Source organism: Microbacterium paulum (genome assembly GCF_015707995.1).
GTDB lineage: Bacteria > Actinomycetota > Actinomycetes > Actinomycetales > Microbacteriaceae > Microbacterium > Microbacterium paulum.
The window spans coordinates 1-57671 of sequence record NZ_JAAGRY010000012.1 but is presented as its reverse complement, the minus strand read 5'-3'; the positions used below and the strand labels follow the sequence as shown (position 1 = coordinate 57671).

Below are 57671 nucleotides of genomic sequence, written 5' to 3'. Positions count from 1 at the left end.
ATCGAATCCCTCGGCGACAAGGTCACCGCCCGCGCCGTGGCCGAGAAGGTCGGCGCACCGCTGGCCCCCGGAACGCCCGGCCCCGTCTCGGGCGCCGACGAGGTCGTCGCCTTCGCCGAACAGGTCGGCCTGCCGATCGCGATCAAGGCGGCCTACGGCGGCGGCGGTCGGGGCCTCAAGGTCGCCCGCGAGCTGGGCGAGGTCGCCGAGCTGTTCGAATCCGCCACCCGCGAAGCGGTCGCGGCGTTCGGCCGCGGCGAGTGCTTCGTCGAGAAGTACCTCGACAAGCCGCGCCACGTCGAGACGCAGTGCCTGGCCGATGCCGAGGGCAACGTCGTCGTCATCTCGACGCGCGACTGCTCACTGCAGCGTCGCCACCAGAAGCTCGTCGAAGAGGCGCCCGCCCCGTTCCTCACCGACGAGCAGAACCGCACCCTCTACGAATCGTCGAAGGCCATCCTCCGCGAGGTCGGCTACGTCGGCGCCGGCACGTGCGAGTTCCTCATCGGAGCCGATGGCACCATCTCGTTCCTCGAGGTCAACACGCGCCTGCAGGTCGAGCACCCCGTCTCCGAAGAGGTGACCGGCATCGACCTCGTGCGCGAGCAGTTCCGCCTCGCCGAGGGCGGCACGCTCGACTACGACGACCCCGAACCGCTCGGCCACTCGATCGAGTTCCGCATCAACGGCGAAGACCCGGGGCGCGGCTTTCTGCCCCAGCCCGGCCGCATCCACCAGTTCAAGACGTTCGGTGGCCCCGGCATCCGCCTCGACTCCGGCGTCACCGCCGGTGACAGCGTCTCGGGAGCGTTCGACTCGCTGCTCGGCAAGCTCATCGTCACGGGGCGTGACCGCGCCGAGGCGCTCGAGCGCTCGCGCCGCGCGCTCGACGAGTTCGAGGTCGCGGGCATGCCGACCGTGCTGCCCTTCCACCGCAAGGTCGTGCGCGACCCGGCCTTCACAGCAGAAGACGGAAAGTTCGGCGTGTTCACGCGCTGGATCGAGACCGAGTTCGCGAACGACATTCCGCCGTGGGACGGCGAAGCCGAGGCGCCCGCAGAGGCCGAGCCGCGCCACACCGTCGTCGTCGAGGTGTCGGGCAAGCGCCTCGAGGTGAGCCTGCCCGACCGCATCGCCGTGGCGCCCGTGAAGATCGGCCGCCCCGCCGCCGCTCCCCCGTCGCGCCGGTCGCACGCCCCGTCGGCGTCGGCAGCCGCCTCGGGCGACGCCGTGAAGTCGCCGATGCAGGCGACCGTCGTCAAGGTCGCCGTCGCCGAGGGCCAGCAGGTCGTCAAGGGCGACCTCGTCGTCGTGCTCGAGGCGATGAAGATGGAACAGCCCCTGCAGGCGCACAAAGACGGTGTCGTCGGCGCGATCGACGCGACCCCCGGCACGACCGTGTCGTCGGGCCACCAGCTGCTGACGATCTGTTGACCGTGACGCGCGCGCAGCGGGGATCGACGGCGGTGCGGGCGGGCGTCGCCGTGGCATCCGTGCTGCTCGTCGCGGGCCTTGCGGGCTGCGGCGCGAGCGGCCCGTCGGACACCGACCGCGCGGCGTGGCAGACGTGGGCTTCGGCGATCGTCGACAGCGCGCCGGATGCCACGGTCAGCGGCACCGTCGCCGGCGGCGATCAGGCGCCCGAGACCGTCTCGTTCGCGTCCCCGACCGAGTTCCAGTCGCTCGAGCTGCGCTGCATCGGCACCGATCGGGCCGAATTCTCGCTCACGTTCGTCGCCGAGGGGTCGACCATCGACAGCCGTCAAGACATCGTCTGCCAGGGCGGCGCGTCGCGCACGGCCATCGCGGTGCCGATCGCGGTGCGCGACCTCGTGTCGCTCTCGGTCTCGGCGACCTCGGCCGACGGCGAGGGCGTCTGGACCGCCCAGCTGCGGCGCTGACCCCGCTCGGGGCAACGCCCATCGGGCGCGGGGGTCAGCCGAAGAAGTCGTCGTCGCGGTTCACGAGGTGCATCGCGCGCGTGGCATCCGTGATCGACCCGGTGAGCGAGGGGAACACGGCGAACACGCGCGAGACCTGGTCGACCGTCAGGCGCCGCTCGACGGCGATCGCGATGGGGTAGATGAGCTCCGACGCGCGGGGTGCGACGATGACGCCGCCGATGACGGTGCCCGACCCCTCGCGGGCGATGATCTTGACGAAACCGTCGGAGATGCCCATCATCTTCGCCCGCGCGTTCGCGGCGAGCGGCAGCTTGTGCACGTACCCGTTGATGGCGCCCGTCTCGAGGTCCTTCTCCTGCCTGCCGACGGTCGCGATCTCGGGGGCGGTGAAGATGTTCGCCGTGATGCGACGCCGCTCGATCGGGATCACGGTGTCGCCGAGGGCGTGGAAGATCGCGGTGCGCCCCTGCATGGACGCGACGGATGCCAGGGGCACGAACGTCGTGCAGTCGCCGGCCGCATAGATGTTCGACACCGACGTGCGGGCGACGCGGTTCACCCGGATGTGCCCCGACTCGGTGAGCTGCACGCCCGCCTTCTCGAGCCCGATGCCAGCGGTGTTGGGAATCGAGCCCACCGCCAGCAGGCAGTGGCTGCCCTCGACGGTGCGGCCGTCGGAGAGGGTCACGACGACGCCGTCGCCGACACGCTCGACCCCCTGCGCGCGCGACTTCGACAGCACCGTCATCCCGCCGCGGCGGAAGACGTTCTCGAGCACGAGCGCGGCATCGTGGTCTTCGCCCGGCAGCACCTGGTCGCGCGACGAGATGAGCGTCACCGTCGCACCGAGGTTCATGTACGCCGAGGCGAACTCGGCGCCCGTCACGCCCGAGCCGACGACGATGAGGTGCTCGGGCAGCGCCTTCATGTCGTAGAGCTGGGTCCAGGTGAGGATGCGCTCGCCGTCGGGCCTCGCGCTCGGCAGCTCGCGCGGCGACGCGCCCACGGCGACGACGAGGGTGTCGGCCTCGACCCGATCGAAGTCGGTGCCGCCGGGGCCTGTCGCCACGATCACCGAATGCGCGTCGTCGAGCCGGCCGTGCCCGGAGATGATCCGCACGCCCGCCTCGAGCAGCTGGCCGCGCATGTCGTCGGACTGCTGACGGGCCAGCGACAGCAGGCGCTTGTTGACGGCGGCGAGGTTGATCGCGACCTCGGGCTTCAGCGGCCTGCCGCTCTCGCCCTTCGCGAAGAATTCGACCCCCAGATCGGATGCCTCCGAGATCGCGACCGCGGCGTCGGCGGTCGCGATGAGGCTCTTGGAGGGAACGACGTCGGTGATGACCGCCGCCCCGCCGACCCCGGCCCGCTCGACGAGGGTGACCTCGGCCCCGAGCTGGGCGGCGGCGAGCGCCGCTTCGTAGCCCCCGGGGCCCCCGCCGAGGACGGCGACGGACGGGGAAAAGGCGAAGCTCGCTGACACCTGTCCATTCTCTCAGGCGCCCGGGCTCTCCGACGACGGGGCGAGAGGCGGCTCAGCAGACCGCCGGGTGGGGATTCTAGAGTGGAGCCATGTCTGCGTACACGAATCCTCTCGACGACCCCGCCGCCGACCCCTTCGAGGTCGCCGCGCAGGCGGCATCCGACATCGCCCGTCTCACCGGCGTCGACCACCACGACATCGCCCTCACGCTCGGCAGCGGCTGGGGGAAGGCTGCGGAGCTCATCGGCGAGACGACCGCGACGATCCCGGCCACCGAGGTCACCGGATTCTCGAAGCCCGCCCTCGCCGGGCACATCGGCTCACTGCGATCGATTCTGACGCCCGGCGGCAAGCGCGTGCTCGTCATCGGCGCGCGCACGCACTACTACGAGGGCCACGGCGTGCGGCGCGTGGTGCACAGCGTGCGGACGGCCGCCGCGACCGGCGCGACCACGATGGTCCTCACCAACGGCGCCGGCGGCATCAAAGAGACCTGGACGCCCGGCACGCCGGTGCTCATCAGCGATCACATCAACCTCACCGCCGACTCGCCGCTCGAGGGCGCGACGTTCATCGACCTGACCGACCTGTACTCGTCGCGGCTGCGCGACCTGGCGCGACAGGTCGACCCGACGCTGGACGAGGGCGTGTACTGCCAGTTTCGCGGACCGCACTACGAGACGCCCGCCGAAGTGCAGATGGCGAAGACCATCGGCGGACACATCGTCGGCATGTCGACCGCGCTCGAAGCGATCGCGGCTCGTCAGGCCGGCATGGAGGTGCTCGGGTTCTCGCTCATCACGAACCTCGCCGCCGGCATTCAGAAGACCCCGCTCAGCCACGCCGAGGTCATCGAGGCGGGTCAGGCGGCCGAGCCCGTGATCTCCGACCTGCTCGCGCGCGTGATCGGTCAGCTGTGAGCGGCGCAATGGATGCCACGGCCGCCCCGCTCGAGGGGGTGCTCGCCGCGGCGCGCGCCTGGCTCGCACAAGACCCCGACGAGGTCACCCGCGCAGAGCTCGCGGCGCTGATCAGAGATGCCGAGGCGGGCGACGCCGCGGCTGCCGACGACCTGCACGACCGCTTCGGCGCGCGCCTCGCGTTCGGCACGGCGGGTCTGCGCGGACGCCTCGGCGCAGGCAGCAACCGCATGAACCGCGTGCTCGTCGCGCAGGCCGCGGCCGGGTTCGCGGCGTACCTCGTCGAGAAGGCGGGCTCCGCGGGCACGGATGCCCCGCCGACGGTCGTGATCGGCTACGACGGCCGGCGGAACTCCGACGTGTTCGCCCAGGACTCGGCCGAGCTCTTCGCCGGGGCGGGCCTTCGCGCCATCTTGCTGCCACGGTTGCTCCCCACCCCCGTGCTCGCCTTCGCGGTGCGGCACCTGGGCGCCGACGCCGGCGTCATGGTGACCGCGTCGCACAACCCGCCCGACGACAACGGCTACAAGGTCTACCTCGGCGGCGCCGACGAAGGCTCGCAGATCGTGTCGCCCGCCGACGCCGAGATCGCCGCGCACATCGATCGGGTGGCGGCCGAGGCATCCGTCGCCGACCTGCCCCGCGGCGCCTACGAGCTCGCCGACGAAGCGGTGATCGACGCGTACGTCGCGGCGACCGCGACCGTCGCCCCGGCGCCCGCCGGCGCGGCCGGCATGAACTGGGTCTACACTGCGATGCACGGCGTGGGCTACGAGACGCTGAGCGCGATCCTGCGTCTCGCCGGCTACCCGCTGCCGGTCGTCGTCGAGCAGCAGATCGAGCCCGACGGCGCGTTCCCGACCGTCGCGTTCCCGAACCCCGAAGAGCCCGGCGCGATGGACCTGTCGTTTGCGACGGCGCGCGAGGCGGGGGCCGAGTTCGTGCTCGCCAACGACCCCGACGCCGACCGGCTCGCCGTCGCGATCCCCGATCCGGCCGCCGAGGGCGGGTGGCGCCGGCTGACCGGGAACGAGACCGGGCTGCTGCTCGGGTGGCGGGCTGCGCAGCGCGCCGCCGACGCGGGGCTCGTCGCCCCGGCATCCCTCGCCTGCTCGCTCGTGTCGTCGCCCGGCCTCGAGACGGTCGCGGACCACTACGGTCTCGACTTCCACGCGACGCTCACCGGCTTCAAGTGGATCTCGCGCGCGCCGGGGCTCGTCTTCGGCTTCGAAGAGGCGCTCGGCTACCTCGTGAACCCCGAGACCGTGCGGGACAAAGACGGCGTCTCAGCGGCGGTGGCCCTGCTCGGCATGATCGCCGAGGCGCGCGAGCAGGGGCGCACCCTCGCCGATCTGCTCGACCAGTTCGCCGCGACGTTCGGCTTCTTCCAGTCGGGGCAGGTGTCGCTGCGGGTCGATGACGTGTCGATCATCGCCCGGATCATGGCGGCCCTCCGCGCCGCGCCGCCGACGGAGATCGGCGGCGTCGCGGTGGAGCGCTTCGAAGACCTGCTGACGGGCGATGAGGATGCCTCGGCCGACGTGCCGCCCGCCGACGTGCTGCGCCTGCGGCTCGTCGACGGGTCGCGCGTGATCGTGCGCCCGAGCGGCACCGAGCCGAAGCTGAAGGCCTACCTCGACGCGCGGGGAGACTCGGCCGACGACGCCGCCGCGCGCCTCGCCGCACTCGACGCCGGCGCCCGCGCCCTGATCGCCGCCGCGCAGGCCTGACCCGGCCCGCACAGCCCTGATCTCGCCGCGCAGGCCTGACCTCGTCCCACCTGGGGCGGGGGTTGTCCCCTTCGGGGTATCCCTCGTCCCACATGTGGTCGCCTTCGGCCCCCGAAAGCGACCACTTGTGGGACACGGGTGTACCGGCGCAGGCGGACCGGCGCGGCGCGTAGGCTCGGTCTGTGCTGCTGACCGATCCCGTCGTGCTCGAGAACCCCTACGTGCGCCTGGAGCCGCTGGATGCCAGCCATGCGGCCGGCCTCGATGCCGCCACCCAGGGCCTGGAGTACGCGTGGTACACCTCGGTGCCCGCCGCGGCATCCATCGAGATCGAGCACCGGCTCGCCGACCATGCCGCGGGGCGCATGAACCCGTTCGCCGTCGTCGCGGGCGGACGGCCGGTCGGCATGACGACCCTGTGCAACATCGATCAGCCCAACCGCCGCACCGAGCTCGGCTACACGTGGCTGTCGCCGACCGTGCAGCGCACCGCCGTCAACACCGCCGCGAAGCTGCTGCTGCTCGGCCACGCGTTCGAGACGTGCGACGCGATCGCCGTCGAACTGCGCACGCACTGGCACAACCGCCAGTCGCGCGCCGCGATCGAACGCCTCGGCGCCAAGCAGGACGGCATCTTGCGCAACCACCGCTTCGGCCCCGATGGAACGCTCCGCGACACGGTCGTCTACTCGGTACTGCCGCACGAGTGGCCGACCGTCAAGCGCGGCCTCGAAGAGCGCCTCGCTCGCGGCTGACCCGCCCCACCCGCGCGCGCCAGCGCCCCACCCCAGCCTCAGCCGTCGATGACGGCGACGAGCTCGTCGAGGAACGATCCGAAGTCGGTGCCGCGCCGCACGATCCGCTGCACGCTGTCGCGCTCGCTGAACACCTCGACGAGCTGCTCGAAGACGGTCTGGAACGCCTCACGGTCGCTCTCCGAGAAGGCGACCATCGCGATCACCTGCACACGCCCCTCGCCCCACGCCATCGACGGTTCCGCGATCGCCACGGCGATGGCCGTGCGGGTGGCGGTCATGCCGAGCGCGTGCGGCACGGCGAGCGCGTCGGTGAACGCCGTCGACGAGAGCCGTTCGCGCTCCAGCGTGCGCTCGACGTAGCCGTCGTCGATGACGCCCTGCGCGACGAGCCGTGCCCCGAGTTCGCGGATGACCGACTCGGGGGTCGCGTCGGCGGCGACCCGCCCGATGAACGCGCTCGGCGAGAAGTAGCGGCCGAGTTCGCCCTGCAGGCGCGCGAGCCGCCGCCCGCGGCGCACGCGACCGGCGGCGGCCTGCACCCGCTCGATGTCGGCCTCGGTGAGGAAGGGCTGAATGCGCACGACGCGATCCGAAACGACGGGCGGGTCGATCGTCGTGAGCACCAGGTCGGTGTCGATCGCCTCCCAGTCGGGGTCGACCCGCGTCTCGACCCCGACGACGTCGACGGCCTGCCCGAGCGAGCGGTCGACGCTCGATCGCAGCAGCTCGTGCAGCTCGTAGTAGCCGGGGCACACGATCGTCGCCGTCGGAATCGCCCCGACACCGCGGCTGCGTTCCAGCCGCCCGCCGACGTGCATCGCGATGTAGGCGATCTCGTCGTCGAGGAGGGGGATGCCGAGAATCCCCCGCAGTCCGTCGGCGATGAACACCGCGATCTCGAAGATCATCGGGTAGGTGGCTTTGAGCGAGCGCGTCAGCGGGTTGCGCGACCACGCCTGCTCGCGGGCGCGCAGCCGCAGGTTCTGCACATGCAGGGCGAGGCGCAGGATGAAGTCTTCGTGGTCGACGTCGACGAGGAAGGCGACCGCGGCCTGGTGCACGACGTCCCGCACCGCCTGCTCGACGTCGGGCTCGAGGCGGGAGCGGATGACGGATGCCGGTTCGCTCGCCCCCGGCGCGACGACGCGGCTCAGCACGAGCGCGGCGAGGTGCCGGCGGTCGCCCGCACCGAGGCGCACGCCGAGGTGCTCGTCGCACAGCCGGTCGAGCAGCGCACCGACCTCTTCCTGCGCGGCGGGCGGCTCGTTCGCGACGGTCACCTCGAGCGCGCGGCCGTGCGCCACCCGGTCGGCCGTGATCGCGACGTGCAGCATGACGTCGCCGATGCCGAACTCGTTCACGAAGTAGCCGAGCGTGCCGAGCCCCGCGACGAGATCGGCTTTGAACGGCCCGAAGGCGTCGGGCCCGATCGACCCCTCACCGAGCGTGCGGCGCACGGCCGCGAGGTCGAACGCACCCTCGTCGGTCTCTTCGTGCACCAGCGTCGACAGCAGCCGGCGCTGCGCCATCTCGGTGCCGCGCAGGCGTGCGCGCGAGGCGGTGCGCTCGAGCACGATCCCGCTTCCGCCCAGCAGCGCCCGCACCCGGCCGAGGTCGCTCTCGATCGTCGCCGCGCTGACGTGAAATCCGTCGGCGGCCTCGTAGACGTCGATGCCGTCGGATGCCGCGAGCAGCGCCCGCACGAGATGGTGCACCCGCTCGCGGGGTGTGTCGGCGTCGCCCATGGCGCGGAGGGCGGCCGTGGCATCCGGCCCCGCGTGGTAGCCGAGGGGCCCCGACTCGACGACGCCCCCGCCGGGCACGCGGGCGTTCAGCGCGGTGACGTAGCTGCGGATGCTGCGCGGCGTCACCCCCACGACATCGGCGAGTTCGCCCGCCGTGATCCAGTCGGCCTCGCGCACGAGCAGCGAGAGCACCCGATCCTGCCGCGCTCTGCTCACCCGACCAGTCAACCACGCCCGGCACGGCCGGTTTCCGCCCCTGCGGAAGCGAGTGTGGTTGTCCCTTCCCAGCCCTTTCACAAGAATGGCGGGAGAGGAGGCGGATCGATGAGGATCCTCGTGGTGTGCGGCGCGGGAGCGTCGAGCACGTTCGTGGCGCAGAGAGTGCGACACGCCGCGCAAGCGGCGGGCCGCCAGATCAGCGCGGTCGCCGGCACCGAGCAGTCGCTGCCGATCGACCTCGACGCCGCTGACATCGTGCTCGTCGGACCGCACCTGCGGCACGCCCTCGATCGCATCCGCTTCGAGGCCGCGTCGCGCGACGCCGCGGTGATCCTGCTCCCCGACGATGTCTTCACCGACATCGACGGCACGCGCACGCTCGCCCTCGTCGAGGCGGAGGCCACGGCGGTGCGCCCTGAGGCGCACGACAGCGTGGCATCCACCCCCGACCACCGAACCACCCCCACAGAGAGGAATCCCGCATGACCGAGGTCACCCGCACGATCCGCATCGGATCATCGAACGGACTGCACGCCCGCCCGGCGAAGCTCTTCGCGCAGGCGGTGAAGGACTCCGGCATCCCGGTGACCATCTCGAAGGGGTCGGGCGCGCCGGTCAACGCGGCGAGCATCCTCGGCGTCATCTCGCTCGGCGCAGAGAAGGGCGACTACGTCACCCTCACCGCCGACGGCGAGAACGCGGCCTCGGTGCTCGACACCCTCGCCGAGCTGCTGACCACCGACTTCGACGAGGCCTGACCTCACCGAGGATCGACACGAAGACCCCTCGCACGACAACTGAATCGAAGGAGATCACGGACATGACCGAACTGCGCGGAGTGGGCATCGGACTCGGTGTCGCCCAGGGCCCGGTGGCCCGTATGGCGGAGCCGTCCCCCGCCCCCGAGGACGCCCCCAGCACACGCACCCCCGACGAAGAGCTCGCCCGGGTTCGCGAGGCCGTCGCCGCGGTCGCCCGCGAGCTCGAAGAGCGCGGGCAGAAGGCGGGCGGCATGGCCCGCGAGGTGCTCGAGGCCCAGGCCATGATGGCCGAGGACCCGACCCTGGATGCCGAAGTGTCGACCCGCGTCAACGCCGGCAAAACGGGCGAGTTCGCCGTCTACGACGCGTTTGCGAGCTTCCGCGATCAGCTCGCCGCGATGGGCGGCTATCTGGGCGAGCGCGCGGCCGACCTCGACGACGTGGCGCAGCGGGTCATCGCGCGCCTGCGCGGCCTTCCCGCCCCCGGCATCCCCGACCCGGGCCACCCGTTCGTGCTCGTCGCGAAAGACCTCGCCCCCGCCGACACCGCCCTGCTCGACCTCGACAAGGTGCTCGCCCTCGTCACGACCGACGGCGGACCGACCTCGCACACCGCGATCCTCGCGCGCGAGAAGTCGATCCCCGCGGTCGTCGGCGTGGCGGCGGCGAAGGACCTCGTCGACGGCGAGACGGTGATCGTGGATGCCGCGAAGGGCGTCGTCACGACGAACCCGAGCGCCGACGAGCTCGCGGCCGCGCAGCACCGTGCCGACGCGCGCGCCGCGGCGGCCTCTGCCCCGATCACCCCCGGCGCCCTCAAAGACGGCACGGCCGTACCCCTGCTCGCCAACCTCGGCAAGCCGGGCGGGGCCGCCGAGGCCGTCGAGCTCGGCGCCGAGGGCGTCGGCCTCTTCCGCACCGAATTCCTCTTCCTCTCGGCCACGCAGGCGCCGACCGTCGACGAGCAGACCGCCTCGTACACCGAGCTGCTGCAGGCCTTCCCCGGCAAGAAGGTCGTGGTGCGGGCCCTGGATGCCGGTGCCGACAAGCCCCTCGCCTTCCTCAACGACGCCCACGAAGACAACCCGGCGCTGGGCCTCCGCGGCCTTCGCGCGCTGCGTGCGAGCGAAGACATCCTGCGCGAGCAGCTCACCGCCCTCGCGAACGCCGACAAAGCGACCGAGGCGGACCTCTGGGTGATGGCGCCGATGGTGTCGACGGTCGAGGAGACCCAATACTTCGTCACCATCGCGAAGGAGTACGGCATCAAGACCGCCGGCATCATGGTCGAGGTGCCCGCCTCGGCGATCCAGGCGCGTCGCCACCTCGAGATCGCCGACTTCGCCTCGATCGGCACCAACGACCTCACGCAGTACACCCTCGCCGCCGACCGGCTGCTGGGTTCGGTGGCGTCGTATCAGGACCCGTGGCATCCCGCGGTGCTGACGCTCATCAAGATGACGGCCGACGGCGGCAAGGTCAACGGTAAGCCCGTCGGCATCTGCGGCGAGGCGGCCGCCGACCCGCTCCTCGCGGTCGTGCTCGTCGGCCTCGGCGCGACGAGCCTGTCGATGGCGCCCACCGCGCTCGCCGACGTGCGCGCCTCGCTGCTGCAGCACACCCTCGCCGACGCCCAGCGCATCGCCGAGGCCGCCCTCGCCGCCGATGACGCGGCATCTGCCCGGGCTGCAGCGCAGGCTGCGGCCGAGACCGCCGCCTGAGCGCGGCACCTGCATCACCCACCCGAAGGAGTTCGACATGACAACGGCGTCCCCTACGACAGGCACGACGGGAGGTGTCAACCGCGCACGCGTCGGCGTGCAGCGGTTCGGCACCTTCCTCTCGGGCATGATCATGCCCAACATCGCGGCATTCATCGCCTGGGGCTTCATCACGATGCTCTTCATCACGAAGGGCTTCTTCGGGGCCGAGAGCCCGTTCGGCTGGCACTGGTACCCGGTCGCCGAGATCATCGGCGGCGGCGGAAACGCCGAGACCATCGGCTGGCAGGGCGCGATGACCGCCCTCGCGAGCGGCGACAACGGAAACTTCGCCGCCTACGTCGGCCTCGTCGGCCCGATGGTGACCTACCTGCTGCCGCTTCTCATCGCGAACACCGGCGGCCGCATGGTCTACGGCGCGCGCGGCGGCGTGGTCGCCACGATCGCGACGATGGGTGTCATCGTCGGCACCGACATCCCGATGTTCCTCGGCGCGATGATCATGGGGCCGCTGGCCGCGTGGGTCACCAAGCAGATGGACCGGCTGTGGGACGGCAAGATCAAGCCCGGCTTCGAGATGCTGGTGAACAACTTCTCCGCCGGCATCCTGGGCATGATCCTCGCCATCGTCGGGTTCTTCGTCTTCGGCCCCGTCATGCTCGGCGTCTCGACCGTGCTCGGCAGCGTCGTCGACTGGCTCGTCTCGCTCAACCTGCTGCCGCTGCTGTCGATCATCGTCGAACCGGCGAAGGTGCTGTTCCTCAACAACGCCATCAACCACGGCGTGTTCACCCCGCTCGGCATCGAGCAGGCGACCGAGACCGGCAAGTCGATCCTGTTCCTCATCGAGGCGAACCCCGGACCGGGCCTCGGCCTGCTGCTCGCCTTCACCTTCTTCGGTGTCGGTGCGGCGCGCGCCTCGGCTCCCGGCGCGATCATCATCCAGTTCTTCGGGGGCATCCACGAGATCTACTTCCCTTACGCGCTGTCGAAGCCGATGACGATCCTCGCCCTCATCGCGGGCGGTGCCACCGGCGTCACGACCAACATGCTGCTCGGCGGCGGCCTCGCCTTCCCGGCGGCCCCCGGCTCGATCATCGCCGTCAGCGCCGCAGCGATCGGCCCCGGCGTCGGGAACCTGCTCGTCGTGCTCCTGTCGGTCGCCCTCGCCGCCCTCGTCACGTTCCTCATCGCGGGTGTGATCCTGCGGGCTTCGCGCAAGCGCGACCTGGCCGCCGACGCCGAGGCATCCGCGTCGTTCGAGGCGGCGATCGCGCAGACCGAGGCCAACAAGGGCAAGAGCTCGGAGGCGCTGTCGAACCTGCGCGCGGGCGCTGCCGCGAACGCCGCGGTCGGCGGAGACCAGGCGCCCACGCGCGCCGACTTCGCCGCCGACGCCATCGCGGCCGGTGCCACCCGCGCACCTGCGCACATCTCGACGATCGTGTTCGCGTGCGACGCGGGCATGGGATCGTCGGCGATGGGCGCGAGCGTGCTGCGCAACAAGATCAAGAAGGCCGGATTCGACGACATCTCGGTGACCAACAAGGCCATCGCGAACCTCGACGGCACCGAAGACCTCGTGATCACGCAGCAGCAGCTCACCGACCGCGCCCGCGGGCGCACCCCCGACGCGATGCACGTCTCGGTCGACAACTTCATGAACTCGCCGAAGTACGACGAGGTCGTGAACCTGGTGCGCGAACAGCACGAGAAGAACTGACGAGAGCCCCGCGCGGCCGGGCCGGCACCACGCCCTCGGCCGCGCGGTCGCTCCCCCACACGTATCCCGCCCGCAGTCCCACAGAAAGAGCAACATCATGACGCAGAGCGTGCTGACGATCGACCAGATCCGTATCCACCCCGGATCGGTGAGCAAAGAAGAGGCGATGCGCGAGGCGGCGGGCATCTTGCAGGATGCCGGGGCGGTGACCGCGGCCTACTTCGATGCCATGCTGCAGCGCGAGCAGACCGTCTCGACCTACATGGGCAACGAGCTGGCCATCCCGCACGGCACGAACGAGACGAAAGACGCGATCCTCGATTCGGCGCTGTCGTTCGTGCGCTACGACGGCGGGATCGACTGGGACGGGCGCGACGTCACCTTCGTCGTCGGCATCGCCGGCAAGGGCGACGAGCACCTCGAGATCCTCTCGCAGATCGCGCTGATCTTCTCCGAAGACGAAGAGGTCGCCCGCTTGAAGGCCGCGGCGAGCCCCGAAGACCTGTTCGCGCTGCTCTCGTCGGTGAACGGCTGAGGCGCGCCATGAAAGCGGTCCACTTCGGAGCCGGCAACATCGGCCGCGGGTTCGTCGGTCTGCTCTTGCACGAGGGCGGGTACGAGCTCGTCTTCTCCGACGTCTCGGCGCCGCTCGTCGAGGCGATCAATGCCGTCTCCGAATACACGGTGCACGAGGTCGGCGACGGGGGCACCGATAAGGTCGTCACCGGGTTCCGCGCGATCGACAGCTCCGCCGACGCGCAGGCCGTCATCGACGAGGTGTCCACCGCCGACGTCGTGACCACCGCGGTCGGCCCGACCATCCTGCGCTTCGTCGCGCCGCACATCGTCGCAGGCCTCGCCCTGCGCGACCCGGCGCGCCCGGCCCTGCAGATCATGGCGTGCGAGAACGCGATCGACGCGACCGATCTGCTGCGCGAAGAGATGCAGAAGCAGGCCGGCGACGGGTGGGACGCCGTCTCGGCGCGCGCCGTGTTCGCCAACACCGCCGTCGACCGCATCGTTCCCGCGCAGCCCGCCGGCGAGGGCGTCGACGTCACCGTCGAGCCGTTCTACGAGTGGGCGATCGAGAGGCATCCGTTCGGCGACCAGCCGCCGCACATTCCGGGGGCGCACTTCGTCGACGACCTCGCGCCCTACATCGAGCGCAAGCTCTTCACCGTGAACACGGGCCACGCCACCACGGCGTACTACGGCGCGCAGGCGGGGATCGAGAAGATCTCCGACGCGCTGGCCGACCCCGAGATCGCCGCGAAGGTCGAATCGACCCTCGAAGAGACCTCGGCTCTGCTCGAGGCGGTGCACGGGTTGGATGCCACGGAGCTCGCAGACTACCGGGCGACGATCCTCCGCCGGTTCGCCAACCCGGCCCTGCCCGACACGGTCGAGCGCGTCGGCCGCCAGCCGCTGCGCAAGCTGTCGCGCAACGAGCGGTTCGTCTCCCCCGCCGCCTCGGCGGCGGAGCGCGGGCTGCCGACGGCGGCGCTCGTCGCGGCGATGGGCGCCGCTCTCGCCTTCGACGTGCCGAGCGACGAGCAGTCGGTCGAGCTGCAGCAGCGCTTGCGCGACGAGGACGCCGCCGCCTTCACGACGTCGGTGACCGGTCTCGAGGCGGGGCATCCGCTCTTCGCCGCGGTCGAAGAGGTCGTGCGCGGGCGCCAGGGCGAGCTCGGCTGAGGCGCGCCCCGGCCCGTAAACTGCGGCCGTGACGAAGAAACGCTCCCGAGGCCGCCGCATCGTCCGCTGGACCCTCGGCATCGTCGGCGGTCTGCTGGTGGCGGCGATCGTCGGCATCCTCGTCTACAGCCAGGTGGGCGTCATGGCCGCCGAACCCGAGCCGCTCGCCGCCGTACGCGCCGACGAGCGCATCGCGATCACCGACGACAGCGCGGCGATCGTGCTCGCGCCCGCGGGCGCCTCGGAGACCGGCGCCGGCCTCGTGTTCATCCCGGGCGCGAAGGTCGATCCGTGGGCGTACGCGTCGATCCTCCTGGGCCTCGTCACCGACGACGGGCTGACCGTCGTGATCACGAAAGCGTGGCTCAACCTCGCGTTCTTCGACCTGCGGCCGCTGTCGACCTTCACCGATCTCGCGCTGGGCGTCGGCTCGTGGATGGTGGGCGGGCACTCCCTCGGCGGCGTGAAGGCGTGCCAACTGGCATCCGATGCCGAGGCGCTCGTGCTGTTCGCGTCGTACTGCGCGAACGATCTGTCGGCCTCGGGGCTGCCGGTGCTCAGCCTGTCGGGGTCTGAAGACGGGCTGTCGACCCCGCAGAAGATCGCCGACGCGCGGCACCTGCTCCCCGCCGACGCGACCATGGTCGAGATTCCCGGCGCCTCGGACGCATCCTTCGGCGACTACGGCCCGCAGCCCGGCGACGGCACCCCCACCGCGACCGACGCCGAGGTCGAGGCCGTCGTGGTCGAGCAGGTCGGCACCCTGGCATCCGCGCTCACCCGCTGACGCGCCCGGCGCCCGCGAATCACCACGCCCACGCCGAATCACCACCGCATTGGCGCCGATGGGGCGGTGATTCGCGAAACGAGTGGTGATTCGCGACGAGAGCGGGCTCAGGCCGAGAAGCCCTCGCCGATCAGCTCGATGAGCTCTTCGCGCTCTTCGACCGAGAGGAAGGCGCCCGCGGCGGCGTTCAGCTGGAAGGCCTCGAGGTCTTCGAGGCGGTAGTCGAACGTCTCGGCGAGCAGCGCCAGCTCGCGCGTGAGCGAGGTGCGGCTCATCGTGCGGTTGTCGACGTTCACGGTGACGGCGAAGCCCAGCTGGTAGAGCAGGTCGAACGGGTGGTCTTCGAGGGCCGTGCCCCAGCGCGCGATGGCGCCGGTCTGCAGGTTCGAGGACGGCGACAGCTCGAGCGGGATCTCGCGGTCGCGCACCCAGCGCGCCAGGTCGCCGAAGGTGACGAGCACCTCATCGCCCTTCTGCTGCACCACGTCGAGGTCTTCGGCGATGCGCACCCCGTGGCCGAGGCGCAGCGCGCGCCCGTCGATGAGGGCCGAGCGGATCGAGTCGAGCCCCGCCGCCTCACCGGCGTGCACGGTGACCGGGAAGAACGCGGATGCCAGGTAGTCGAACGCCGCCCGGTGGTTCGAGGCGGGGAAGCCGTCTTCGGGGCCGGCGATGTCGAACCCGACGGCGCCGCGACCGCGGAAGTCGACCGCGAGCTTCGCGATCTCGAGCGAGCGGTCGGTGTGGCGCATCGCGGTGATCAGCTGCCCGACGCGGATGTCGCGGCCCGAGCCCGACACCTCGTCTTCGCCCTCTTCGATGCCCTCCTGCACGGCTTCGACGGCCTCTTCGAGCGACAGCCCGCCGGCGAGGTGCTGCTCGGGCGCCCAGCGCACCTCGCCGTAGATCACGCCGTCGGCGGCGAGGTCTTCGACGAACTCGCGCGCGACGCGGCGGAGCCCGTCGGCGGTCTGCATGACCGCCGTGGTGAGGTCGAACGTCTTCAGGTACTCCACGAGCGAGCCCGAGTCGCTCTGGTCTTCGAACCAGTCGGCGAGGTCGTCGGCGTCACTTTCGGGCACCTCGAGGTCGACGGCCTCGGCGAGCTCGATGATGGTCTGCGGGCGCAGCGCCCCGTCGAGGTGGTCGTGCAGCGACACCTTGGGAAGCGAACGGATCGAGACGCCGTCAAGCATCGCGTCGCCGTGCTGGTCGATGGCCATGGTGGCTCCTTGTGTTTTCGACGGGGTGTCGGGCAGGTCAGGCGGTGATGCGTTCGAGGACGAGCGGGGTGGATGCCGGGGCATCCGCTCCGATCTCCCACGCGCCCTCGAGGGCGTCGAGGGCGCGGCCGAACCGGGTGTCATCATCGGCCAGCAAGGTGAACAGCGGCTGACCGGCCTGCACCTCGTCGCCGGGCCTGGCGTGCAGATCGATGCCCGCCGAATGGATGACGGGGTCTTGCGCCCGCGCGCGGCCGGCGCCGAGCCGCCAGGCGGCGATGCCGAACGGCAGCGCGTCGAGGCGGGTGAGCACGCCCGAGGCGGGTGCGAGCACGGTGTGGGTCTCGCGCGGGGCGGGAAGGGCCGCGTCGGGGTCGCCGTCCTGCGCGCGGATCATCTCGCGCCAGGCATCCATGGCCTGCCCGTTCTGCAGCGCCTTCTCGACGTCGGCGTCGGGCTGACCGGCGAGGGTCAGCATCTCGCGGGCGAGGGCGACGGTGAGCTCGACGATGTCGGCGGGGCCGCCGCCGGCGAGCACCTCGACCGATTCGCGCACCTCGTTGGCGTTGCCGATCGTGAGCCCGAGCGGGGTGTTCATGTCGGTGAGCAGGGCCGTCGTCGCGACGCCCGAGTCGGTGCCGAGGGCGACCATCGTGCGGGCGAGCTCGCGTGCCATGTCGACGTCGCGCATGAACGCGCCGCCGCCGAACTTCACGTCGAGCACGAGCGCGCCGGTTCCTTCGGCGATCTTCTTCGACATGATGCTCGACGCGATCAGCGGGATCGCCTCGACCGTTCCGGTCACGTCGCGCAGGGCGTAGAGACGCTTGTCGGCGGGCGCGAGGCCCGTGCCGGCGGCGCAGATGACGGCCCCGACGCCGCGCAGCTGCGCGGTGATCTCGTCGTTCGACAGCGCCGCGCGCCAGCCCGGGATCGACTCGAGCTTGTCGAGCGTGCCGCCCGTGTGGCCGAGGCCGCGCCCCGAGAGCTGCGGCACGGCGACGCCGAACGACGCCACGAGCGGCGCGAGCGGCAGGGTGATCTTGTCGCCCACCCCGCCGGTGGAGTGCTTGTCGACCGTCGGCTTGCCGAGACCGGCGAAGCTCATGCGCTCACCCGAGGCGATCATCGCGTCGGTCATCACGCGGATCTCGTCGCGCGTCATGCCGTTGAGCAGCACCGCCATCGCGAAGGCGGCCATCTGCGAGTCGGCGACGTATTCGCGCGTGTAGGCGTCGACCATCCAGCGCAGGGCGTCTTCGGGCACCTGGCCCTTGTCGCGCTTGATGCGGATGACGTCGACCGCGTCGAACGGTTCGGGTGCGCTCATCGTGCCGCCTCCAGGTCTCGGGGGCCGAAGGCATCCGGTAGCACCTCGTCGATCGTGCGGATGCCCGACACGGTTTCGAGCAGCATGCCCGGCAGGGCGAACTCGTTCAGCAGCTGGCGGCAGCGGCCGCACGGCATGATCGTCTCGCCCGCGCCGTTGACGCACACGAACGCGACCAGCTGGCCGCCGCCCGACATGTGCAGGTCGCCGACGAGCGCGCACTCCGCGCACAGTCCCACGCCGTACGAGGCGTTCTCGACGTTGCAGCCGGCCACGATGCGGCCGTCGCCGACGAGCGCCGCGGCGCCCACCTTGTAGCGCGAATAGGGCGCATAGGCGCGCGCCATGGCATCCGTGGCCACGCGGCGCAGTTCGTCCCAATCGATGTCGGTCATCGGGGCTGTCACTCCTTGATATAGGGCTTGCCGGATGCCGCGGGCCCGCGTATCTGGCCGGCGAAACCGGCCACCGCGAGGATCGTCACGACGTAGGGCAGCATGAGCATGAACTCGCTGGGGATCGGCGTCTTAAGGATCGTCAGCAGGTTCTGCAGGTTGGTCGCGAAGCCGAACAGGAGCGCGGCGAGCGCGGCGCGGATCGGGTCCCACCGGCCGAAGATGACGGCGGCGAGGGCGATGAAGCCGAGGCCCGCGGTCATGTCCTTGCCGAACTGGGGCACCGAGACGAGCGTGAAGTACGCGCCGCCGATACCGGCGATGGCGCCCGCGAGCGACACGTTCCAGAAGCGCGACGTGTTCACCTTGATGCCGACGGTGTCGGCCGCCTGGGGGTGCTCGCCGACGGCGCGCAGCCGCAGGCCCCACCGGGTGCGGTAGAGGCCCCACGCGACGAGCGCGACGGTGACGAACATCAGGTAGACGATGAAGGTCTGGTTGAACAGCACCGGGCCGATCACGGGGATCTCGCTGAGGCCCGGGATCTGGATGCGGCTGAAGCGCTCGGGCCGGTTGAGCTGCTGCTCGTTCGGCACGAGGAGCGCCCCGTAGAGAAAGCCGGTGAGGCCCGTGACGAGCACGTTCAGCACGACGCCGACGATCACCTGGTCGACCAGGTACTTGATCGCGAAGGCGGCGAGCACGAAGGCGACCAGCACACCGCCGAGCATGGCGCCGAGCAGACCCACGAACGGGTTGCCAGTCATGCTCGACAGCAGCGCCGCCGAGAACGCGCCGAGCAGCAGCTGACCTTCGATCGCGACGTTGACGACGCCGACCCGTTCGCCGATCACGCCGCCCAGGGCACCGAAGACGAGCGGCACCGACAGCGACACCGCGCCGAACAGCAGGCTCGGCACGGGCACGAGACCGCCCGCGCCTGCCCAGACGAGGAACGCGAACACGCCCAGCACGCTGAAGGCGATCGTGAGCCACAGCGGCTGACGGCGGTACGACCAGGCCATCCAGATCGAGACGAGCGTCAGCACCACGAGCACCGCCCAGACGAACCACGCGGTGGGCGCGGTCGGCACGTCGATGTCGGGCAGGGCGAACGACTGCGACGGGTCGCCGAGGCGGAAGGTCGATACGCCGTCACGCGGGGCGAAGGCGAACAGCGCGCCCAGCAGCACGGTGACGACGGCGAGGACGATGGGCGCCTTGAAATGGCGCTCCTTCACGACGGCGAGCTGGATCGTGCCGTCGAGCTGCTCGATCTGCGCGGCGGGCTGCCCCGTCGCTGCGGAGGTCTCGGGAACCGGGGCGCTCATGCGGCCACCGCCTTCTTGGCCGCCTTGGCGCGCGCGGCGGCGGCCTTCTCGGCATCGGTCTTGGGCAGGAAGAACACGGCGCGCAGCAGAGGCGGCGCCGCGATGAACAGCACGATCAGCGACTGCACGACGAGCACGATGTCGACGGGGATTCCCTGCGCCTGCATCGAGAACGACCCCGCTTTGAGGGCGCCGAACAGGATGCCTGCGGCGAAGGTTCCCCACGCCCGGCTGCGGCCGAGGAGGGCCACCGTGATGGCGTCGAAGCCGATGCCGGCATCGATGGTCGCCCCGAAGCCGGTCGTCACGTTGCCCTGGATCTGGTTCATCGCCGCGAGGCCCGCGAGGCCGCCGGCGAAGAGCATCGCGTAGATGTAGAGGCGGTCGACGCTCATGCCCGCCGCGCGAGCGGCGTGCGGGTTCTCACCGAGGGCCCGCAGGCGCAGGCCGAGGCTCGAGCGCTCGATCAGCCACCACACGAACACGGTCGCGGCGATGACGATGACGAAGCCCCAGTCGAGGTTCGGGAACTGCGGCCCGAGCAGGTCGGGGAACTGCGCCGATGCGGGGGTGGGCCGGGTCTGCGGCTGGTTGCTGCCGGCGGCCTGCAGCAGGCCGGGCGTCCGCAGCATCCAGAGCAGCAGGTAGAACGCGACGTAGTTGAGCATGATCGTGAGGATCACCTCGTGCGCGCCGGTCTTGGCCTTCAGGAGGCCCACCAGGCCGCCCCAGAGCGCCCCGCCGACGATGCCGGCGAGGAGCGTCAGGGGCAGGTGGATCCACATCGGCAGGTCGAGGTTGAAAGCGAACAGGCCCGCGAACATCGCACCGATGAGCATCTGACCGCGCGCGCCGATGTTGAACATGCCGGCGCGGAACGCGAGGGCCACACCGAGGCCGGCCGCGATGAGCGGGGCGGCGAATCCGAGCGAGTTCGTGATCGGGCGGATCTGCGCCGCGAAGTCGTTGCCCTTGGGGTTGAACACCGCTCCGCGGAACAGCGCCTCGTAGCCGCCGGAGACCGACTTCCAGATGGCGACGAACGTGTCGCCGGGGCGCGAGAAGAAGTACCCGGCGGCGGCCTGCACGTCTTTGTCGGTCAGGGCGATGAGCACACCGCCGACGAGCATGGCCAGCACGATCGCGAGGATCGTGGTGACGGCGCTGCCGCGCATCAGCTCGCGCAGGAACACGGCGCTGCGCGTCGGCGGTGCGTCGCCGAAGAGCGGTCCGACGGCACGCGGGGTGTCTTCGGGGCGCGCGCTGTGCTCGACTTCGTGAGTGGGTGTCGACTCGCTCACGCGGCCACCTCCGGTTCGGTCTCGCCGGCCATCATGAGGCCGAGCGTGTCTCGGGGCGTGTCGCCGGGAACGATGCCGACGACGGTGCCGCGGTACATCACCGCGATGCGGTCGGCCAGGGCGCTGACCTCGTCGAGCTCGGTCGAGACGACGATGATCGGGATGCCGGAGTCACGCGTTTCGATGATGCGTTTGTGGATGAACTCGATCGACCCGACGTCGACGCCGCGCGTCGGCTGGGCGACGACGAGCAGCCGCAGCTCGCGGCTCATCTCGCGGGCGATGACGACCTTCTGCTGGTTGCCGCCGGAGAGCGTGCCGGCCGCGGTCTGCGGACCCTGCGTGCGGATGTCGTATTCGGCGATGCGGTCGCGGGCGAAGGTGTCCATCGCGCCGCGGCGGAGCGTTCCCGCCCGCGCGAAGGCGGGGTCGGAGGAACGGTCGAGGATGAGGTTCTCGGCGACCGAGAAGCCGCCGACGAGGCCGTCCTCTTTGCGGTCTTCGGGCACGAACCCGACACCCTCGCCGAGGATCGCGTGCACGCTCTTGCCGACGAGCTCGGTGCCGCCGAGGCTGATCGAGCCCTCGACGCGCGGGGCGAGGCCGACGATGGCCTCGACGAGTTCGGTCTGGCCGTTGCCCTGCACGCCCGCGACGGCGAGGATCTCGCCCGGCCGCACGTCGAACGAGACGCCGTCGACGACGATGGCGCCGGTCGTGGTGAGCACGCGCAGGTCGCGCACCTCGAGGCCGCCGTCCCCCAGGTGCGGGGCGTCTTTGTGCACGGTCAGCTCGACGGCGCGGCCGACCATGAGCGAGGCGAGCTCGGCGTTGGTCGCGGTGGGCGACGCCTCGCCGACGACCTTGCCGAGGCGGATGACCGTGATGCGGTCGGCCACTTCGCGCACCTCGCGCAGCTTGTGGGTGATGAAGACGATGGATGTCCCCTCGTCGCGCAACTGGCGCATGATCGCCATCAGCTCGTCGGTCTCCTGCGGGGTGAGGACGGCGGTGGGCTCGTCGAACACGAGCACCTTCGCGTCGCGGGAGAGCGCCTTGATGATCTCGACCCGCTGCTGCACGCCGACGGGCAGGTCGCCGACCAGGGCATCCGGATCGATGTCGAACCCGAAGCGCTGCGCCACCTCGCGCACGTGCTTTCGGGCGGCGTTCAGGTCGAGACGACCGAACGCCTTGGTGTCTTCGTGGCCGAGCATGACGTTCTCGGCGACGGTGAAGACGGGGATCAGCATGAAGTGCTGGTGCACCATGCCGATGCCGGCAGCCATCGCATCACCGGGGCCCCGGAAGTTCTGCGGCACATCGTCGAGGAGGATCTCGCCCTCGTCTGCGCGGTACAGGCCGTACAGCACGTTCATCAGCGTGGACTTGCCGGCGCCGTTCTCACCGAGGAGAGCGTGGATCTCTCCCGGCTGGACCACGACATCGATGTGGTCGTTGGCGACGAGGCTGCCGAATCTCTTGGTGATTCCGCGGAGCTCGAGCTTCATATCAAAACCCTACCTGGGTCGGTTCTCTGGCTGGGGGGGTGACCGGACGCCACTCGGGGCGAGCAGCACGCGGCTGCTCGCCCCGAGGGCAGACAGGGTCAGATCACGAACCGGCGGGCGAGTTCTTCGACTCGACCTTGATGGTGCCGGCGATGATGTCGTCCTGCAGCTTCTTCAGCTCGTCGGTGAGACCGGCGGGCAGCTTCGACTCGAAGTCGTGGAAGCTCGAGAGCTTGACGCCCTCGTTCTTCAGCGTGCCGATGTACGGCGTCGGGTCGAAGTCGCCCTTCGACGCGGCGATGGTGGTGTCGTACACCGAGACGTCGATCGCCTTCATGATCGAGACGAGCGTGATGTCGGAGACCGAGGGGTCGGCGACGGCGAGGTCGCTGTCGACGCCGAGCATGAGCGTGTCCTTGCCGCTGTCCTTGATGGCGGCCGCCGCGCTCTGGTAGACCGGGCCGCCGACGGGCAGGATGACGTCGACGCCCTGGTCGAGCACGCCCTGAGCGGTCTGCTTGGCGGTGTCGTTCGCGTCGAAGCCGCCCGTGAACGAGCCCTCCTGCGTCGCACTGTCCCACCCGAAGACCTGGACGTTCGCGCCCTTGTCCTCGTTGTACTTCTTGACGCCCATCTCGTAGCCGTCCATGAAGACCGCGACCGAGGGGATCTGCATGCCGCCGAAGGTGCCGACCTTGTTGACGCCGGCCTGGGCCGACCAGGCCGCGGCGGCGTAGCCGCCGAGGTAGGCGGCCTCGGCCGTGTTGAAGACGAGGGGCTTGATGTTCGGCGCGTCGGGCTCGCCGTCGAAGTCGGCGTCGGCGTAGTCGTCGATGATCGCGAAGTCGAGGTCGGGGTTGGCGTTCGCCGACTCGATCGTGGCGGCGGCGAGCTTGAAGCCGACGGCGACCACGAGCGTGCAGCCCTCGGAGATGGCGGTCTGCATGTTCGGCGCGTAGTCGTTGTCGGTCTTCGACTCGAACTCGAGCGGCGTCACGCCGATCTCCTTGGCCGCCTTGTCCATGCCGTTCTTGGCCGACTCGTTGAACGACTTGTCGTTCCAGCCGCCCGCGTCAGAGACCAGGCAGGGGAGGAACCCGTCGACGGTGCCGCCGGCGGCGGCCGATCCGGTCGAGTCTGCGTCAGGCGCCGAGCCACAGCCGGCGAGAGCGATGATGAGCCCGGCAGCGGCGGTGATGCCGGCGAGCTTCTTGGTGGTCGAGATGGTCAATGCAGCCTCCACATTGATGGGCACGCGGATCTCGCGGGCGCACCTGATCGAAGTTACCTACTGTGACGGGGCGTTTGCACGCCGCGCGGGCCCGTGCAACCCAATGGTTACAAAGACGCAATGATCTCGCGTCAGAGCACGTCTCCGCGACCGGTGAGCTTCAAGGCATCCACCACGCCCTTCACCCGCTGGGCGTGCTCGCTCGTGGTGACCAGCAGCGCATCGGGTGTGTCCACGACGACGATGTCCTTCACCCCGATGAGGCTGATGACCCGGGTCGTGTGGCTGACGACGATGCCGCTCGCGGCGTCGGAGAGGATGCGGGCGTTCTCGCCGAGGATCGCGAGGTCGTTCTTGCGCCCGCCGGAGTTGAGCTTCGCGAGGCTCGCGAAGTCTCCCACGTCGTCCCAGTCGAAGTGCCCGGGCACGACCGCGAGGCGGCCCTTGTCGGCGGCGGGCTCGGCGACGACGTAGTCGATCGCGATCTTCGGCAGGATCGGCCAGATGCGGTCGACGGCGGGTCCGCGGCGGTCGCGGTCATCCCACGCCTCGGCGAGCTCGACGAGGCCGGCGTGCAGTTCGGGGTTGTTCGCCGCGATCTCGGCCAGCAGCACGTCGGCGCGCGAGATGAACATGCCGGCGTTCCACAGGTAATCGCGGTCGGCGAGGTAGGTCTTCGCCGTCTCGAGGTCGGGCTTCTCGACGAAGCGCTCGACGAGCGAGGCATCCCGCGCGCCGTCGACGACGAGCTCTGCGCCGCGCTTGATGTAGCCGAACCCGACGGCGGGCTCGGAGGGGGCGATGCCGACGGTGCAGATGTAGCCCTCGCGGGCGACCTCGACGGCGTCGCGCACCGCGAACTCGAACACGCGCGTGCCGCGGATGACGTGGTCGGCCGCGAACGATCCGATGATCACGTCGGGTTCGCGGCGGTGCAGGATCGCGGCGGCCAGACCGATCGCGGCGGCGGAGTCGCGGGGCTCGGACTCGAGGATGACGTTGTGGTCGGCGATGCCGGGCAGCTGATCCTCGACGGCGGCGCGGTGCGCGCGGCCGGTGACCACCGCGATGCGGTCGGGCCCGCTCAGCGGCTCGAGGCGGTCCCACGTGTCGCGCAGCAGCGAGTGCCCGGAGCCGGTGAGGTCGTGCAGGAACTTCGGGGCGTCCGCCCGGGAGAGGGGCCAGAGGCGGCTGCCGACGCCTCCCGCGGGGATAACGGCGTAGAAGTCGTCGATCGGTGAAGCCATGCCCCGAGCCTACCGAGGGCGCGGGCGCGCACCCGGGAGAACGCCGGGACCCTTCCGAAAGAAAGGGGATTCGTGCGGATTGTCTCGACATCGAGAGAACTTAGGGTGGCCTTCCTCGCCGCCCCGCGACGGGGCGACCTAGGATGAGAGGGCACCTGTGTGCGACGAGATGGGCCCCCGGTCACGGCCGGAGACCCGGCCGGACCCGGCCCCCGCCGTAGCGAGGTGTCCGTTCACACCAAGGGAGGACGACCGTGTCTGCACCAGCACGCGTCACACCGTCGGTAGCCCAGACCACGTCGAAGACCCCGCGCGGCACGCTGTACCGCGGCAACGAGGGCATGTGGTCGTGGGTTCTGCACCGCATCACCGGCGTCGCCATCTTCTTCTTCCTGCTCGTGCACGTGCTCGACACCGCGCTCATCCGCCTCTCCCCCGAGGCGTACGACGCGGTCATCGGCACGTACAAGAACCCGATCATGGGCATCGGCGAGGTCTTCCTGGTCGCCGCGATCGCCTACCACGCCTTCAACGGCCTGCGCATCATCGCGGTCGACCTGTGGCCGTGGGCGACCCGCCACCAGCGCCAGCTGTGGTGGGGCGTCATCGGCCTGTGGGCCGTGACACTCGCCGGGTTCGCGCCGCGCCACCTCATGAACGTCTTCGCGAACGTGGGAGGGGGGCACTGATGTCTTTCGTCCACGATGCTCAGGAGCGCGAGCTCGACGCGCACCTCGCCGACATCGCCGCGCCGCGCTCCCCGCGCCCGCGCGGCCGGGGGCGCAACCTCGAGAAGCTCGGCTGGCTGTACATGCGCATCTCGGGTGTGCTGCTCGTCGTGCTCATCTTCGGGCACCTCTTCGTGAACCTCATGCTCGGCGAGGGCATCCACGGCATCGACTTCGCGTTCGTCGCCGGCAAGTTCGCGAGCCCGTTCTGGCAGTGGTGGGACGTGCTGATGCTCTGGCTCGCCCTCATCCACGGCGCCAACGGCATGCGCACGATCGTGAACGACTACGTGACCGGCGCGACGACCCGGAAGGTGCTCGTCTGGGCCCTGTGGATCGCCGCCGGGTTCCTCATCCTCCTCGGCACGCTGGTGGTCTTCACCTTCGACCCGTGCCTGGGCATCGAGAACTCGACGACCGACTGGCTGATCGAGATGTGCTCGGCACGCTGAGCGGCGCGCACACGACCGCGCAGACGACAACGACGAAGAAGAAGACGAAGGCATCCCTGACGTGAGCACCGCGACCACCGCGCATCCCGAAGCCGTCCTGCGGGACGGTGTGTACTACCACGAGTTCGACATCGTCATCGTCGGCGCCGGCGGCGCGGGCATGCGCGCCGCGATCGAGGCGGGCCCCGGCGCCCGCACCGCCGTCATCACGAAGCTCTACCCGACCCGCTCGCACACCGGCGCCGCGCAGGGCGGCATGGCCGCCGCGCTCGCCAACGTCGAAGAGGACTCGTGGGAGTGGCACACCTTCGACACCGTCAAGGGCGGCGACTACCTCGTCGACCAGGATGCCGCGGAGATCCTCGCCAAGGAGGCGATCGACGCCGTGATCGACCTCGAGAACATGGGTCTGCCGTTCAACCGCACCCCCGAGGGCAAGATCGACCAGCGCCGCTTCGGCGGACACACCGCCGACCACGGCAAGACGCCCGTCCGTCGCGCCTGCTACGCCGCGGACCGCACGGGCCATATGATCCTGCAGACGCTGTTCCAGAACTGCGTCAAGCTCGGCATCAACTTCTTCAACGAGTACTACGCGCTCGACCTCATCACCGTGAAAGACGACGACGGCAACACCCAGGTCGCCGGCGTCGTCGCCTACGAGCTCGCGACCGGTGATCTCCACGTCTTCCACTCCAAGGCCGTCATCTTCGCGACCGGCGGGTTCGGAAAGATCTACAAGACGACCTCCAACGCCCACACCCTGACGGGCGACGGCGTCGGCATCGTGTGGCGCAAGGGTCTGCCGCTCGAGGACATCGAGTTCTTCCAGTTCCACCCGACCGGCCTCGCGGGTCTCGGCATCCTCCTCACCGAGGGCGCCCGCGGTGAGGGCGCGATCCTTCGCAACGCCTCGGGTGAGCGCTTCATGGAGCGCTACGCCCCGACGATCAAAGACCTCGCGCCCCGCGACATCGTCGCCCGCTGCATGGTCAAAGAGGTGCTCGAGGGCCGCGGCGCCGGCCCGCACAAGGACTACGTCTACCTCGACTGCACGCACCTGGGTGCCGAGGTGCTCGAGACGAAGCTCCCCGACATCACCGAGTTCGCCCGCACCTACCTCGGCGTCGACCCGGTGACCGAGCCCGTCCCGGTCATGCCGACGGCGCACTACGCCATGGGCGGCATCCCCACCAACAACAACGGTGAGGTGCTGCAGAACAACGACACCGTCGTGCCGGGCCTGTACGCCGCCGGCGAGTGCGCGTGCGTCTCGGTGCACGGAGCCAACCGTCTCGGCACCAACTCGCTCCTCGACATCAACGTGTTCGGCAAGCGCAGCGGCCGAAACGCCGTCGAGTACGTCCAGACGGCCGACTTCGTGCCGCTTCCCGAGGACCCGGCGAAGGAGGTCCGCGAGATGCTCGAGGGCCTGCGCAACAACCCCGGCACCGAGCGCATCGCCGTCCTCCGCAAGACGCTGCAGGAGGAGATGGATGCCAACGCGCAGGTCTTCCGCACGGAGGAGACTCTGACGAGCGTCTTGGGCACGATCCACGACCTGCGTCAGCGGTACAAGAACATCCACGTCGACGACAAGGGCAAGCGGTTCAACACCGACCTGCTCGAGGCCGTCGAGCTCGGCTTCCTGCTCGACCTCGCCGAGATCGTCGCCTACGCCGCCCGCAACCGCAAGGAGAGCCGCGGCGGCCACATGCGCGAGGACTATGAGAACCGCGACGACGAGAACTACATGCAGCACACGATGGCGTACCTCACGGGCGACCCGCACTCGCCCGACCCCGAGGACCACATCCGCCTGGACTGGAAGCCGGTCGTGTTCACGAAGAACGAGGCGGGCGAGTTGAACTACCCGCCGATGGAGAGGAAGTACTGATGACGCTCGTCGCCGACGATGCCGCCGTCGTGGAATCGACCGGCGAGGCCCCCATCCAGTCGTATCTCGTCACCTTCAACATCCGCCGATTCGACCCTGAGGTCGACGCCGAGCCGCGCTGGGTCGACTACGACGTCGAGCTCTACCCGACCGACCGCGTGCTGGACGCGCTGCACAAGATCAAGTGGGAGGTCGACGGGTCGCTGTCGTTCCGCCGGTCGTGCGCGCACGGCATCTGCGGATCGGACGCGATGCGCATCAACGGCCGCAACCGGCTGGCCTGCAAGACGCTGATCAAGGACCTCGACATCGCGAAGCCGATCTACGTCGAGGCGATCAAGGGCCTGCCGCTGGAGAAGGATCTCATCGTCGACATGGAGCCCTTCTTCGCGTCGTATCGCGAGGTTCAGCCGTTCCTCATCGCGAACTCGAAGCCGGAAGCCGGCAAGGAGCGCATCCAGTCGATCGCGGACCGCGAGATCTTCGACGACACGACCAAGTGCATCCTGTGCGCGGCGTGCACGTCGTCCTGCCCGGTGTTCTGGACGGACGGCCAGTACTTCGGCCCCGCCGCGATCGTCAACGCGCACCGCTTCATCTTCGATTCGCGAGACGACGCCGCGACGACCCGCCTCGACATCCTCAACGACAAGGAGGGCGTGTGGCGCTGCCGCACGACCTTCAACTGCACCGAGGCATGCCCCCGCGGCATCGAGGTGACCAAGGCCATCGCCGAGGTCAAGCAGGCGATCCTGCGGCACTGAGCCCGCCGCGCCGTCTCGCTATCCTGACGACGTGAGCGAACACCCTTCCTCCGCCCGCGCTGCGGCCGATTCGGCGCGCGCGGAAGAGGAGGGGCTGCGCGAGCGCTGGGAGAGCACCCAGGCATCCCTGCGGGAGCGATTCGACGCGCCGCTGAACGCCGCGACGGAGATCACGCGCAAGACGCTCGCGCTTTTCCCGGTGCGGGTGTGGCGGCACTTCCTGCAGCACAACGGGTTCCTCCTCGCCGCGGGGGTGAGCTATCAGGCGCTGTTCTCCTTCTTCGCGGTGATCTACGTCGCGTTCGCGGGCGTGGGTCTGTGGCTCGGCGGCAGCCCTGCCGCCGTGCAGGGCCTCATCGCGATCATCGACTCGTACATCCCCGGGCTCATCCGCCCGGAGGGTCAGGGCGGGGTGTTCACGACCGAGCAGGTCACCGAGATCGCGACCGGATCGACGGGCGTGCTGGCCGTCACCGGTGTCGTCGCGGTGCTCACCGCGATCTGGACCTCGATCGGGTTCGTGACCTTCACCCGCCGCGCAGTGCGCGACATCTTCGGACTGCCCTTCGACGACCGCTCGTACGTGCTGCTGAAGGCGCGCGACTTCGTGGCGGCGCTGCTGTTCGGGATCGCGCTGGTGCTCGGCTCGGCCGTCAGCTTCGCGGGCACCTGGGCGCTTGGCTGGATCTTCTCGCTGCTCGGCTGGAGCACCGCCTCCGGCTGGTATCGCCTCGGCCTCGGGCTCGTGTCGATCCTCGTGTCCGTCGCCGTGTTCACCGGGGCGCTGGCGCTGCTGTTCCGCTTCCTCACCGGCACGTCGCTCACCTGGCGACGGATCCGCCCCGGCGGGCTCTTCGGCGGCATCGCGCTGACCGTGCTGCAGCTCGGTGCCGGCTGGGTGCTCCGCTACACCCCGAGCAACCCGCTGCTGGCGACCTTCACGATCTTCATCGGCCTCCTGCTGTGGTTCCGCGTGATCGGGATCATCATCCTCGTCTCCGCCTCGTGGATCGCCGTCGCGGCGAGCGACGAGGACGAGCCGCTCGCGTACCTCAGCGACGCCGACCGGCTGCGCGAGGAGCACGCCGCGCTGCTGCTGGCCGCGCAGGTGCGCCTGCGCACGGCACGCGACGACCGCGCCGACGCCCCCTGGTACCGGCGCTTCGCCGCGACGCGGGCGGTGCGCGAGGCCGAGGCGGAGCTCGCCGAGGTCGAGGCGGCGGCGCCCGCGCCCGCGTCGCGGTGGCATACCGACCTGTTCGGGTGACGCGAGGCTCGTGTCGGCGGTCGTGATTAGGCTTTTGCGGTGCCCATCGAGTCATCCTCTTCCCCCCGCCTTCGCCTCGCCTCCGTCAATGTCAACGGCATCCGCGCCGCCGTCCGCAAGGGGATGAGCGCGTGGCTCGATGCCGCCGACGTCGATGTCCTGACCCTGCAGGAGGTGCGCGCCCAGGCATCCGATCTCGCCGCCGCCCTCCCGGGCTGGCACATCGTGAACGACGAGGCCCTCGCCAAGGGCCGCGCCGGCGTCGCGATCGCGGCCCGCGAGCCCCTCGACATCTGGCGCATCGACCTCGGCGACGAGACGCTCGACTCGCGCGGGCGCTGGGTCGAGGCCGACATCGAGGTCGCCGGCCGGAGGGTCACCGTCGTGAGCGCCTATGTGCACACCGGCGAGGACGGCACCCCGAAGCAGGACGCGAAGTACGCCTTCCTCGACGCGATGACGGCGCGGATGCCCCTGCTCGGCGAGCACGCGGTGATCACCGGTGACCTGAACGTCGGGCACCGCACCCTCGACATCCGCAACTGGAAGGGCAACGTCAAGAAGGCGGGCTTCCTGCCGCGCGAGCGCGCCTACTTCGACCGGTTCACCGGACCGGCGGGCGAAGAGGTCGAGGGCGTCGACGGGTCGACGGGCACCGGCCTCGGCTGGGTCGACGTCGGGCGCCGCTTCGCGGGAGAGGTCGACGGGCCGTACACGTGGTGGTCGAACCGCGGCAAGGCGTTCGACACCGACACGGGCTGGCGCATCGACTACCACCTCGCCACCCCCGCCCTGGCGGAGCGGGTCGTCGACTACCGCGTCGTGCGCGCACGCTCGTGGGACACCCGGTGGAGCGACCACGCGCCCGTCGTCGCCGACTACGTGTTCTGATCTGGGTCGAGGGCTCGGTCCCGCTCTGCGGGCGCGGCGGGGTCTGCGGGCGCGGCGGGGCACGAGGCATCCGCGGAATAGACTGGGGCGGTGACCAAACCTCGCCTCTACTCCGGAATGCAGCCGTCTGCCGACTCCCTCCAGGTCGGCAACTACATCGGTGCGCTCCTGCAGTGGCGCGATCTGCAGGATGCCTACGACGCGTTCTTCTCCGTCGTCGACCTGCACGCCCTCACTCAGCCGAACGACCCGGCAGAGCTCCGCGAGAAGACCCGCCGCACCGCCGCGCAGTACATCGCCGCGGGGATCGAGCCGTCGCGGTCGACCCTGTACGTGCAGTCGCACGTGGCCGCGCACGCCGAGCTGCAGTGGGTGCTGTCGACGATCACCGGATTCGGTGAAGCCGGGCGCATGACGCAGTTCAAAGACAAGTCGAGCCGCTACGGCGCCGACCAGACGAACGTGGGCCTGTTCACCTACCCGGTGCTGATGGCCGCCGACATCCTGCTCTACCAGACCGACATCGTGCCGGTCGGCGACGACCAGAAGCAGCACGTCGAGCTCACCCGCGACCTCGCCGAGCGGTTCAACGCGCGCTACGGCGAAACCTTCACCGTGCCCATTCCGGTGATCCAGAAAGACACCGCCCGCATCTACGACCTGCAGAACCCGACCGCGAAGATGTCGAAGTCGGCCGAGTCGGATGCCGGCGTGCTGTGGATGCTCGACGACCCGGCGGTCTCGGCCAAGAAGGTCATGCGCGCCGTCACCGACAACGACGGCACCGTGCGCTACGACCGTGAGTCGAAGCCCGGCGTCTCGAACCTGCTGACGATCTACGCCGCCCTCACAGGGCGCCAGATCCCCTCGATCGAAGACGAGTACGCCGGTCGCGGCTACGGCGACTTCAAGAAGGGTCTCGCCGAGGTCGTCGTGAACGAGTTCGGCCCCGTGCGCGAGCGCGCGCTCGAACTGCTCGCCGACCCCGCCGAGCTCGACCGCGTTCTGGCGTCCAACGCCGACCGCGCCGCCGAGGTCGCCGAGCGGACCCTCGGCGACGTCTACGACAAGATCGGGCTGCTGCGCCGCCGCTGAGCTCGGCATAAGCGGGGTGAGACGGGGCCGGGCGACCGGCCACGCCGCACCACGGGCGAACTACGCTCGTGGGATGGAACCGGTGCTGCTGCAGACGCCCCGACTCGAGCTCTCCGTGCTCGGCGAGGGCGATGCCGAGGCGATCGTGGCGGCGGGGCAAGACCCCGCCGTGCAGCGGTACACCTCGGTGCCGTCGCCCTTCACGCGGGCGGGTGCCGACGAGCTCATCGCGGCGAGCCAGGCCGGGTGGCGCGACGGCGACCGACTCTCGTGGGCGGTGCGCGAGGCGGGCGTGCCGGTCGGGGTGGTCGGGCTCTACCGGGTCGACGGCAAGGGGTCGGGCGAGCTCGGCTACTGGCTCGGCGCGTCCGCTCGCGGACGGGGTCTGTTGACCGAGGCGGCCCGCGCCGTAGTCGACTGGGGTTTCGCGCCGACCGGCGCCGCGCTCGAACGCATGGAGTGGCACGCGGCCGTCGGCAACGCCGCGTCGGCGCGCGTGGCGCAGACGCTCGGGTTCCGCTTCGAGGGCGTGCGGCGCAGAGCGCTGATCACCAAGGAAGGCCGGCGCGATGGTTGGGCAGCAGCCCTCCTACCGCGCGATGACCGCACGCCGCAGCGCTGGCCGGTGGTCTGACCCCGCCCGCGTGTCGGTGCGCCGTGTCAGGATGGGCGCATGCCCGAGATGCCCGAGGTGCAGGGGCTCGTCGACTTTCTCGCCGAGCGCGCCGTCGGGCATGCGATCACGAAGGCGACCCTCGCGAACATCGCGGCGCTGAAGACGTACGATCCCCCGCTCGACGCCCTCGTCGGGACGACCATCACACGCAGCACGCGGCACGGCAAGTTCGTCGATCTGACGACGGATGCCTCGGGCTCGCCCGTGCACCTCGTCTTCCATCTCGCCAAGGCGGGCTGGCTGCGCTGGTACGAGCAGCTGCCCGCGACGGTGATCCGGCCGGGCAAGACGCCGATCGCCCTCCGCATCGGCCTCGACGACGGATCGGGATTCGATCTCACCGAGGCGGGCACCAAGAAGTCGCTCGCCGTGTACGTCACCCGAAGCCCGGGCGAGGTGCCGGGGATCGCACGGCTCGGGCCCGATCCGCTGAGCGCCGACTTCACACGTGACACCCTCGCCGGGCTGCTCACGGGCCGCCGCACGCAGATCAAGGGCGTGCTGCGCGACCAGTCGATCGTCGCGGGGATCGGCAACGCCTACTCCGACGAGATCCTGCACGCGGCGAAGATGTCTCCGTACGCGCTGGCCGCGAGCCTCGGCGACGACGAGGTCGACCGGCTCTACACAGCGCTCCGGGCGACGCTGACCGATGCGGTGGCCCAGGCATCCGGCCGCCCGCCCGCCGACCTCAAAGACGCCAAGCGACGCGGCATGGCCGTGCACGGACGGCGCGGTGAGGCGTGCCCGGTGTGCGGTGACGAAGTGCGGTCGGTGTTCTTCGCCGACAACTCGCTCGAGTACTGCCCGACCTGCCAGACGGGCGGCAAGCTGCTCGCCGACCGGCGGCTGTCGCGGCTGCTGAAGTAGCCAGACGGGCGCCGGTCAGTCGGTCGTACCCATGAGGATGCGGGCGTCGTCGTCGACCCAGTCGATCGACTTGGCGACCGCTTTCTTCCACTGCCGGTAGCGGCGGCTGCGCTCTTCGGCGCCCATCCGCGGCTCGAACCGCACGTCTTCTTGCCAGTGCGCGCGCAGCTCGTCGAGCGACGACCAGACGCCGACCGCGAGCCCGGCGGCGTAGGCGACGCCGAGCGAGGTCGTCTCGACGACTTTCGGGCGCACCACGGGGATGCCGAGGATGTCGGCCTGGAACTGCATCAGCAGCGCGTCGCGCGTCATGCCGCCGTCGACGCGCAGCAGGGTGAGCGGGCGGCCCGCATCGGCCACGACCGCCTCGATCACGTCGCGCGACTGGAAAGCGGTCGATTCGAGCACCGCGCGGGCGAGATGCGCCTTCGTGACGTACCCGGTGAGGCCGACGAGCGCACCCCGCGCCTCGGGCCGCCAGTACGGGGCGAACAGTCCCGAGAAGGCGGGCACGAAATAGGCGCCGCCGTTGTCTGCGACCGATGCCGCGAGCTGCTCGACCTCATCGGACGTGCGGATCACGCCGAGGTTGTCGCGCAGCCACTGCACGAGCGAACCGGTGACGGCGATCGAGCCCTCGAGGGCGTAGCGCGGGGCGTCGTCGCCGACCTGGTACGCGACGGTCGTGATGAGGCCCGCCGCCGAGCGCACGATGTCGGTGCCGGTGTTCACGAGCAAGAAGTTGCCGGTGCCGTAGGTATTCTTCGATTCGCCCGCCTCGAACGCGGTCTGGCCGAACGCCGCCGCCTGCTGGTCGCCGAGGATTCCGGCGATCGGCACCCCCGCGAGTGCTGCCGGCTGCCGCACGTCGCCGAACACCTCCGACGACGAACGGATCTCGGGCAGCATGGCGCGCGGAATGTCCCACACCGAGAGCAGGTCGTCCGACCAGTCGAGGGTGCGCAGGTCCATCAGCAGGGTGCGCGACGCGTTCGTGACGTCGGTGACGTGGATGCCTCCGTCGACGCCGCCCGTGAGGTTCCAGACCACCCAGGTGTCGGGCGTGCCGAAGAGCAGATCGCCCGCTGCGGCGGCCTCCCGGGCCCCGTCGACGTTGTCGAGGATCCACGCGATCTTCGACGCGGAGAAGTACGTGGCCAGCGGCAGTCCGGTCTGCTCGGCGAACGCGCCGACGCCGCGGCGCGCGATGAGGCGGTCGATGCGCGGCTGGGTGCGCGTGTCTTGCCAGACGAGCGCGTTGTGGATCGGCTGGCCGGTGCGCCGGTCCCACACGATCGCGGTCTCGCGCTGGTTGGTGACGCCGACGGCGGCGACGTCGGCGGCGGTGAGCCCGGCGTCGCGCAGCGCGTGGGCGATCACCTCTTGCGCGTTCGCCCAGATCTCGATGGGGTCGTGCTCGACCCGGCCGGCGCGCGGAAAGATCTGCGCGTGCTCGCGCTGGGCACTGGCCACGGGCCGAGCCGCCGCGTCGAAGACGATCGCACGCGTCGAGGTCGTGCCCTGGTCGATCGCGATCACGTGCTGCGGCACGTCGCCTCCTCGTCGAGCGGTGATGATCCGGACTCCCGTTCCACGCGACAGGCGGGGGGTCGTGCCGGTGGGTACGCGGGAGTTCTCACGCTATCGCGACCGAGGTGGGTGATTGCCGAGCGTCGTGCGAGCCGGTGCGCGGCGGCGAGCGCCCGCGTGCGCCCGACACGGAATGAAACGCCGCGCGGTGCGTTGAGTAGGATCGAGAACAGAACAACGTGCTCCGGGGTCGGTGAGAATCCGAACCGGCGGTGACAGTCCGCGAGCCCCTCCGATCGAGAGATCGGGCGGGTCGACCCGGTGGAATTCCGGGACCGACGGTGATGCGACGCCCTTCTTTTGAGAAGGCGGCGCGAGTCCGGATGGGAGGCAGCACGGGCGGCGCCGTTCGCGACGCCTGCCGCGCAGACCGCGCATCGCCCGCCCCGGAGCCTTCACGAAGGACGACGGATGCCAGAGGCCGAACGCGAGCCCGACGCGACGCAGCGCGCCGTAGAGCGTGCGATGCGCCGTGCGCTGCAGCTGGCCCTGAACGGACCGCGCGGCGTGAACCCGCAGGTCGGCGCGGTCATCCTCTCTCCCGCCGGCGAGGTGCTCGCCGAGGGCTGGCACCGCGGTGCCGGCACACCGCACGCCGAGATCGACGCGCTGACGAACCTCGCCGCCACGCACGGCGCCGAGGCGGCGCGGGGCGCGACGGCGGTCGTGACGCTCGAGCCCTGCAACCACACCGGGCGCACCGGTCCCTGCGCGGTGGCGCTGCTCGAGGCCGGCGTCGGCCGGGTCGTCTACGCGGTGCATGACCCGGGGGCCCTCTCCGGCGGCGGCGGCGCGCGTCTGCGGTCCGCCGGCGTCGACGTCGAGGCGGGCGTGCTGGGCGACGAAGGCCGAGCCCTTCTCGACTCGTGGCTCACCGTGCAGCGGCTCGGCCGCCCGCACGTCACCGTGAAGTGGGCGCAGTCGCTCGACGGGCGCGCCGCGGCATCCGACGGCACCAGCCAGTGGATCACCGGGCCCGCCGCCCGCGCCGACGTGCACGTGCGCCGCGCCGCGGCCGACGCGATCGTCGTGGGCACCGGCACCCTGCTCGCCGACGACCCCGCCCTCACCGCGCGCCGACCCGACGGCTCGCTCTACGAGCACCAGCCGCGCCCCGTCGTCGTCGGCACGCGCGCCGTGCCGCAAGACGCGGCCGTGCGCCGTCATCCGGTGCCGTTCATGCAAGACGAGGGCGACGACCTCGCCGACTTACTCGACCGGCTGCGCGAACTGGGCGCACAGCGGGTGTTCGTCGAGGGCGGCCCGACCCTCGCCTCGTCGTTCGTGCGCGCGGGTCTCGTCGACGAGCTGCTCATCTATCTCGCACCGACGCTCCTCGGCGGTGACCGCCTCGCCACCGGCGACCTGGGCGTGCCGACCATCGCCGCGCAGCGGCGGCTGACCGTGACCGACCTCGCGTGCCTGGGCGACGACCTGCTCGTCGTCGCCGCACCCGAGGCCCTCTCGAAGGAAGAAGACTGACCATGTTCACCGGGATCATCGAAGAGCGCGGCGAGATCACCGCCGTCGAGCCGTCAGGCGACGGCGTGCGGGTGACCGTGCGCGGTCCGCGCGCGGTGTCGGATGCCTCGCACGGCGACTCGATCGCTGTCAGCGGCGTGTGCCTCACCGTCGTCGACCAGGGCGAGGACTGGTTCACCGCCGACGTCATGCATCAGACCCTCGCCGTCACGAGCCTCCGCGGCCTCGCCGCGGGCACCCCGGTGAACCTCGAGCGCGCCCTCGCCGCGCACACCCGCCTCGGCGGTCACATCGTGCAGGGCCACGTCGACGGCACGGGCGAGGTGCTCGCGGTCGTACCCGGCGCGCAGTGGCAGGTCGTGCGGGTGTCTCTGCCGACTGAGCTCGCGCCCCTCGTCGTCGACAAGGGATCGATCACGGTCGACGGCGTCTCGCTGACGGTGAGCGCGGTGTCGGATGCCTCTGACCCGGCCCCGTGGTTCGAGGTGTCGCTCATCCCCGAGACCCTCGAGGTGACGACGCTGGGCCTTCGCCGACCCGGCGACCTCGTCAACCTCGAAACCGACATCCTCGCGCGGCACGTGCAGCGTCTGCTCGCCTTCGCCGCACCGACATCGTCCGCAACCGACATCCCCGCGACTCCCGAGTCCACCGAGACCCCCGAAGGAGGCTCGCGATGAGCCTTTCCACCATTCCCGAGGCCCTCGACGCGCTGCGCGCCGGGCGGCCGGTCATCGTCGCCGACGACGAGAACCGCGAGAACGAAGGCGACATCATCCTGTCGGCCGAGCTCGCGACCCCCGAGTGGCTCGCCTGGACCATCCGCTGGTCGAGCGGCTTCATCTGCGCCCCCATGCCGGCCGAGTGGGCGGACCGGCTCGACCTTCCCCCGATGGTCGCGGTGAACGAAGACAGCCGCGGCACCGCCTACACGGTGAGCGTCGACGCATCCGACCGCGTGTCGACCGGCATCAGCGCGACCGACCGCTCGCACACCCTGAACGTGCTGGCCAACCCGGCATCCGTCCCCACGTCGGTGATCCGGCCCGGGCACATCCTGCCGCTGCGCGCCGTCGACGGTGGCGTGCGCGAGCGCGCCGGCCACACCGAAGCCGGTGTCGAGCTCATGAAACTCGCGGGCCTCCAGCCGGTCGCGGCGATCGGCGAGGTCGTCGCCGAAGACGGCTCGATGATGCGGCTGCCGGGCCTCATCGAGATGGGTGAGCGCGAAGGCATCCCCGTCATCACGATCGAGCAGCTCATCGCGTACCTCGACGGCACCGCCCCCGAGGCGCCCGCCGACGCCGCCGACGCTGTCGTCCACGGCCCCCGGCGCCGGGTGAGTCTGCGCGCCGAGGCGCAGGTTCCCACCTCTCACGGCACGTTCCGCTTTCTCGCCTACAAAGACCGGGTCACCGGCACCGACCACATCGCGGTCGTGTCGGGAGACCTGACCGACGAGGCCTCGCTCGTGCGCGTGCACTCGGAGTGCCTCACCGGCGAAGCGTTCGACTCGCTCAAGTGCGAGTGCGGCCCGCAGCTCGACGCGGCGCTCGACGCGATCTCGACCGGCGGCGGCGTGGTGGTCTACATGCGCGGCCACGAGGGGCGCGGCATCGGCCTGATCAACAAGCTGCGCGCCTACAGCCTGCAAGAGCGCGGGCTCGACACGGTCGACGCGAATCTGGCGCTCGGCCTTCCCGCCGATGCCCGCGATTATGCCGCCGCGGCAGGCATCCTCGCCGACCTCGGCATCGAGAAGGTGCGCCTGCTCACGAACAACACCGACAAGGTGAACCAGCTGCGCGCCCTCGGTCTCGACATCGTCGAGCAGGTGCCCCTGCTCGTGGGCGTCGGCCCGAACAACCACCAGTACCTCGAGACCAAGCGCGACCGCATGGGCCACATCATCGGGGCCGACGAGCTCGAGGCGGCCCTCGCCCACGGGGCCGAGTCGACCACCCCCGCCGAGACCCCGATCGGCACCGACACCGACACCAAGGAGCACGCATGAGCGGCCACGGCGCCCCCGCCCCCCAGCAGATCGACGCGACCGGATTGCGCGTCGTTGTCGTCGCGGGGCTCTGGCACGACGTGATCACCGACGGGCTCATCGCCGGCGCCGAGCGCGTACTCGAACAATCGGGCGCCGACTGGCGGCTCGTGCGCGTGCCCGGCTCGTTCGAGCTGCCGGTGGCCGCGAAAGCGGCGCTGGATGCCGGGGCCGACGCGGTCGTCGCCCTCGGCGTGATCATCCGGGGCGGCACCCCGCACTTCGAGTTCGTCTCGTCGGCGGCCACCGACGGCCTCACCCGCGTCGCGCTCGACGCGGGAAAGCCCGTCGGCTTCGGCGTGCTGACCCTCGACGACGAGCAACAGGGCCTCGACCGCGCGGGCCTGCCCGGCTCGAAAGAAGACAAGGGCGCCGAGGCCGCCGACGCGGCCCTGCGCACCGCGCTGCTCCTCCGCGACCTGCGCGGCTGAGCGGCCTCGCGGATCGGCCGCACGGCGGGCCTGCCGCGCGGCGGATCCGCTGCACGGCAGGCCGGGAGCGCAGCGCGACCCATCCTTCAGGTAGGCTGAGGGTATGGAAACCCTGCGTCACGTCGTCGTCCTCGTCCACCTGGTGGGATTCGCGGTGCTGTTCGGCGCCTGGGTCGTCGCCGCCTTCGGCGAGCGCCGCTTCACCCGGCTGATGACCTGGGGCATGGTCATCGCCGCCGTTGCGGGCCTCGCCCTGGCCGCGCCCTGGGGCATCGAATACCCGCTGAACTACACGAAGCTCGGCGTGAAGCTCGTCATCCTGCTCATCATCGGTGCGCTCCTGGGCATCGGCACCGCGCGTCAGCGCAAGACCGGCACGCTCGCACCGGCCCTCTTCTGGTCGGTCGGTGTGCTCACCTTCGTCAACGCCGCCATCGCCGCCATCTGGCGCTGACCGCCCGGCGCTGAGCGCCGCACCGATTCGCACTCTCCTACGCCCGGGCGCTTCGGCCGGGCGTAGGATCGTTTATCGCCCCCCGGGATCCTGCCGGGGAGCACGGTGCCCCCATCGCCGCGACGCCCGCCGCACCACCCCTGCCACGGACGCCCGCCACCGGTGCGTCCCACGAGGACCTTCCCTTTCTTTCGACAGGTCCCCATTCGCATGTCTTCATCTCCCACCGGCACGGGCCGCACCGCCACGGCTCCGGTCCCCGCCAACCCGCGCTCCCGCGTCATCACCGCGAGCCTCATCGGCACCACGATCGAGTTCTACGACTTCTACGTCTACGCGACCGCGGCCGTGCTCGTCTTCCCGATCCTCTTCTTCCCCACCGGCAACGAGACGACCTCTCTGCTCTCGTCGTTCGCGGTGTTCGGCGCCGCGATGGTGGCCCGCCCCATCGGCGCGGTGATCTTCGGCCACTTCGGCGACAAGTTCGGCCGCAAGGCGACCCTCGTGGCATCCCTTCTCACGATGGGTATCGCGACCTTCCTCATCGGCTGCCTGCCGACCTTCAACGACATCGGCTGGTGGGCCGCGTTCCTGCTGCTCGTGCTGCGCCTGTTCCAGGGCTTCGCCCTCGGCGGTGAGTGGTCGGGCGCCGCGCTCGTGGCCACCGAGAACGCCCCGAAGGGCAAGCGCGCCTGGTACGGCACCTTCCCGCAGCTGGGCGCACCGATCGGCTTCATCATCGCCAACACGGTGTTCCTGGTGATCAACTTCGCCCTGCCGCACCCCGACGGCCCCGCGCAGCGCTCCGAGGCGTTCCTCGCCTGGGGCTGGCGCGTGCCGTTCCTCTTCTCGGCCGTCATGGTCATCATCGGCCTGTGGGTGCGCCTCAAGCTCGTCGAGTCCGAGACCTTCGTCAAGGCCGAGAAGACCGGCGCGCTGCGCAAGTTCCCGCTCGGCGAGGTGATCCGCTCGAACTGGAAGAACCTCATCCTCGGCACATTCATCATGCTCGCGACCTACGTGCTCTTCTACCTGATGACGAGCTTCACCCTCTCGTACGGCACCAAGCCCACGCTCGCGGCCGCGCAGAAGGTGGCCGACGCCGCCGGCACGGCGTTCGACCCGACCACCTACGTCGGGGGCCTCGGCTTCGGGTACACCGATTTCGTGATCATGCAGATCATCGGCGTCGTCTTCTTCGGCATCTTCACCCTGCTCTCGGGCCCCGTCGCCGACACGATCGGGCGACGCCGACTGCTCATCTGGGTGACGGCGGCGATCGGCGTGTTCGGCCTGCTGTTCAACGTCTTCCTCATGCCGCAGCTCGACCCGAAGTTCACCGGCGCGCTCGTGCAGGCGTTCCTCGTGTTCGGGTTCATGCTGATGGGCGCGACGTTCGGACCGATGGGCGCCGTGCTGCCCGAGCTCTTCCCGACGAACGTGCGCTACACGGGGTCGGCGATCTCGTACAACGTGTCGTCGATCCTCGGCGCCGCCCTCGCCCCGCTCGTCGCCGTCGCCCTCTGGAGCGCGGCGGGCGGCCAGCCCTGGCTCGTCGGGCTCTACCTGTCGGGCTCGGCGGTGCTCACCCTCATCGCCCTCGCGCTCTCGAAAGAGACCAAAGACGTCGACTACGACACCAACATCGGCCTCGGTGAGACCGGATCGCTCTGACCGCTACACCTGAACGGTGGATGCCGCGGAGCCGAGCGCTCCGCGGCATCCGTCGTTTCACGGGCCACGCCGTCATGGCGCGCAAACAGACACTGCACATGAAAGCGGAGAGAAGATAGAGGGGCAGGACCCGACCTGCAAAGAAAGCCGCTCATGTCTTCTGCCTCCCCTCGCCGCTCCCGCTCTGCGAAAGGCGACGGCCCGCGCGCGAGCCTGCGCCAACTGCTGCCGTTCGTCTTCGAACACAAGAAAACCGTCGTCGTCGTCGCGATCCTGAGCGTGCTCGCCGCGGCGGCGACCCTTGCGCAGCCGCTCGTGGTCGGCCAGGTCATCGAGCGGGTGCAGCAGAGCGCCCCGCTCGGCGCGCTCGTGTGGGTGCTCGTCGGGCTCGTCGTCGCGTCGTCGCTGATCAGCGGCATCCAGCACTATCTGCTGCAGCGCACCGGCACCGCGGTCGTCTACTCCAGCCGCCGGCGGCTGATCGCGCAGCTGCTGCACCTGCCGGTGCAGGAGTACGACGCGCGGCGCACCGGCGACCTCGTCTCACGCGTCGGCACCGACACGACGCTGCTCTACGCCGTGCTCACCCAGGGACTCGCCGACTCGGTCGGCAACGCGCTGATCTTCGTCGGCGCCGTGATCGCGATGCTGCTGATCGACCCCGTGCTGCTGCTGCTCATCCTCGTCGTCGTGGGCGCTTCGGTCGCCGTCGTCGGCGCGCTCAGCGGGCGCATCCGGCGCGCCACGACCGTGCAGCAAGAGAAGGTCGGCGAGCTCGCCTCGGGCGTCGAGCGGGCGATCGGGTCGATCCGCACGATCCGCGCGTCGGGCGCCGCCGCCCGCGAGCAGGCGGCGATCGACGAGACCGCGCGCGGCGCCTACGACGCGGGCGTGCAGGTCGCCAAGGCATCCGCGTTCATCGTGCCGATCGCCGGCATCGCGCTGCAGCTGTCGCTGCTGGTCGTGCTCGGCGTGGGCGGGTTCCGGGTCGCCTCGGGCGCCATCACGATCGCGCAGCTGGTGACCTTCGTGATGTTCCTCTTCTTCCTCGTGCAGCCGCTCGGCTCGTTCTTCGGCGCCATCACCTCGGTGAACCAGGCCCTCGGCGCCCTCGGCCGCATTCAGGAGGTGCTGGACCTTCCCACCGAGACCGCCTGCGACGCCGAGATCGCCGCCGCCGCCGACGAGGCCCGCCGCGCCTGGCCCGCCGAAGACCTCACCGGGCCGATCCAGACCGTCGACGACCTGCTCGCCACCCGCGACAGCTCGGCCATCGAGTTCCGCGGCGTGCGGTTCGCGTACCCCGCGGCGGTCGTCCGCACCCGCCGCAGCGCCGAAGAAGAGGCCCAGCGCGCCCTCGCCGACGTGCACGCCGACACCGTCGCCGTGCGCGAGGTCGACGGCGACGTGCTGCACGACGTGTCGTTCGCGGTGCCGCGCGGCGCGCGCGTCGCCCTGGTCGGGCCGTCGGGCGCCGGCAAGTCGACGACGCTCGCCCTCATCGAGCGCTTCTACGACCCCGACGCGGGCGCCGTGCTGCTCGACGGCACCGACGTGCGCCGCATCGACCGCAGCCGCCTGCGCGCCCAGCTCGGCTACGTCGAGCAGGATGCCCCGACGCTCGCCGGCACGATCGGCGACAACCTGCGGCTCGCGTCTCCCGAGGCATCCGACGCCGCGTGCGAGCGCGTGCTGCGCGCGGTGAACCTCGGCGACGTGCTCGAACGCTCGCCGCTCGGGCTCGCCGCGCCCGTCGGCGAAGCGGGTGTCATGCTTTCGGGCGGCGAGCGCCAGCGCCTCGCGATCGCCCGCGCACTGCTGGCCGCTCCCCCGATCCTGCTGCTCGACGAGTCGACGTCGTCGCTCGATGGCCTCAACGAACAGCGCATGCGCGAGGCGATCGACGCCGTCGCCGCGGGCCGCACCCTCGTCGTGATCGCGCACCGTCTGTCGACCGTCGTCGACAGCGACCTCATCATCGTGCTCGACCGCGGCCGCGTCGTCGGCCAGGGCACGCACGCCGAGCTCGTCGAGACCGTGCCGCTGTACCGCGACCTCGCCCGCCACCAGCTGCTGGTCTGACCCGGGGCGGGGGTGGGGGTGGGTTCCGCTCCCCAGGCATCCATCCATGTCCCGAAAGTGGTCGGTTTCGGTGCTCGGAAGCGACCACTTCTGGGGCATGCGGCGCCCGAAACGGGACGACCCCCGCCCGAGTGGGACGAGGGTCGCCGCGGCGCAGAGGCCGGAACAGCGGGCGCCGGAAGAGCGCGACGCGGGAGGCGGGTCAGGCCTCCTGGGCGGCCTTCAGGCGGTAGCGCAGCGCCGCGAGCTCGGCGTAGAGCGCCGGCGGCACCTTGCCGTCGAAGGTGCGGTAGAAGTCCTCGGTGAGGTCGGTCTCCTGCAGCCACAGCGCGGGGTCGATCTCGAACAGGGCGTCGAGGTCTTGCTGCGGCACCTCGATGCCGTCGAGGTTCAGGTCGCTCGTCTGCGGCAGACGGCCGATCGGGCTGTCGACGGCGGGAACCTTGCCCTCGATGCGGCGGATGATCCAGTCGATGACGCGCGAGTTGTCACCGAACCCGGGCCAGAGGAAGCGTCCGTCGGCCCCCTTGCGGAACCAGTTGACCTGGAAGACCCGCGGCGCGCGGTCGAAGCGCAGCTTCTGCCCGACCTTCAGCCAGTGACCGAAGTAGTCGGCCATGTTGTAGCCGCAGAACGGGAGCATCGCGAACGGGTCGCGGCGGAGCTCCCCGACCGTGCCCTCGGCGGCGGCGGTGCGCTCGGAGGAGATGTTCGAGCCGAGGAAGACGCCGTGGGTCCAGTCGGTCGCCTCGACGACGAGCGGCACGTTGGTCGCGCGGCGCCCGCCGAAGAGGATGCCGTCGAGCGGCACGCCCTCCGGGGCATCCCAGTCGGCCGCGATCTGCGGGCACTGCGCCGCGCTCACGGTGAAGCGGGAGTTGGGGTGCGCGGCGGGCCGGCCGGCGTCGGGCGTCCACGGGTTGCCCTCCCAGTCGGTGAGCTCGGCGGGCACGTCGTCGGTGAGCCCCTCCCACCAGACGTCGCCGTCGGGGCGGAGCGCCACGTTCGTGAAGATCGTGTTGCCCCAGAGGGTCTCGACGGCCGTCACGTTCGTCGACTCGCCGGTGCCGGGCGCGACGCCGAAGAAGCCGGCCTCGGGGTTGATCGCCCAGAGGCGTCCGTCGTCACCGGGACGCAGCCATGCGATGTCGTCACCGAGCGTCTCCACGCGCCAGCCGGGGATCGTGGGGCGGAGCATCGCGAGGTTGGTCTTGCCGCACGCCGACGGGAACGCCGCCGCCAGGTGGTATTTCTTGCCCTCGGGGCTGATGACGCGGATGAGCAGCATGTGCTCGGCGAGCCAACCCTCGTCGCGGCCGATCACCGAGGCGATCCGCAGGGCGAAGCACTTCTTCGCGAGGATCGCGTTGCCGCCGTAGCCCGATCCGTACGACCACACCTCGAGCGTCTCGGGGTAGTGCACGATGTACTTCTCATCGTTGCAGGGCCACGCGGCATCCTTCTCACCGGGCTCGAGCGGAGCGCCGACCGTGTGCACGGTCTTCACCCACGGCTTGCGGGCGGCGATCTGGTCGAGCACCTCGGTACCGACGCGGGTCATGATGCCGATCGAGGTGACGGCGTAGGCCGAGTCGGTGATCTGCACGCCGATGTGCGAGAGCGGGCCGCCGACGGCGCCCATCGAGAACGGCACGACGTACATGGTGCGCCCGCGCATCGAGCCCTCGAACAGGGGCGTGATGGTCGCGCGCATCTCGGCGGGGTTCGCCCAGTTGTTCGTGGGGCCGGCGTCCTCCTCGCGCTCGGAGGCGATGAAGGTGCGCCCCTCGGTGCGGGCGACGTCGCTCGGGTGCGAGCGGGCGAGGTACGAGCCGGGCCGCCACTCGGGGTTCAGCTTGATGAGCTTGCCCTCGTCGACCTGCTCGCGCAGCAGCGCCTCGTTCTCGGCGCGCGATCCGTCGACCCAGTGGATGCGGTCGGGCTGGGTGAGCGCGGCGATCTCGTCGACCCAGGCGAAGAACTCGTCGAGGCCCTCGCCGGCCCGGACCGGGCGCGCGCCGTAGGTGCGGTATGCCGCCCCGGCGCTGCGGCCCTCGGCGGGGGCGGACGCGGTGCGGGTGAACAGATCGGCGATGGCCATGTCAGCTCCTTCGTGGGCGGTCTCTGGTGCTCGTGTTTCCACTGTGCGCCGATTCGCGCCGAGTTTCGAACGAATCGGGGCGCAAGAATCGCGATTGTTTCGCTATCATCAAGGAATGGCTTCTGCTCTCGAGCTGTCGACTCTCGGTCACCGCATCCGTCATCACCGCGTCGCGCGGGGGTACACCCTCGACGAGCTGGGCGCGCTCGTCGGGGTGGCGGGCAGTCAGCTGAGCCTCATCGAGAACGGCAAGCGCGAGCCGAAGCTGTCGCTGCTGCAGGCGATCGCGCACGCGACGGGCACGGATGTCACCGACCTCCTCTCCCCCGAGCCGCCGAACCTGCGCGCCGCCCTCGAACTCGACCTCGAGCAGGCGCAGAACTCGCCCGTGTTCCGGCGCCTCGGCATCCCCGCCGTGCGCGTCACCAAGGCGACCAGCGACGAGACGATCGAGTCGATCCTGGGCCTGCACCGCGAGCTGCAGCGCCGCGAGCGCGAGGCGATCGCGACGCCCGAGGAGGCCCGGCGCGCGAACACCGAGCTGCGCCTGCGCATGCGGGAGCGGGGCAACTACCTGCCCGAGATCGAGCACCTCGCCGAGAAGCAGCTCAAGGCCGCGGGGCACACCGGCGGCGCGCTCACGCACCGGAGCGTCAGCGTCATGGCGTCGCAGCTGGGCTTCGAGCTCATCTACGTCGACGACCTGCCGCACTCCGCCCGGTCGGTGACCGACCTCGAGAACGGACGCATCTACCTGCCGCCGGCGTCGATCCCCGGCGGTCACGGCCTCCGCTCGATGGCGCTGCAGGCGATGGCGCACCGGCTGCTCGGGCACACGCCGCCCACCGACTACGCCGACTTCCTGCAGCAGCGGCTCGAGATCAACTACTTCGCGGCGTGCTGCCTCATGCCCGAGACAGCATCGGTCGCTTTCCTCGCCCAGGCGAAGAAGGACCGGAACCTCGCCGTCGAGGACTTCCGCGACGCGTTCGGCGTGACGCACGAGGCGGCGGCGATGCGGATGACGAACCTGCTGACCGAGCATCTCGGCACGCGCCTGCACTTCCTGCGGGTCGACGGAGCGGGGGCGATCAACCGGGTCTACGAGAACGACGACCTGCCGCTGCCGATGGATGTCACCGGATCGGTCGAGGGGCAGATCGTCTGCCGCAGGTTCGCCGCGCGCGCCGCCTTCGCGGAGCAGAACCGCACCGTCGAGCACTATCAGTACACCGACACCCCCGCCGGCACCTTCTGGTGTTCGAGCCAGACCGGGCGCACGGGCGACGGCGAGTTCTCGATCACGGTCGGCGTGCCCTTCGACGACGCACGCTGGTTCCGCGGCCGCGAGACCCACAAGCGCGCCGTGTCGACCTGCCCCGACGAGTCGTGCTGCCGACGCCCGGATGCCTCGCTGACCGACCGCTGGAACGGGAAGGCTTGGCCGAGCGCGCGCGTGCACATGCAGATGTTCTCGCCGCTGCCGCGGGGGGCGTTCCCCGGCGTGGACGACGGCGAGGTCTACGCCTTCCTCGACCGGCACGCACAGGAGTAGGGCGTCTTCGACCCTCCCGCGTTGGAGCGGGGGTGCGTCCGGGTGTATCGTTGATGCGCTAGTGAGGTTCACCTAACCTAACTCCCCGAACGAAATCCACACCGTGCTCGCCACTTTCCTGATCGGTCTCCGCGAAGGCCTCGAAGCCGCCCTCGTCGTCGGCATCCTCGTCGCCTACCTCACCCGTATCGGCCGCCGCGACGTCCTCCCGCGCGTGTGGGCAGGCATCGGCCTCGCTGTTGCGCTCGCCCTCGGCATCGGCGCGATCCTCACCTTCGGTTCGTACGCGCTCACCTTCGAAGCGCAGGAGCTCCTCGGCGGCATCCTCTCGCTCCTCACCGTCGCGATGGTGACCTGGATGATCTTCTGGATGCAGAAGACCGGGCGCACGATGAAGCGCACGCTCGAGGGTGGGATCGATCGCGCTCTGTCCGCCGGCGGGGCGTGGGCCCTCGTTGCGATCGGGTTCATCTCCGTTGCACGCGAGGGAATCGAGACGACGCTGCTGCTGTGGTCGATGGTGCAGTCGTTCGGCGACGCGCCGTCGACCCTGCTCGGCGCGCTCCTCGGGCTCGCTGCCGCGGTGGCGATCGGGTGGCTCCTCGCCCGCGGCATGGTGCGCGTCGACCTGCGCGTCTTCTTCGCGTGGACCGGCGCGTTCCTCGTCGTTGTCGCGGCGGGCGTGCTCGCCTACGCCATCCACGATCTGCAGGAGGCCGGCGCCCTTCCCGGGCCGTTCACCGCGCTCGCCCCGATCGAGGCCACCGGCGCGGTCGCGACCGGATGGGCGGCGTTCCCGTTCGGCTGGGCGTTCGATCTGCGCGCGGTGATCCCGCCGACGTCGCCGCTCGCCGCCGTCCTGCAGGCCACCGTCGGCTTCATGCCGCAGATGTCGTGGCTGCAGGTGATCGCCTGGGTGGTCTACCTCCTCGTCGTCGGCACCGTCTTCGTGCGCGGGCTGCGGCGCCGGCCGCCGGCCCCGGCCGGAGCGACGGACGACGTGGATGCCGAGGCATCCGTCGCCCCTTCCCGCTCCCCTTCGACCGACCACCCCACCACCGACTCCCCCTCCACCGACCAGGAGGCGCCCGCCGCCTCGGCCTCCCACCCGCAAGGAGCCTGATGATCCGCCCCCGCCTGCTCGCCGCCACGGCCGCGACCGCGCTCGCCGCACTCGCCCTCTCCGGCTGCGTCGCCAAGACCGATGCCGCCGCCTCGGGCTCGCTCACGGTGACCTCGACGGACACCTCCTGCGACGTCTCGGCGGCGACCGCCACGAGCGGCACGCTCACCTTCGACGTGACCAACCAGAGCTCCGACGTGAGCGAGTTCTACCTGCTCGCCGAGGATGGGTTGCGCATCGTCGGCGAGGTCGAGAACATCGCCCCCGGCGCCTCGCGCACGCTCACCGTCGTCGCGCAGCCGGGCGACTACTACACGCTCTGCAAGCCCGGCATGGTCGGCGAGGGCGTCGGCAAGGCCCCCTTCGCGGTCTCGGGCGAGAAGGTCGCCGCGACCGGCGACGACGCCGAGCAGAAGCAGAAGGCCGTCGACCTCTACGCCGCGTTCGTCAAAGACCAGGTCGAGCAGCTCGTGCCCGCCGTCGACAGCTTCGTCGCGGCGTACGAGTCGGGCGACGACGACGCGGCGAAGGCGCAGTTCGCCACCACCCGCGCCTTCTACGAGCGCATCGAGCCGGTGGCCGAGTCGCTCGGCGACCTCGACCCGCGCATCGACTACCGCGAGGTGGATGCCGTGGCCGAAGGCCTCGAGTGGACCGGCTTCCACCGCATCGAGAAGGACCTCTGGGTGCCCGCGCAAGATGCGCTCAACTCCGACGGCGTGACGCCGGCCTGGCAGAACTGGCAGCCGTCGACACCCGCCGAGCGCGCCGCCTACGGCGACCAGCTGATCGCCGACGTCGCGGAGCTCAACGACTACGTGCACTCGGATGCCTTCACCGAGGCCCTCGACGCGCAGGGGATCGGCGGCGTCTCCAACGGCGCCATCGGCCTGCTCGACGAGGTCGCGACCGGCAAGATTTCGGGCGAGGAGGACTGGTGGTCGGGCACCGACCTGTGGGACTTCGCGGCGAACGTCGAGGGCTCCGAGATGGCATTCTCGCTCGTCCAGGATTTCGCCTCGTCGTCGGGCTCGGAGGGCGCCGCTCTCGTGAAGAAGATCCAGACCGGCTACGACGACCTCTACGCGTCGCTCGCACAGCACGGTTCGCTCGAGTCCGGGTTCGTGAACTACCGCGAACTCACCGAGGCCGACAAGCGCGAGTTCACCGACCTCATCAACGCGCTCGCCGAGCCGCTGTCGAAGCTCACGTCGACCATCCTGGAGTGATGATGACCACGAACGACGACGCCCTCCCCGACGCGCCGGCGGGCGCGGAGACCCCGCCGGCCGGCGGGGTCTCCGGTGCCGAGGTCCGCGGCGGCGAGGCGCGCGGCGGCCTCAGCCGGCGCGGGCTCATCGGGCTCGCCGCGGGGATCGGCGCCGCCGGCCTCGCCGTAGGGGCGGGCGCGGGGTCGGCCGTCGGCCGAGCGCGGGTGGGCGCCTCCGAGGCATCCGTGCACCCGTTCTTCGGCGTGCACCAGGCGGGCATCACGACGCCGGTGCAGGATCACCTGCACTTCGCGTCGTTCGACATGATGGCGCGCACGAACCGCGACGACCTGATCGAGCTGCTGCAGGACTGGACGTATGCCGCGGCGCGCATGAGTCAGGGGCTGGACGTCTCGGCGACGGGCGCGGTGGGTGGATCGCCCGAGGCGCCGCCCGACGACACGGGCGAAGCCCTGGGGCTCGCCGCCAACGGCCTGACGATCACGTTCGGGTTCGGGCCGACGCTGTTCCAGACCGGGGCGGGTGAGGACCGCTACGGCATCGCCGCGCAGCGCCCCGCGGCGCTCACCCCGCTCCCCGCGTTCCTCGGCGACGACCTCGATCCGCTCGCCTCGGGCGGCGACCTCGTGATCCAGGCGTGCGCCGACGACCCGCAGGTGGCGGTGCACGCGATCCGCAATCTCAGCCGGATCGCGTTCGGCCGGGCGCGGCTGCGCTGGTCGCAGCTCGGATTCGGCAAGACGTCGAAGACGACCACCGACCAGGCCACGCCTCGGAACCTCTTCGGGTTCAAGGACGGCACCGCCAACATCCTCGCCGACGACACGGCCGCGCTCGACGCGCACGTCTGGGTCGGCAGCGGCGACGAGCCCGCGTGGATGACGGGGGGCTCGTACCTCGTCGCGCGCAAGATCGCGATGCTCATCGAGACCTGGGACCGCGTGCGGCTCGCCGAGCAGGAGCAGGTCATCGGTCGCGACAAGGCGATCGGGGCACCGCTGTCGGGCGGACAGGAGAACACCGCGCCCGACTTCGCGGCCACGGGCCCGGGCGGCGCGCCGGCCATCGACGCGCGCAGCCACGTGCGACTCGCGCACCCCGACCTCAACGGCGGTAATCGCATCCTCCGCCGCGGATACAACTACGTCGACGGCAACACCGGGCTCGGGCGCCTGGACGCCGGGCTGTTCTTCCTGTCGTACCAGCGCTCCCCCGACCAGTTCGTCGCGCTGCAGAAGGCCCTCGCCACCGACCTCCTCGCCGAGTACATCCGCCACATCGGCTCGGGCGTCTGGGCCGTGCCGCCGGGCGCCGCGGCCGGCTCGTACGTCGGTGCGGGGCTGTTCGACGCCTGAGGTCAGTCCGGGCCGGTCGGATGGCCGTCGCGACCTGCCTGCCGCCGCGCGGGGAGACTGAATTGTGCACACGAGAGCCCGGGCCGGCCCGGCCCAGGCGATCGCTCGCTCGCCTGGGGCGGCCGTCCGCCGGCGAGGAACTCGACGTAGCGCGCGAGCGCCGCAGCGACGGATGCCTCGTCGAGCTGCACCTCGACCGTCCCGACGACCGGGGCGAGATGGTGCCGGTCCACGGCCAGTGCGTGCTTCCACGTGCCGACCACCCGGCCGCCGGTGACGAGCACGGGAGCGACGGCGCCGTTCGGCCCCGGGCCGAACGCCGGGAGGGCGACGACGTCCGGCGCGCGTTCCCGCACCCTCGAGCGCCGAGCGCGCGAGCCCGGGCGGAAGCCCGACCCACCAGCGGAAGTCGGCGAGCCCGGCCGGTCCGTGCCCGCGCAGGTAGCGGACGAGGATCTCCGCGAGCGCATCGGCCGGCGCCGTGGCATCCTCGACCCACTCGTCCGCCGCGACGACGTACTGCTCGCGGCTCGGTGCACCCTCGCGCGGAACGACGGGGCCGAGCACGACGAGCCACCGGAGGCACAGTGCGGCGAGAATGAGGTTCGCGCGCATGCCGGTCGCGTCGATGCCGGCGTCCGTCAGCACCGTGCCGAGCTCGCGACGGGTGAGCCGGTTGTCGCCGCGGAGCACCGGCCGCACAGCGGACTCGGCGCGGGCGAGCACGTCGTCGTCGATGCCGAGGCGGCGGTGCACACCGGCGGCCTGCCGGAGCTGCCGGCCCGGCGTGATGCCCCGCATCCATCCGAGGTCGCGCGGATCGAGGATGTGCACGGTTCCCCGCTGCGTCCACGACCGGATGCGCTCGCCGCGCTCGAAGGCCGCATCGACGTCGGCGAGTGCGGGCGATCCCGTCGAGCGCACGGCGAGCGCCCACCGGCCGCTCGTGAACTCCTGCGACTGCGTCGCCGTCATGTGCCGCGCGGCGACCACGCCCGAGGCGGGGTCGGTCAGACGGTGCGCGCGCATCCGCGCCGCCCGGAGGCCCTCGGGATCCATGACGCCATCCTCCACCCCGTGCGGCCGGCCCCGCGTGCCGTTTGCAGGAGAATCGCGCGCACCGCCGCGCGCGTTCCACGTGTTTCCGCGGCTCGCACGCGCGAGTCGGCACAGAGTTCCTGCAAACGGCACCCGCACCGGCGGTCACGGCCGCCCTATAATCGACTCGTCCGGCGCGCGACGTCGACCGACCCTACCTCCTCCTCGACTGTCGAATCTCGGGGGAGGTCATCGCGCCGTACCAGCAGGAGATCATCCGCGTGAACTCCTGACGCCCGGCTTCTGCGGCGGCGCCGCCGCGCCGCGCACGGCGGGCGGGGAATGCCAGAGCCTGGCAGAACGCTGATCCTTGAGCCCACACTGAGTGTGAACAGGGAGGGATGCCATGGAAGGCCTCGAAGTCACCGTTCTGCTGGGCCTCGCGATCCTGGCCGGGACGGTGCTCGCGCCGCGCCTGCGGATCGCGACACCGCTCGTCCTCGTCGTGATCGGGCTGCTGCTCGGATTCGTCCCGGCACTGCGCGACATCCAGCTGCCGCCCGAGACCGTGCTGCTCCTCTTCCTGCCGGTCATGCTCTTCTGGGAGAGCCTCACGACCTCGTTGCGCGCGGTCCGGCAGTCGCTGCGGTACATCGTGCCGATGTCGACGCTTCTCGTCGTCGCGTCCGCGTTCGCCGTGGCATGGATCGCGACGCTCTTCGGAGTGCCGTTCCATACGGCGCTCCTTCTCGGTGCCGCCGTCGCTCCGCCGGATGCCACGGCGGTCGCCGCCCTCGGGCGTCTGCTTCCTGAGCGGATGTTCATGAAGCTCAAGGCCGAGAGTCTGACAAACGACGGGACGGCGCTCGTGCTCTACGCGATCGCCCTCTCGCTCGCCCTCGGCGAGAACATCTCGGGATGGTCGATCACCGGGATGGTGGCCGTCTCCTACCTGGGCGGCGCCGCGGCCGGCATCGCGGTTGCAGCGCTCGTCTACCTGGCGCTGCGGCGCGCGCCACGCCCTCGTCATCAACACGACGCTTCTGCTCGTGCCGTTCGTCGCCTTCCTCCTCGCCGAGCTCGTCGACGCCTCCGGCGTGCTGGCGGTCGTCTTCGCGGGTCTGATCGTGGCCTGGTCGCACGCGGGCATCACGACCGCGACGTCGCGGCGCCAGGCGCAGTTGGCATGGCCGTTCGGCGTGTATCTGCTCAACGGGGCGCTGTTCGTCCTCATCGGACTCGAGGTGCAGTACGTCGTGCACGACGTCCCGGCCCGGCAACTCGGCATGCTCGTGGCCATCACGATCGCGACGTGGATCGCACTGATCGTCGTCCGGTATGTGTTCCTGACCTTGTTCGCGCCATTCTCCCGGACCCCGCGAGACCCGCGGTTCGGCCACCACCACCGCGGACGCATCGTCAATACGTTCGCCGGGTTCCGCGGCGCCGTGTCGCTTGCGATCGCCCTGTCCGTTCCGCCATCCATCGAGGGCATCGGCGAACTCACCGGGCGCGACATCGTCGCGTTCGTGACGGGCGGGGTGATCCTCGTGAGCCTTCTCGTGCAGGGGACGCTGCTCCCCGCGATCGTGCGTTGGGCGCGCTTGCCGCAGGATGAGACCGCGGCCGAGGAGTACGAGCTCGCGCAGCGCACGATCACGGGTGCGACTGTCGCCGTGCTCGACGACCTCGCCGCCGAGCACGGCATCAGCGACGAGGTGCGCGACCGGATCCGCCGCGAGACCTACGAGTACCTCGAGCTCTCCAATGCACGCGCCTACGCCCGGCAGAGCCGCGCCGACGCGGCATCCATCTCCGAGCTCGAGAGCATGCTCTCTACCCCGGAGGCCGGGAACCACGCGGGCGCCGGGGACGACGCGGATGACGAGGGTGCCGCGGATGCCTCGTGGGCGCGCTCGACTGCGCCCTCGAATTCCGTCGGGGGCGCGGCGATGCCCGCCCTGTCGGCCTCGCCGCTCGAGATGATTGCGACGAGCGACGACATCGACCTGACTCAGCGCTCGCCCATCACCCGGTACGAGGAGGCGACGCGACTGCGCCTCGCCGTGCTCGAGCGCAAGCGCGCCGTGCTGCACCGGTTGCGGCGCGAGGGCACGATCGACGACCTCGTCGTCCGACGGATCGAGGACCACCTCGACATCGACGAGTTGCGCCTGCGTGGCGTGGACCCGCTCGAGTGAACCCGCCCGACGCGACCTACAGCAGCCAGGCGTCGAAGAAGACGGCGAGCTCCTGCACGCCGTCCACGCCGTCCAGGGGGAAGACACCGGCGACGTACTGGTCGGGGCGCACGACGACGACCGCCCCGTCTCGTGAGATGCCGCGTTCCGCATAGATGTCGGTCGCGTTCCAGCGGTTGGGCGCTGCGGCGAACACCTTCTCCCAGTCGGTGAGGTGCAGCGGGCCGGTGCGCGGGCGGAAGATCGCGGGGACGCGCGTGACGTCGATCTCGTCATAGCCTCCCGGGTAGATCACCTTCGCGCGACCGTCGGCCCTCGCGTGGTGTCCGAGATGCACGACGTTGCCGTCTGCGGCGCGCGTGACCGGCGCACTCTTGATTCGCTTGCCGATCGGGAATCCCGTCGCGCGCTCTTGATGCGCGGCGTCCGCGAGCCCGGTCACGACCGCGCCGAGCTTCCAGCCGAGGTTGAAGCCGTCCTGCATCGAGACGTTCATCCCCTGCCCGGCCTTGGCGCTGTGCGTGTGGCACGCATCGCCGGTGAGGAAGACCCTCGGCAGGCGGTCGGTGCCGAGTCACACGTACGGGCACGACTGCGCCGCGGGAGCGTCGAGTTGTCGACGGAAGGCGACTGAAGGAGGGGTCCGTCGCGCGCGGAGTAGCGCCCGGGCGGGGCACGGTCAACCCGTTGGTGTGCACGCGCATGGGCTGATTGAATCGGGACATGACCTCCGCGCATCCGGCTCCCACCGCCGGCGCCGCGCCCACCCCGATCGCCTACGACCACGTCATCGTCGGAGGCGGGATGGTCGCCGACGCGGCGGCACGGGGCATCCGGGAGCGCGACACCGCCGACGACACCGGCGCCGTGGTCGTCCTGCGCACGCGGGTCACCGCCCTCCGCCCCGACGCGCACGAGCTCGACACGGATGCCGGCGACACCTATCGCTACGGCACCGTCCTCATCGCGACCGGCGGCACCCCCGTCGCGCTGCCGATCGAGGGCGGGGGCGCGAGCGACCGGGTGCTCACCTTCCGCACCGCGGGGGACTATCGGCACCTCCGCGCCCTCGCCGCGCAGGCCGACCGCATCGCGGTGGTCGGGGGCGGCTACATCGGCAGCGAACTCGCCGCCGCGCTCGTGCAGCAGGGCGTCGACACCGTGCTCGTGCACAGCACGGCCACCCTCGGCGCCGACGTGTTCCCCGCGGATCTCGCCGACCATTTCGCCGGGATGTTCCGCGACGCCGGCGTCGAACTCGTCGGCGGCCATGAGGTGGTCGGCGGCGTCGCCGGCGACGCGGGAGTGCGACTCGACCTCGAAGGCGGCGCGACGGTCGTCGCGGATGCCGTGGTCTCGGGCCTCGGCATCGAGGTGCAGACCGAGCTCGCCGAGTCCTCCGGCATCGCGACGGGCGACGGCATCGTCGTCGACGCGCACCTGCGCACCGATCGGGCCGACGTCTTCGCCGCCGGCGACGTGGCCGAATACCCCGACCGCATCCTCGGACGCCGCCGCGTCGAGCACGTCGACAACGCGGAGCAGATGGGCCGGCAGGCGGGTCGGAATCTCGCGGGCGCCGGCGAGGAGTACACCCACACGCCGTACTACTACTCCGTCGTGTTCGGCACCCGCTACGAGGCGGTCGGCACGCTCGACGGATCGCTCGAGACGGTCGATGACTGGGTCGAGCCGCTCGAACGCGGCGTCGTCTACTACCTCGACGACGACCGCGTCGTCGGCGTGCTGCTGTGGAACATCGACGATCGAACGGATGCCGCGCGCGCCGTTCTCACCGAGGACGGACCCGTCGATCGCGATGCCCTCATCGATCGCATCCGCGAGGAGGCCTCATGACCGACGACCAGTACGCCTTCGGCAACCCGGTCACGCGCTACCCTCGGGTCGAGCCGCCGCTCCAGCATCAGGACGAGCCGGCGGTGCAGGGCGTCATGACGCCCGTCCCCGACCTCGGCGAGCACACCTACCGGGGCTCCGGCCGGCTCGCGGGGCGGCGCGCGCTGATCACCGGCGGCGACTCCGGCATCGGCGGGGCGGCGGCGATCGCGTTCGCGCGCGAGGGCGCCGACGTCGCGATCGTGCACCGACCGGGCGAGGAACCGGACGCCGCGCACGTCCTCGGTCTCATCCGGGAGGCGGGGCGTCACGGCGTCGCGCTCGTGGCCGACCTCACCGACGCCGAGCGCTGCCGCACCGTCGTCGCCGACGCCGTCGCCGAGCTCGGCGGTCTCGACATCCTGGTCAACAACGCGGGCAAGCAGACCGCCGTGGCGAAGGTCGAAGATCTCAGCGACGAGCAGTTCGAGGCGACGTTCCGGACGAACGTGTTCGCCCCGTTCCGGCTGATCAAGGCCGCCCTCCCCCACCTGACGCCCGGGTCGACGATCATCAACACGGCCTCACTCGAGGCGTACGTGCCCGCGCCCGATCGGCTGGACTACGCGGCGACGAAGGCCGCGATCAACAACCTCTCCAAGGGTCTCGCGCAGCAGCTGGCTCCCCGCGGCATCCGCGTCAACGTCGTCGCCCCCGGCCCGACCTGGACGGCCCTGCAGGTGTCGGACGGCGTCTCCGACGAGCAGATGACGCACTTCGACGACGAGAACGAGTACCGCCGCGCCGGCCAGCCCGCCGAGATCGCGCCGGCGTTCGTCTTCCTCGCCTCGGCCGAGTCGGGCTACATCTCGGGCGAGACGCTCAACGTCAACGGCGGGATGGTCACCCCGTGATGACGCCCGACGCACCGGCATCCGATCTCACCGTCTACGCGCTGCACGCGCTCGGCGGCAGCGCGGCGGAGTTCCGCCCCGTCGCCGCGGCGCTGCGCCCCGGCATCCGACTCGTGCCGATCGACCTGCCCGGCTTCGGCGACGCCGTCGACCTGCCCGGGTACACGGTCGCCGAGATGGCCGATGTCGTCATCGACCGCATACGCCGCGACGACTCCGCCCACGGCGGCCGCTGGCTGCTCCTCGGGCACAGCATGGGCGGCAAGGTCGCCTCGGTCGTCGCCCGGCGCGCGCTCGCCGGCGACGATCCCGTGTTCGGCTTCGCGGGCGTCGTGCTCGTGGCCGCCTCGCCGCCGACGCCCGAGCCGATGAGCGAGGACAAGCGGGCCGAGATGATCGGCTGGGCCCGCGACGGCTGGCTCGGCGAGAACGAGGCCCGCGCGTTCGTCGAGGCGAACACCGCCCTGCCGCTCGGCGGCGAGTGCGATGCGCGGACGATCGACGACCTGCGCCGAGCGGCACCGGATGCCTGGGTGCACTGGCTCGAGCACGGCAGCCGTGAAGACGTGTCGGCCGTCGTCGGCACCCTGGACGTGCCCGCGGTGATCGTCGCGGGCGAGGACGACGACGATCTTGGCGCCGACGCGCAGCCGCGTCTGCACGGCGACGTCTATCCGCGCGCCCGCCTCGTGCGCCTGCGCGAGACGGGTCACCTCGTGCCGCAGGAGCGGCCGGAGGAGGTCGCGGCGGCGATCGCCGCCCTGGCCGACGAGATCGAGGCGCACGCCCCCGCGGTGCCCGCCGACTGGGCGCGCCTCATCGCCTCCCCCGCTCTCACGCCGCGGGTGCGCGCGACGCTCGCCGCCCGGGCGATCGCCGACGACCCGGCCTACCG

Annotated in this window: 49 protein-coding genes, 3 pseudogenes and 1 riboswitch (1 of these 53 running past the window's edge); of the genes and pseudogenes, 37 read left to right on the top strand and 15 right to left on the bottom strand. The window is 70.9% G+C overall.

The window, feature by feature from the left end:
- A protein-coding gene (locus tag G3N18_RS04775; protein ID WP_196383158.1) for an acetyl/propionyl/methylcrotonyl-CoA carboxylase subunit alpha crosses the window boundary here: on the top strand, positions 1 to 1434 show its 3' portion. Its footprint begins 369 nt before the window's first position; the window shows 1434 of its 1803 coding nt (coding positions 370-1803); its start codon lies beyond the left edge, outside the window; the stop codon is at positions 1432 to 1434.
- Positions 1435 to 1436: 2 nt separating this feature from the next.
- Positions 1437 to 1901: a hypothetical protein gene (locus tag G3N18_RS04770; protein WP_338038273.1), complete on the top strand. Its 465-nt coding sequence runs from the start codon at positions 1437 to 1439 to the stop codon at positions 1899 to 1901.
- Positions 1902 to 1935: 34 nt separating this feature from the next.
- On the opposite strand, the gene G3N18_RS04765 is transcribed toward G3N18_RS04770, so the two are convergent.
- The gene (locus G3N18_RS04765) at positions 1936 to 3387 is read right to left on the bottom strand and encodes an NAD(P)H-quinone dehydrogenase (protein WP_196383157.1); all 1452 of its coding nucleotides are present in this window, start codon (positions 3385 to 3387) and stop codon (positions 1936 to 1938) included.
- Positions 3388 to 3476: 89 nt separating this feature from the next.
- On the opposite strand from G3N18_RS04765, the gene G3N18_RS04760 reads away from it, so the two are divergent.
- The 3 genes from G3N18_RS04760 (at position 3477) to G3N18_RS04750 (ending at position 6792) form a co-directional block, all read left to right on the top strand.
- Positions 3477 to 4307: a purine-nucleoside phosphorylase gene (locus G3N18_RS04760; protein ID WP_196383156.1), complete on the top strand. Its 831-nt coding sequence runs from the start codon at positions 3477 to 3479 to the stop codon at positions 4305 to 4307.
- A gap of 8 nt (positions 4308 to 4315) precedes the next feature.
- Positions 4316 to 6037, top strand: coding sequence for a phospho-sugar mutase (locus G3N18_RS04755; protein ID WP_196383155.1), 1722 nt, complete (start codon positions 4316 to 4318; stop codon positions 6035 to 6037).
- 182 nt (positions 6038 to 6219) lie between these two features.
- Entirely contained in the window at positions 6220 to 6792 is a 573-nt protein-coding gene (locus G3N18_RS04750; protein WP_196383154.1) for a GNAT family N-acetyltransferase, read from the top strand.
- Between the two features lie 38 nt (positions 6793 to 6830).
- On the opposite strand, the gene G3N18_RS04745 is transcribed toward G3N18_RS04750, so the two are convergent.
- Complete coding sequence (locus G3N18_RS04745; protein ID WP_196383153.1) at positions 6831 to 8756, bottom strand: PTS sugar transporter subunit IIA; 1926 nt, start codon at positions 8754 to 8756, stop codon at positions 6831 to 6833.
- A 108-nt stretch (positions 8757 to 8864) separates the two neighbouring features.
- On the opposite strand from G3N18_RS04745, the gene G3N18_RS04740 reads away from it, so the two are divergent.
- The 7 genes from G3N18_RS04740 (at position 8865) to G3N18_RS04710 (ending at position 15446) form a co-directional block, all read left to right on the top strand.
- A complete protein-coding gene (locus G3N18_RS04740; RefSeq protein WP_196383152.1) occupies positions 8865 to 9245 on the top strand; it encodes a PTS sugar transporter subunit IIB in 381 nt (126 codons plus the stop codon).
- Positions 9242 to 9517, top strand: a complete 276-nt coding sequence (locus G3N18_RS04735) for an HPr family phosphocarrier protein (RefSeq protein WP_196383151.1) — start codon at positions 9242 to 9244, stop codon at positions 9515 to 9517. The genes G3N18_RS04740 and G3N18_RS04735 overlap by 4 nt, the downstream gene beginning before the upstream one ends.
- A gap of 62 nt (positions 9518 to 9579) precedes the next feature.
- Entirely contained in the window at positions 9580 to 11241 is a 1662-nt protein-coding gene (ptsP, locus tag G3N18_RS04730; RefSeq protein WP_196383150.1) for a phosphoenolpyruvate--protein phosphotransferase, read from the top strand.
- Between the two features lie 37 nt (positions 11242 to 11278).
- Entirely contained in the window at positions 11279 to 12964 is a 1686-nt protein-coding gene (locus G3N18_RS04725; RefSeq protein ID WP_196383149.1) for a PTS mannitol transporter subunit IIBC, read from the top strand.
- A gap of 97 nt (positions 12965 to 13061) precedes the next feature.
- On the top strand, positions 13062 to 13499 hold the full coding sequence (locus G3N18_RS04720) for a PTS mannitol transporter subunit IIA (RefSeq protein WP_196383148.1): 438 nt from the start codon (positions 13062 to 13064) through the stop codon (positions 13497 to 13499).
- Positions 13500 to 13507: 8 nt separating this feature from the next.
- Positions 13508 to 14659 (top strand): mannitol-1-phosphate 5-dehydrogenase, encoded by a 1152-nt coding sequence (locus G3N18_RS04715; RefSeq protein WP_196383147.1) that lies wholly within the window; start codon positions 13508 to 13510, stop codon positions 14657 to 14659.
- A gap of 28 nt (positions 14660 to 14687) precedes the next feature.
- Complete coding sequence (locus G3N18_RS04710) at positions 14688 to 15446, top strand: alpha/beta hydrolase (protein WP_338038272.1); 759 nt, start codon at positions 14688 to 14690, stop codon at positions 15444 to 15446.
- Between the two features lie 107 nt (positions 15447 to 15553).
- On the opposite strand, the gene G3N18_RS04705 is transcribed toward G3N18_RS04710, so the two are convergent.
- From G3N18_RS04705 to G3N18_RS04670, 8 genes are all read right to left on the bottom strand, one after another.
- Positions 15554 to 16669 (bottom strand): adenosine deaminase, encoded by a 1116-nt coding sequence (locus G3N18_RS04705; RefSeq protein WP_196383146.1) that lies wholly within the window; start codon positions 16667 to 16669, stop codon positions 15554 to 15556.
- Between the two features lie 37 nt (positions 16670 to 16706).
- Positions 16707 to 17999, bottom strand: a complete 1293-nt coding sequence (locus tag G3N18_RS04700) for a thymidine phosphorylase (RefSeq protein ID WP_196383145.1) — start codon at positions 17997 to 17999, stop codon at positions 16707 to 16709.
- The gene (locus tag G3N18_RS04695; protein WP_196383144.1) at positions 17996 to 18394 is read right to left on the bottom strand and encodes a cytidine deaminase; all 399 of its coding nucleotides are present in this window, start codon (positions 18392 to 18394) and stop codon (positions 17996 to 17998) included. The genes G3N18_RS04700 and G3N18_RS04695 overlap by 4 nt, the downstream gene beginning before the upstream one ends.
- Before the next feature lie 8 nt (positions 18395 to 18402).
- Complete coding sequence (locus tag G3N18_RS04690) at positions 18403 to 19725, bottom strand: ABC transporter permease (protein ID WP_206692966.1); 1323 nt, start codon at positions 19723 to 19725, stop codon at positions 18403 to 18405.
- On the bottom strand, positions 19722 to 21026 hold the full coding sequence (locus tag G3N18_RS04685) for an ABC transporter permease (protein ID WP_338038270.1): 1305 nt from the start codon (positions 21024 to 21026) through the stop codon (positions 19722 to 19724). Before G3N18_RS04685 ends, G3N18_RS04690 begins: the two co-directional genes overlap by 4 nt.
- Entirely contained in the window at positions 21023 to 22537 is a 1515-nt protein-coding gene (locus G3N18_RS04680) for an ABC transporter ATP-binding protein (protein ID WP_196383143.1), read from the bottom strand. Before G3N18_RS04680 ends, G3N18_RS04685 begins: the two co-directional genes overlap by 4 nt.
- Positions 22538 to 22640: 103 nt before the next feature.
- Entirely contained in the window at positions 22641 to 23768 is a 1128-nt protein-coding gene (locus G3N18_RS04675) for a BMP family lipoprotein (RefSeq protein WP_196383142.1), read from the bottom strand.
- 131 nt (positions 23769 to 23899) lie between these two features.
- Positions 23900 to 25015 (bottom strand): mannose-1-phosphate guanylyltransferase, encoded by a 1116-nt coding sequence (locus G3N18_RS04670; protein WP_196383141.1) that lies wholly within the window; start codon positions 25013 to 25015, stop codon positions 23900 to 23902.
- A gap of 254 nt (positions 25016 to 25269) precedes the next feature.
- Between G3N18_RS04670 and sdhC the strand changes: the two genes are divergently transcribed.
- The 9 genes from sdhC (at position 25270) to G3N18_RS04625 (ending at position 33655) form a co-directional block, all read left to right on the top strand.
- On the top strand, positions 25270 to 25704 hold the full coding sequence (gene sdhC, locus G3N18_RS04665; RefSeq protein WP_196383140.1) for a succinate dehydrogenase, cytochrome b556 subunit: 435 nt from the start codon (positions 25270 to 25272) through the stop codon (positions 25702 to 25704).
- Positions 25704 to 26195 (top strand): succinate dehydrogenase hydrophobic membrane anchor subunit, encoded by a 492-nt coding sequence (locus tag G3N18_RS04660; protein WP_196383139.1) that lies wholly within the window; start codon positions 25704 to 25706, stop codon positions 26193 to 26195. Before sdhC ends, G3N18_RS04660 begins: the two co-directional genes overlap by 1 nt.
- Before the next feature lie 61 nt (positions 26196 to 26256).
- Entirely contained in the window at positions 26257 to 28092 is a 1836-nt protein-coding gene (sdhA, locus tag G3N18_RS04655) for a succinate dehydrogenase flavoprotein subunit (protein WP_196383138.1), read from the top strand.
- Positions 28092 to 28856, top strand: a complete 765-nt coding sequence (locus tag G3N18_RS04650; protein ID WP_196383137.1) for a succinate dehydrogenase iron-sulfur subunit — start codon at positions 28092 to 28094, stop codon at positions 28854 to 28856. Before sdhA ends, G3N18_RS04650 begins: the two co-directional genes overlap by 1 nt.
- A gap of 31 nt (positions 28857 to 28887) precedes the next feature.
- A complete protein-coding gene (locus G3N18_RS04645) occupies positions 28888 to 30123 on the top strand; it encodes a YhjD/YihY/BrkB family envelope integrity protein (protein WP_196383136.1) in 1236 nt (411 codons plus the stop codon).
- A 39-nt stretch (positions 30124 to 30162) separates the two neighbouring features.
- Positions 30163 to 31014 (top strand): exodeoxyribonuclease III, encoded by an 852-nt coding sequence (locus G3N18_RS04640; protein ID WP_338038269.1) that lies wholly within the window; start codon positions 30163 to 30165, stop codon positions 31012 to 31014.
- A gap of 90 nt (positions 31015 to 31104) precedes the next feature.
- Positions 31105 to 32109: a tryptophan--tRNA ligase gene (trpS, locus tag G3N18_RS04635; protein ID WP_196383135.1), complete on the top strand. Its 1005-nt coding sequence runs from the start codon at positions 31105 to 31107 to the stop codon at positions 32107 to 32109.
- A 73-nt stretch (positions 32110 to 32182) separates the two neighbouring features.
- Positions 32183 to 32743, top strand: coding sequence for a GNAT family N-acetyltransferase (locus G3N18_RS04630; protein ID WP_196383134.1), 561 nt, complete (start codon positions 32183 to 32185; stop codon positions 32741 to 32743).
- Between the two features lie 39 nt (positions 32744 to 32782).
- Positions 32783 to 33655, top strand: a complete 873-nt coding sequence (locus G3N18_RS04625; protein WP_196383133.1) for an Fpg/Nei family DNA glycosylase — start codon at positions 32783 to 32785, stop codon at positions 33653 to 33655.
- A gap of 15 nt (positions 33656 to 33670) precedes the next feature.
- Here the strand turns inward: G3N18_RS04625 and glpK are convergent, their stop codons facing one another.
- Positions 33671 to 35206: a glycerol kinase GlpK gene (gene glpK, locus G3N18_RS04620; protein ID WP_196383132.1), complete on the bottom strand. Its 1536-nt coding sequence runs from the start codon at positions 35204 to 35206 to the stop codon at positions 33671 to 33673.
- 215 nt (positions 35207 to 35421) lie between these two features.
- A riboswitch (FMN riboswitch) is annotated at positions 35422 to 35585 on the top strand.
- A gap of 71 nt (positions 35586 to 35656) precedes the next feature.
- Here glpK and ribD point away from each other — a divergent pair.
- The 7 genes from ribD to G3N18_RS04585 all read left to right on the top strand — a co-directional run bounded on the left by ribD (position 35657) and on the right by G3N18_RS04585 (position 43421).
- Positions 35657 to 36727 (top strand): bifunctional diaminohydroxyphosphoribosylaminopyrimidine deaminase/5-amino-6-(5-phosphoribosylamino)uracil reductase RibD, encoded by a 1071-nt coding sequence (gene ribD, locus G3N18_RS04615; protein ID WP_196383131.1) that lies wholly within the window; start codon positions 35657 to 35659, stop codon positions 36725 to 36727.
- A gap of 2 nt (positions 36728 to 36729) precedes the next feature.
- Positions 36730 to 37407, top strand: a complete 678-nt coding sequence (locus G3N18_RS04610) for a riboflavin synthase (RefSeq protein ID WP_196383130.1) — start codon at positions 36730 to 36732, stop codon at positions 37405 to 37407.
- The gene (gene ribA / locus G3N18_RS04605) at positions 37404 to 38741 is read left to right on the top strand and encodes a GTP cyclohydrolase II (RefSeq protein ID WP_196383129.1); all 1338 of its coding nucleotides are present in this window, start codon (positions 37404 to 37406) and stop codon (positions 38739 to 38741) included. The genes G3N18_RS04610 and ribA overlap by 4 nt, the downstream gene beginning before the upstream one ends.
- A complete protein-coding gene (gene ribH, locus G3N18_RS04600; protein ID WP_196383128.1) occupies positions 38738 to 39211 on the top strand; it encodes a 6,7-dimethyl-8-ribityllumazine synthase in 474 nt (157 codons plus the stop codon). Before ribA ends, ribH begins: the two co-directional genes overlap by 4 nt.
- 103 nt (positions 39212 to 39314) lie before the next feature.
- Complete coding sequence (locus G3N18_RS04595; protein WP_196383127.1) at positions 39315 to 39665, top strand: Fe-S protein; 351 nt, start codon at positions 39315 to 39317, stop codon at positions 39663 to 39665.
- Positions 39666 to 39875: 210 nt separating this feature from the next.
- Positions 39876 to 41339, top strand: coding sequence for an MFS transporter (locus G3N18_RS04590; RefSeq protein WP_196383126.1), 1464 nt, complete (start codon positions 39876 to 39878; stop codon positions 41337 to 41339).
- Between the two features lie 153 nt (positions 41340 to 41492).
- The gene (locus G3N18_RS04585) at positions 41493 to 43421 is read left to right on the top strand and encodes an ABC transporter ATP-binding protein (protein ID WP_196383125.1); all 1929 of its coding nucleotides are present in this window, start codon (positions 41493 to 41495) and stop codon (positions 43419 to 43421) included.
- 202 nt (positions 43422 to 43623) lie between these two features.
- On the opposite strand, the gene G3N18_RS04580 is transcribed toward G3N18_RS04585, so the two are convergent.
- A complete protein-coding gene (locus G3N18_RS04580) occupies positions 43624 to 45522 on the bottom strand; it encodes a phosphoenolpyruvate carboxykinase (GTP) (RefSeq protein WP_196383124.1) in 1899 nt (632 codons plus the stop codon).
- Between the two features lie 115 nt (positions 45523 to 45637).
- Between G3N18_RS04580 and G3N18_RS04575 the strand changes: the two genes are divergently transcribed.
- The 4 genes from G3N18_RS04575 (at position 45638) to efeB (ending at position 50787) form a co-directional block, all read left to right on the top strand.
- Positions 45638 to 47077, top strand: coding sequence for an XRE family transcriptional regulator (locus tag G3N18_RS04575; RefSeq protein ID WP_196383123.1), 1440 nt, complete (start codon positions 45638 to 45640; stop codon positions 47075 to 47077).
- Between the two features lie 103 nt (positions 47078 to 47180).
- On the top strand, positions 47181 to 48200 hold the full coding sequence (gene efeU, locus G3N18_RS04570; RefSeq protein WP_196383122.1) for an iron uptake transporter permease EfeU: 1020 nt from the start codon (positions 47181 to 47183) through the stop codon (positions 48198 to 48200).
- Positions 48200 to 49429: an iron uptake system protein EfeO gene (gene efeO, locus G3N18_RS04565; RefSeq protein ID WP_196383121.1), complete on the top strand. Its 1230-nt coding sequence runs from the start codon at positions 48200 to 48202 to the stop codon at positions 49427 to 49429. The genes efeU and efeO overlap by 1 nt, the downstream gene beginning before the upstream one ends.
- 2 nt (positions 49430 to 49431) lie before the next feature.
- Positions 49432 to 50787: an iron uptake transporter deferrochelatase/peroxidase subunit gene (gene efeB / locus G3N18_RS04560; RefSeq protein WP_196383162.1), complete on the top strand. Its 1356-nt coding sequence runs from the start codon at positions 49432 to 49434 to the stop codon at positions 50785 to 50787.
- 2 nt (positions 50788 to 50789) lie between these two features.
- On the opposite strand, the gene G3N18_RS16040 is transcribed toward efeB, so the two are convergent.
- Positions 50790 to 51143: a hypothetical protein gene (locus G3N18_RS16040; protein WP_230403890.1), complete on the bottom strand. Its 354-nt coding sequence runs from the start codon at positions 51141 to 51143 to the stop codon at positions 50790 to 50792.
- A 55-nt stretch (positions 51144 to 51198) separates the two neighbouring features.
- Positions 51199 to 51762 (bottom strand): annotated as a pseudogene (locus G3N18_RS16035) (DNA glycosylase AlkZ-like family protein); the annotation flags it as partial.
- Between the two features lie 469 nt (positions 51763 to 52231).
- On the opposite strand from G3N18_RS16035, the pseudogene G3N18_RS16295 reads away from it, so the two are divergent.
- Positions 52232 to 52792, top strand: a pseudogene (locus G3N18_RS16295) (cation:proton antiporter domain-containing protein); the annotation flags it as partial.
- 13 nt (positions 52793 to 52805) lie between these two features.
- Entirely contained in the window at positions 52806 to 54026 is a 1221-nt protein-coding gene (locus tag G3N18_RS04550) for a cation:proton antiporter domain-containing protein (RefSeq protein WP_230403883.1), read from the top strand.
- A 16-nt stretch (positions 54027 to 54042) separates the two neighbouring features.
- Here the strand turns inward: G3N18_RS04550 and G3N18_RS04545 are convergent.
- A pseudogene (locus tag G3N18_RS04545) lies at positions 54043 to 54588 on the bottom strand (FAD-dependent monooxygenase); the annotation flags it as partial.
- A 161-nt stretch (positions 54589 to 54749) separates the two neighbouring features.
- Here G3N18_RS04545 and G3N18_RS04540 point away from each other — a divergent pair.
- From G3N18_RS04540 to G3N18_RS04530, 3 genes are all read left to right on the top strand, one after another.
- Positions 54750 to 55883 carry an NAD(P)/FAD-dependent oxidoreductase gene (locus tag G3N18_RS04540; protein WP_196383120.1) on the top strand — a complete coding sequence of 378 codons (1134 nt, stop codon included), beginning with the start codon at positions 54750 to 54752 and terminating at the stop codon, positions 55881 to 55883.
- The gene (locus tag G3N18_RS04535; RefSeq protein WP_196383119.1) at positions 55880 to 56776 is read left to right on the top strand and encodes an SDR family oxidoreductase; all 897 of its coding nucleotides are present in this window, start codon (positions 55880 to 55882) and stop codon (positions 56774 to 56776) included. The genes G3N18_RS04540 and G3N18_RS04535 overlap by 4 nt, the downstream gene beginning before the upstream one ends.
- Positions 56776 to 57671: alpha/beta fold hydrolase (locus G3N18_RS04530; RefSeq protein ID WP_230403880.1), on the top strand; the 896-nt coding region annotated here is incomplete at its 3' end. The genes G3N18_RS04535 and G3N18_RS04530, both read left to right, overlap by 1 nt.

Excerpts from the sequence above, each read along its gene's own strand:
- G3N18_RS04760 (WP_196383156.1), top strand. The coding sequence starts at position 3,477 with ATGTCTGCGTACACGAATCCTCTCGACGACCCCGCCGCCGACCCCTTC.
- G3N18_RS04755 (WP_196383155.1), top strand. The coding sequence starts at position 4,316 with ATGGATGCCACGGCCGCCCCGCTCGAGGGGGTGCTCGCCGCGGCGCGC.
- G3N18_RS04740 (WP_196383152.1), top strand. The coding sequence starts at position 8,865 with ATGAGGATCCTCGTGGTGTGCGGCGCGGGAGCGTCGAGCACGTTCGTG.
- G3N18_RS04735 (WP_196383151.1), top strand. The coding sequence starts at position 9,242 with ATGACCGAGGTCACCCGCACGATCCGCATCGGATCATCGAACGGACTG.
- ptsP (WP_196383150.1), top strand. The coding sequence starts at position 9,580 with ATGACCGAACTGCGCGGAGTGGGCATCGGACTCGGTGTCGCCCAGGGC.
- G3N18_RS04725 (WP_196383149.1), top strand. The coding sequence starts at position 11,279 with ATGACAACGGCGTCCCCTACGACAGGCACGACGGGAGGTGTCAACCGC.
- G3N18_RS04720 (WP_196383148.1), top strand. The coding sequence starts at position 13,062 with ATGACGCAGAGCGTGCTGACGATCGACCAGATCCGTATCCACCCCGGA.
- G3N18_RS04715 (WP_196383147.1), top strand. The coding sequence starts at position 13,508 with ATGAAAGCGGTCCACTTCGGAGCCGGCAACATCGGCCGCGGGTTCGTC.
- G3N18_RS04705 (WP_196383146.1), bottom strand. The coding sequence starts at position 16,669 with ATGGCCATCGACCAGCACGGCGACGCGATGCTTGACGGCGTCTCGATC.
- G3N18_RS04700 (WP_196383145.1), bottom strand. The coding sequence starts at position 17,999 with ATGAGCGCACCCGAACCGTTCGACGCGGTCGACGTCATCCGCATCAAG.
- G3N18_RS04695 (WP_196383144.1), bottom strand. The coding sequence starts at position 18,394 with ATGACCGACATCGATTGGGACGAACTGCGCCGCGTGGCCACGGATGCC.
- G3N18_RS04690 (WP_206692966.1), bottom strand. The coding sequence starts at position 19,725 with ATGAGCGCCCCGGTTCCCGAGACCTCCGCAGCGACGGGGCAGCCCGCC.
- G3N18_RS04680 (WP_196383143.1), bottom strand. The coding sequence starts at position 22,537 with ATGAAGCTCGAGCTCCGCGGAATCACCAAGAGATTCGGCAGCCTCGTC.
- G3N18_RS04670 (WP_196383141.1), bottom strand. The coding sequence starts at position 25,015 with ATGGCTTCACCGATCGACGACTTCTACGCCGTTATCCCCGCGGGAGGC.
- G3N18_RS04660 (WP_196383139.1), top strand. The coding sequence starts at position 25,704 with ATGTCTTTCGTCCACGATGCTCAGGAGCGCGAGCTCGACGCGCACCTC.
- G3N18_RS04650 (WP_196383137.1), top strand. The coding sequence starts at position 28,092 with ATGACGCTCGTCGCCGACGATGCCGCCGTCGTGGAATCGACCGGCGAG.
- G3N18_RS04630 (WP_196383134.1), top strand. The coding sequence starts at position 32,183 with ATGGAACCGGTGCTGCTGCAGACGCCCCGACTCGAGCTCTCCGTGCTC.
- G3N18_RS04625 (WP_196383133.1), top strand. The coding sequence starts at position 32,783 with ATGCCCGAGATGCCCGAGGTGCAGGGGCTCGTCGACTTTCTCGCCGAG.
- ribD (WP_196383131.1), top strand. The coding sequence starts at position 35,657 with ATGCCAGAGGCCGAACGCGAGCCCGACGCGACGCAGCGCGCCGTAGAG.
- G3N18_RS04610 (WP_196383130.1), top strand. The coding sequence starts at position 36,730 with ATGTTCACCGGGATCATCGAAGAGCGCGGCGAGATCACCGCCGTCGAG.
- ribA (WP_196383129.1), top strand. The coding sequence starts at position 37,404 with ATGAGCCTTTCCACCATTCCCGAGGCCCTCGACGCGCTGCGCGCCGGG.
- ribH (WP_196383128.1), top strand. The coding sequence starts at position 38,738 with ATGAGCGGCCACGGCGCCCCCGCCCCCCAGCAGATCGACGCGACCGGA.
- G3N18_RS04595 (WP_196383127.1), top strand. The coding sequence starts at position 39,315 with ATGGAAACCCTGCGTCACGTCGTCGTCCTCGTCCACCTGGTGGGATTC.
- G3N18_RS04590 (WP_196383126.1), top strand. The coding sequence starts at position 39,876 with ATGTCTTCATCTCCCACCGGCACGGGCCGCACCGCCACGGCTCCGGTC.
- G3N18_RS04585 (WP_196383125.1), top strand. The coding sequence starts at position 41,493 with ATGTCTTCTGCCTCCCCTCGCCGCTCCCGCTCTGCGAAAGGCGACGGC.
- G3N18_RS04580 (WP_196383124.1), bottom strand. The coding sequence starts at position 45,522 with ATGGCCATCGCCGATCTGTTCACCCGCACCGCGTCCGCCCCCGCCGAG.
- G3N18_RS04575 (WP_196383123.1), top strand. The coding sequence starts at position 45,638 with ATGGCTTCTGCTCTCGAGCTGTCGACTCTCGGTCACCGCATCCGTCAT.
- efeO (WP_196383121.1), top strand. The coding sequence starts at position 48,200 with ATGATCCGCCCCCGCCTGCTCGCCGCCACGGCCGCGACCGCGCTCGCC.
- efeB (WP_196383162.1), top strand. The coding sequence starts at position 49,432 with ATGACCACGAACGACGACGCCCTCCCCGACGCGCCGGCGGGCGCGGAG.
- G3N18_RS04540 (WP_196383120.1), top strand. The coding sequence starts at position 54,750 with ATGACCTCCGCGCATCCGGCTCCCACCGCCGGCGCCGCGCCCACCCCG.
- G3N18_RS04535 (WP_196383119.1), top strand. The coding sequence starts at position 55,880 with ATGACCGACGACCAGTACGCCTTCGGCAACCCGGTCACGCGCTACCCT.